The 57,671-nt window shown below is 51.8% G+C and carries 56 protein-coding genes (1 of these 56 only partly in view); 22 read left to right on the forward strand and 34 right to left on the reverse strand.

What is annotated here, in order from left to right; all coding sequences use genetic code 11:
- Positions 1-64: 64 nt before the first annotated feature.
- Positions 65-607, reverse strand: a complete 543-nt coding sequence (infC, locus tag OGY17_RS13080; RefSeq protein WP_048997935.1) for a translation initiation factor IF-3 — start codon at positions 605-607, stop codon at positions 65-67.
- Positions 608-610: 3 nt separating this feature from the next.
- Positions 611-2,539, reverse strand: coding sequence for a threonine--tRNA ligase (gene thrS / locus OGY17_RS13085; protein ID WP_003832572.1), 1,929 nt, complete (start codon positions 2,537-2,539; stop codon positions 611-613).
- Positions 2,540-2,843: 304 nt separating this feature from the next.
- Between thrS and yniD the strand changes: the two genes are divergently transcribed.
- The gene (gene yniD / locus OGY17_RS13090; protein WP_003030590.1) at positions 2,844-2,951 is read left to right on the forward strand and encodes a small membrane protein YniD; all 108 of its coding nucleotides are present in this window, start codon (positions 2,844-2,846) and stop codon (positions 2,949-2,951) included.
- A gap of 164 nt (positions 2,952-3,115) precedes the next feature.
- Here the strand turns inward: yniD and OGY17_RS13095 are convergent, their stop codons facing one another.
- Positions 3,116-3,874: a DUF481 domain-containing protein gene (locus OGY17_RS13095; protein ID WP_003832568.1), complete on the reverse strand. Its 759-nt coding sequence runs from the start codon at positions 3,872-3,874 to the stop codon at positions 3,116-3,118.
- Positions 3,875-4,161: 287 nt separating this feature from the next.
- Here OGY17_RS13095 and pfkB point away from each other — a divergent pair, with 287 nt between their 5' ends.
- Together pfkB and OGY17_RS13105 are read left to right on the forward strand one after the other, a co-directional pair.
- Positions 4,162-5,091, forward strand: coding sequence for a 6-phosphofructokinase II (pfkB, locus tag OGY17_RS13100; RefSeq protein WP_048226753.1), 930 nt, complete (start codon positions 4,162-4,164; stop codon positions 5,089-5,091).
- A 268-nt stretch (positions 5,092-5,359) separates the two neighbouring features.
- Positions 5,360-6,220, forward strand: a complete 861-nt coding sequence (locus OGY17_RS13105; protein WP_003030598.1) for a fructosamine kinase family protein — start codon at positions 5,360-5,362, stop codon at positions 6,218-6,220.
- A 64-nt stretch (positions 6,221-6,284) separates the two neighbouring features.
- On the opposite strand, the gene OGY17_RS13110 is transcribed toward OGY17_RS13105, so the two are convergent.
- Positions 6,285-6,821: a YniB family protein gene (locus tag OGY17_RS13110; RefSeq protein ID WP_008784573.1), complete on the reverse strand. Its 537-nt coding sequence runs from the start codon at positions 6,819-6,821 to the stop codon at positions 6,285-6,287.
- A gap of 166 nt (positions 6,822-6,987) precedes the next feature.
- On the opposite strand from OGY17_RS13110, the gene hxpB reads away from it, so the two are divergent.
- The 4 genes from hxpB (at position 6,988) to tcyP (ending at position 10,774) form a co-directional block, all read left to right on the forward strand.
- Positions 6,988-7,656, forward strand: a complete 669-nt coding sequence (hxpB, locus tag OGY17_RS13115; RefSeq protein ID WP_103014598.1) for a hexitol phosphatase HxpB — start codon at positions 6,988-6,990, stop codon at positions 7,654-7,656.
- 146 nt (positions 7,657-7,802) lie between these two features.
- Positions 7,803-8,564 (forward strand): 2-dehydro-3-deoxy-D-gluconate 5-dehydrogenase KduD, encoded by a 762-nt coding sequence (gene kduD / locus OGY17_RS13120; RefSeq protein ID WP_286607429.1) that lies wholly within the window; start codon positions 7,803-7,805, stop codon positions 8,562-8,564.
- 83 nt (positions 8,565-8,647) lie between these two features.
- Positions 8,648-9,247, forward strand: a complete 600-nt coding sequence (locus OGY17_RS13125) for a metal-dependent hydrolase (RefSeq protein WP_008784570.1) — start codon at positions 8,648-8,650, stop codon at positions 9,245-9,247.
- A 135-nt stretch (positions 9,248-9,382) separates the two neighbouring features.
- Complete coding sequence (gene tcyP, locus OGY17_RS13130; RefSeq protein WP_003832558.1) at positions 9,383-10,774, forward strand: cystine/sulfocysteine:cation symporter; 1,392 nt, start codon at positions 9,383-9,385, stop codon at positions 10,772-10,774.
- A 63-nt stretch (positions 10,775-10,837) separates the two neighbouring features.
- Here tcyP and cedA read toward each other — a convergent pair whose 3' ends face one another.
- Positions 10,838-11,101 (reverse strand): cell division activator CedA, encoded by a 264-nt coding sequence (cedA, locus tag OGY17_RS13135; RefSeq protein WP_071692181.1) that lies wholly within the window; start codon positions 11,099-11,101, stop codon positions 10,838-10,840.
- Between the two features lie 192 nt (positions 11,102-11,293).
- Between cedA and katE the strand changes: the two genes are divergently transcribed.
- The gene (katE, locus tag OGY17_RS13140; RefSeq protein WP_060682306.1) at positions 11,294-13,552 is read left to right on the forward strand and encodes a catalase HPII; all 2,259 of its coding nucleotides are present in this window, start codon (positions 11,294-11,296) and stop codon (positions 13,550-13,552) included.
- 36 nt (positions 13,553-13,588) lie between these two features.
- On the opposite strand, the gene chbG is transcribed toward katE, so the two are convergent.
- From chbG to osmE, 7 genes are all read right to left on the reverse strand, one after another.
- Positions 13,589-14,347 (reverse strand): chitin disaccharide deacetylase, encoded by a 759-nt coding sequence (gene chbG / locus OGY17_RS13145; protein WP_008784567.1) that lies wholly within the window; start codon positions 14,345-14,347, stop codon positions 13,589-13,591.
- Positions 14,348-14,359: 12 nt separating this feature from the next.
- Complete coding sequence (locus OGY17_RS13150) at positions 14,360-15,715, reverse strand: 6-phospho-beta-glucosidase (RefSeq protein WP_008784566.1); 1,356 nt, start codon at positions 15,713-15,715, stop codon at positions 14,360-14,362.
- 124 nt (positions 15,716-15,839) lie between these two features.
- Positions 15,840-16,682 (reverse strand): transcriptional regulator ChbR, encoded by an 843-nt coding sequence (gene chbR, locus OGY17_RS13155; RefSeq protein WP_085951046.1) that lies wholly within the window; start codon positions 16,680-16,682, stop codon positions 15,840-15,842.
- A 10-nt stretch (positions 16,683-16,692) separates the two neighbouring features.
- Positions 16,693-17,040: a PTS N,N'-diacetylchitobiose transporter subunit IIA gene (gene chbA / locus OGY17_RS13160; RefSeq protein WP_003832549.1), complete on the reverse strand. Its 348-nt coding sequence runs from the start codon at positions 17,038-17,040 to the stop codon at positions 16,693-16,695.
- A gap of 54 nt (positions 17,041-17,094) precedes the next feature.
- Positions 17,095-18,453 carry a PTS N,N'-diacetylchitobiose transporter subunit IIC gene (gene chbC / locus OGY17_RS13165; RefSeq protein ID WP_003030619.1) on the reverse strand — a complete coding sequence of 453 codons (1,359 nt, stop codon included), beginning with the start codon at positions 18,451-18,453 and terminating at the stop codon, positions 17,095-17,097.
- A gap of 87 nt (positions 18,454-18,540) precedes the next feature.
- A complete protein-coding gene (gene chbB, locus OGY17_RS13170; protein WP_003832547.1) occupies positions 18,541-18,861 on the reverse strand; it encodes a PTS N,N'-diacetylchitobiose transporter subunit IIB in 321 nt (106 codons plus the stop codon).
- Between the two features lie 298 nt (positions 18,862-19,159).
- Complete coding sequence (gene osmE / locus OGY17_RS13175; RefSeq protein ID WP_003030621.1) at positions 19,160-19,501, reverse strand: osmotically-inducible lipoprotein OsmE; 342 nt, start codon at positions 19,499-19,501, stop codon at positions 19,160-19,162.
- A gap of 210 nt (positions 19,502-19,711) precedes the next feature.
- On the opposite strand from osmE, the gene nadE reads away from it, so the two are divergent.
- Both nadE and cho read left to right on the forward strand, forming a co-directional pair.
- Positions 19,712-20,542: an NAD(+) synthase gene (gene nadE / locus OGY17_RS13180; protein WP_032943150.1), complete on the forward strand. Its 831-nt coding sequence runs from the start codon at positions 19,712-19,714 to the stop codon at positions 20,540-20,542.
- A gap of 131 nt (positions 20,543-20,673) precedes the next feature.
- Positions 20,674-21,561 (forward strand): excinuclease Cho, encoded by an 888-nt coding sequence (gene cho / locus OGY17_RS13185; protein ID WP_191214769.1) that lies wholly within the window; start codon positions 20,674-20,676, stop codon positions 21,559-21,561.
- On the opposite strand, the gene ves is transcribed toward cho, so the two are convergent.
- The 7 genes from ves to astC all read right to left on the reverse strand — a co-directional run bounded on the left by ves (position 21,521) and on the right by astC (position 29,308).
- Entirely contained in the window at positions 21,521-22,096 is a 576-nt protein-coding gene (ves, locus tag OGY17_RS13190; protein WP_103285095.1) for an environmental stress-induced protein Ves, read from the reverse strand. The genes cho and ves overlap by 41 nt on opposite strands.
- A 353-nt stretch (positions 22,097-22,449) precedes the next feature.
- Positions 22,450-22,935, reverse strand: a complete 486-nt coding sequence (gene spy, locus OGY17_RS13195; RefSeq protein ID WP_003832537.1) for an ATP-independent periplasmic protein-refolding chaperone Spy — start codon at positions 22,933-22,935, stop codon at positions 22,450-22,452.
- A 348-nt stretch (positions 22,936-23,283) separates the two neighbouring features.
- Complete coding sequence (gene astE, locus OGY17_RS13200) at positions 23,284-24,249, reverse strand: succinylglutamate desuccinylase (protein ID WP_100272575.1); 966 nt, start codon at positions 24,247-24,249, stop codon at positions 23,284-23,286.
- Positions 24,242-25,585 (reverse strand): N-succinylarginine dihydrolase, encoded by a 1,344-nt coding sequence (gene astB, locus OGY17_RS13205; protein ID WP_191214771.1) that lies wholly within the window; start codon positions 25,583-25,585, stop codon positions 24,242-24,244. The genes astE and astB overlap by 8 nt, the downstream gene beginning before the upstream one ends.
- The gene (astD, locus tag OGY17_RS13210) at positions 25,582-27,060 is read right to left on the reverse strand and encodes a succinylglutamate-semialdehyde dehydrogenase (RefSeq protein WP_191214773.1); all 1,479 of its coding nucleotides are present in this window, start codon (positions 27,058-27,060) and stop codon (positions 25,582-25,584) included. The genes astB and astD overlap by 4 nt, the downstream gene beginning before the upstream one ends.
- On the reverse strand, positions 27,057-28,091 hold the full coding sequence (astA, locus tag OGY17_RS13215) for an arginine N-succinyltransferase (RefSeq protein WP_048235515.1): 1,035 nt from the start codon (positions 28,089-28,091) through the stop codon (positions 27,057-27,059). The genes astD and astA overlap by 4 nt, the downstream gene beginning before the upstream one ends.
- On the reverse strand, positions 28,088-29,308 hold the full coding sequence (gene astC / locus OGY17_RS13220; protein ID WP_100272578.1) for a succinylornithine/acetylornithine transaminase: 1,221 nt from the start codon (positions 29,306-29,308) through the stop codon (positions 28,088-28,090). The genes astA and astC overlap by 4 nt, the downstream gene beginning before the upstream one ends.
- Before the next feature lie 444 nt (positions 29,309-29,752).
- On the opposite strand from astC, the gene xthA reads away from it, so the two are divergent.
- The 7 genes from xthA (at position 29,753) to OGY17_RS13255 (ending at position 36,884) form a co-directional block, all read left to right on the forward strand.
- Complete coding sequence (gene xthA / locus OGY17_RS13225) at positions 29,753-30,559, forward strand: exodeoxyribonuclease III (RefSeq protein WP_003030642.1); 807 nt, start codon at positions 29,753-29,755, stop codon at positions 30,557-30,559.
- Positions 30,560-30,782: 223 nt separating this feature from the next.
- Positions 30,783-31,439, forward strand: a complete 657-nt coding sequence (locus OGY17_RS13230; RefSeq protein WP_170974252.1) for a TVP38/TMEM64 family protein — start codon at positions 30,783-30,785, stop codon at positions 31,437-31,439.
- The gene (locus OGY17_RS13235) at positions 31,436-32,146 is read left to right on the forward strand and encodes a TVP38/TMEM64 family protein (RefSeq protein ID WP_191214775.1); all 711 of its coding nucleotides are present in this window, start codon (positions 31,436-31,438) and stop codon (positions 32,144-32,146) included. Before OGY17_RS13230 ends, OGY17_RS13235 begins: the two co-directional genes overlap by 4 nt.
- 32 nt (positions 32,147-32,178) lie before the next feature.
- Positions 32,179-33,348: an ABC transporter substrate-binding protein gene (locus OGY17_RS13240; RefSeq protein WP_191214777.1), complete on the forward strand. Its 1,170-nt coding sequence runs from the start codon at positions 32,179-32,181 to the stop codon at positions 33,346-33,348.
- Positions 33,321-34,856 (forward strand): ABC transporter permease family protein, encoded by a 1,536-nt coding sequence (locus tag OGY17_RS13245; protein WP_191214779.1) that lies wholly within the window; start codon positions 33,321-33,323, stop codon positions 34,854-34,856. The genes OGY17_RS13240 and OGY17_RS13245 overlap by 28 nt, the downstream gene beginning before the upstream one ends.
- Positions 34,856-35,488, forward strand: coding sequence for an ATP-binding cassette domain-containing protein (locus OGY17_RS13250; protein ID WP_032943130.1), 633 nt, complete (start codon positions 34,856-34,858; stop codon positions 35,486-35,488). Before OGY17_RS13245 ends, OGY17_RS13250 begins: the two co-directional genes overlap by 1 nt.
- An 88-nt stretch (positions 35,489-35,576) precedes the next feature.
- A complete protein-coding gene (locus tag OGY17_RS13255) occupies positions 35,577-36,884 on the forward strand; it encodes a sulfurtransferase (protein WP_167819846.1) in 1,308 nt (435 codons plus the stop codon).
- A gap of 100 nt (positions 36,885-36,984) precedes the next feature.
- Here OGY17_RS13255 and OGY17_RS13260 read toward each other — a convergent pair whose 3' ends face one another.
- A complete protein-coding gene (locus OGY17_RS13260) occupies positions 36,985-37,608 on the reverse strand; it encodes a CDP-alcohol phosphatidyltransferase family protein (protein ID WP_060682316.1) in 624 nt (207 codons plus the stop codon).
- Positions 37,601-38,170 (reverse strand): carboxymuconolactone decarboxylase family protein, encoded by a 570-nt coding sequence (locus OGY17_RS13265; RefSeq protein WP_186413481.1) that lies wholly within the window; start codon positions 38,168-38,170, stop codon positions 37,601-37,603. The genes OGY17_RS13260 and OGY17_RS13265 overlap by 8 nt, the downstream gene beginning before the upstream one ends.
- Before the next feature lie 79 nt (positions 38,171-38,249).
- Between OGY17_RS13265 and OGY17_RS13270 the strand changes: the two genes are divergently transcribed.
- Entirely contained in the window at positions 38,250-38,663 is a 414-nt protein-coding gene (locus OGY17_RS13270; protein ID WP_191215800.1) for a pyrimidine (deoxy)nucleoside triphosphate diphosphatase, read from the forward strand.
- On the opposite strand, the gene OGY17_RS13275 is transcribed toward OGY17_RS13270, so the two are convergent.
- On the reverse strand, positions 38,623-38,883 hold the full coding sequence (locus OGY17_RS13275) for a YnjH family protein (protein ID WP_170974251.1): 261 nt from the start codon (positions 38,881-38,883) through the stop codon (positions 38,623-38,625). The genes OGY17_RS13270 and OGY17_RS13275 overlap by 41 nt on opposite strands.
- Before the next feature lie 252 nt (positions 38,884-39,135).
- Here OGY17_RS13275 and gdhA point away from each other — a divergent pair, with 252 nt between their 5' ends.
- Positions 39,136-40,479, forward strand: coding sequence for an NADP-specific glutamate dehydrogenase (gdhA, locus tag OGY17_RS13280; RefSeq protein WP_286607444.1), 1,344 nt, complete (start codon positions 39,136-39,138; stop codon positions 40,477-40,479).
- A gap of 80 nt (positions 40,480-40,559) precedes the next feature.
- Here gdhA and topB read toward each other — a convergent pair whose 3' ends face one another.
- The 3 genes from topB to OGY17_RS13295 form a co-directional block, all read right to left on the reverse strand.
- Positions 40,560-42,506: a DNA topoisomerase III gene (gene topB, locus OGY17_RS13285; RefSeq protein ID WP_032934436.1), complete on the reverse strand. Its 1,947-nt coding sequence runs from the start codon at positions 42,504-42,506 to the stop codon at positions 40,560-40,562.
- 4 nt (positions 42,507-42,510) lie between these two features.
- Entirely contained in the window at positions 42,511-43,554 is a 1,044-nt protein-coding gene (selD, locus tag OGY17_RS13290) for a selenide, water dikinase SelD (RefSeq protein ID WP_003832497.1), read from the reverse strand.
- 116 nt (positions 43,555-43,670) lie between these two features.
- Positions 43,671-44,222: an NAD(P)H nitroreductase gene (locus OGY17_RS13295; protein ID WP_008784540.1), complete on the reverse strand. Its 552-nt coding sequence runs from the start codon at positions 44,220-44,222 to the stop codon at positions 43,671-43,673.
- A 175-nt stretch (positions 44,223-44,397) separates the two neighbouring features.
- Here OGY17_RS13295 and sppA point away from each other — a divergent pair, with 175 nt between their 5' ends.
- Positions 44,398-46,254 (forward strand): signal peptide peptidase SppA, encoded by a 1,857-nt coding sequence (sppA, locus tag OGY17_RS13300; protein ID WP_286607446.1) that lies wholly within the window; start codon positions 44,398-44,400, stop codon positions 46,252-46,254.
- Positions 46,255-46,289: 35 nt separating this feature from the next.
- Here sppA and OGY17_RS13305 read toward each other — a convergent pair whose 3' ends face one another.
- Positions 46,290-47,357, reverse strand: coding sequence for a GlxA family transcriptional regulator (locus tag OGY17_RS13305; protein WP_191214785.1), 1,068 nt, complete (start codon positions 47,355-47,357; stop codon positions 46,290-46,292).
- A 237-nt stretch (positions 47,358-47,594) separates the two neighbouring features.
- On the opposite strand from OGY17_RS13305, the gene ansA reads away from it, so the two are divergent.
- Together ansA and pncA are read left to right on the forward strand one after the other, a co-directional pair.
- Complete coding sequence (ansA, locus tag OGY17_RS13310) at positions 47,595-48,611, forward strand: asparaginase (protein ID WP_003832492.1); 1,017 nt, start codon at positions 47,595-47,597, stop codon at positions 48,609-48,611.
- 14 nt (positions 48,612-48,625) lie between these two features.
- The gene (gene pncA, locus OGY17_RS13315) at positions 48,626-49,264 is read left to right on the forward strand and encodes a bifunctional nicotinamidase/pyrazinamidase (RefSeq protein ID WP_020996452.1); all 639 of its coding nucleotides are present in this window, start codon (positions 48,626-48,628) and stop codon (positions 49,262-49,264) included.
- A gap of 37 nt (positions 49,265-49,301) precedes the next feature.
- Here the strand turns inward: pncA and OGY17_RS13320 are convergent, their stop codons facing one another.
- From OGY17_RS13320 to OGY17_RS13355, 8 genes are all read right to left on the reverse strand, one after another.
- On the reverse strand, positions 49,302-50,660 hold the full coding sequence (locus OGY17_RS13320; RefSeq protein WP_286607449.1) for an MFS transporter: 1,359 nt from the start codon (positions 50,658-50,660) through the stop codon (positions 49,302-49,304).
- Positions 50,661-50,801: 141 nt separating this feature from the next.
- On the reverse strand, positions 50,802-51,560 hold the full coding sequence (locus OGY17_RS13325) for a DeoR/GlpR family DNA-binding transcription regulator (protein ID WP_032943120.1): 759 nt from the start codon (positions 51,558-51,560) through the stop codon (positions 50,802-50,804).
- Between the two features lie 136 nt (positions 51,561-51,696).
- Complete coding sequence (gene ydjG / locus OGY17_RS13330) at positions 51,697-52,680, reverse strand: NADH-dependent methylglyoxal reductase (protein ID WP_286607451.1); 984 nt, start codon at positions 52,678-52,680, stop codon at positions 51,697-51,699.
- A gap of 9 nt (positions 52,681-52,689) precedes the next feature.
- On the reverse strand, positions 52,690-53,637 hold the full coding sequence (locus OGY17_RS13335) for a carbohydrate kinase family protein (RefSeq protein WP_008784533.1): 948 nt from the start codon (positions 53,635-53,637) through the stop codon (positions 52,690-52,692).
- Positions 53,638-53,641: 4 nt separating this feature from the next.
- The gene (locus tag OGY17_RS13340) at positions 53,642-54,478 is read right to left on the reverse strand and encodes a ketose-bisphosphate aldolase (protein ID WP_003832486.1); all 837 of its coding nucleotides are present in this window, start codon (positions 54,476-54,478) and stop codon (positions 53,642-53,644) included.
- A 24-nt stretch (positions 54,479-54,502) separates the two neighbouring features.
- Positions 54,503-55,546 carry an NAD(P)-dependent alcohol dehydrogenase gene (locus OGY17_RS13345; protein ID WP_003832485.1) on the reverse strand — a complete coding sequence of 348 codons (1,044 nt, stop codon included), beginning with the start codon at positions 55,544-55,546 and terminating at the stop codon, positions 54,503-54,505.
- Between the two features lie 17 nt (positions 55,547-55,563).
- Entirely contained in the window at positions 55,564-56,943 is a 1,380-nt protein-coding gene (locus OGY17_RS13350; RefSeq protein ID WP_032943114.1) for an MFS transporter, read from the reverse strand.
- A 26-nt stretch (positions 56,944-56,969) separates the two neighbouring features.
- Positions 56,970-57,671, reverse strand: partial view of a zinc-binding dehydrogenase gene (locus tag OGY17_RS13355; protein WP_003832481.1) — the 3' portion only. It continues 375 nt past the right edge of the window; the window shows 702 of its 1,077 coding nt (coding positions 376-1,077); its start codon lies off the right edge, out of view — the gene reads right to left on this strand; its stop codon occupies positions 56,970-56,972.

Raw genomic sequence — 57,671 nt, forward strand, 5'->3', positions numbered from 1 at the left:
CGAAACGTAGGCGAACAACGGCTGTGGAACCCGTGGGCTCCACAGACATTGCTACTTGAAGGCCTTACTGTTTCTTCTTAGGAGCGAGCACCATGATCATCTGGCGGCCTTCGATCTTCGTAGGGAAGGATTCGACTACTGCCAGTTCACTCAGATCGTCACGGACGCGGTTGAGCACTTCCATACCAATCTGTTGGTGGGCCATCTCACGACCGCGAAAACGCAGCGTGATCTTAGCCTTATCGCCATCTTCCAGAAAGCGTACCAGGCTGCGGAGTTTTACCTGGTAATCGCCATCGTCGGTGCCAGGACGGAATTTAATTTCCTTAACCTGGATAACTTTTTGCTTTTTCTTCTGTTCCTTAGAAGACTTACTCTTTTCATAAAGGAACTTGCCGTAGTCCATAATACGACAAACTGGCGGTTCGGCGTTAGGGCTGATTTCAACTAAATCTACTCCAGCTTCTTCAGCTTTTTCGATCGCTTCTCTCAGACTCACAATACCCAAAGCTTCGCCTTCCAGACCTGTTAAGCGAACTTCCAGGGCGCGAATCTCGCCATTGATACGATTCGGACGTGCCGTTTGAACTCGTTTTCCGCCTTTAATACCTTATTCCTCCAGTTGTTGAAGACTGCGGCTGCGAATCTCTTGTTGCAGCTTCTCAATCACTTCATTTACGTCCAGGCTGCCCAAGTCTTTGCCACGACGGGTGCGCACGGCAACTTTGCCTGCTTCTACCTCTTTGTCGCCACAGACCAACATGTAAGGGACACGACGTAAAGTGTGCTCGCGGATTTTAAAGCCAATCTTCTCATTTCTCAAGTCTGCTTTTACACGAATACCCGCATTTTGTAGTTTCTGCGTTAATTCGTTAACGTATTCAGACTGAGAATCGGTGATGTTCATGACCACAACCTGAACCGGCGCGAGCCAGGTCGGGAAGAAGCCAGCGAACTCTTCGGTCAGGATACCGATGAAACGTTCCATCGACCCAAGAATTGCACGGTGAATCATAACCGGAACCTGACGCTCGTTGTTTTCGCCAACGTAAGAGGCGCTTAAACGGGACGGCAGGGAGAAGTCCAGCTGTACAGTACCGCACTGCCATGCACGATCGAGGCAGTCATACAGGGTAAATTCAATTTTCGGACCGTAGAACGCGCCCTCACCCAGTTGGAACTCAAACGGGATGTTGTTTTCTTCCAGCGCAACGGCCAGGTCAGCTTCAGCACGGTCCCACATTTCATCGCTACCGATACGTTTTTCGGGGCGAGTGGACAGTTTGACGACGATTTTCTCGAAGCCAAAGGTGCTGTACATATCGTAGACCATACGAATGCACGCGTTAACTTCATCACGAATCTGCTCTTCAGTACAGAAGATATGTGCATCATCTTGAGTGAAGCCACGAACACGCATCAGGCCATGCAGCGCACCTGACGGTTCATTACGGTGGCAGCTACCAAACTCAGCCATACGCAGCGGCAGATCGCGATAGGATTTCAGACCCTGATTAAAGATCTGCACGTGGCCTGGGCAGTTCATTGGCTTAATGCAGTATTCACGGTTCTCAGAAGAGGTGGTGAACATTGCATCTTTGTAGTTATCCCAGTGACCTGTTTTTTCCCACAGCACGCGGTCCATCATGAACGGACCTTTCACTTCCTGATACTGGTATTCTTTCAGTTTTGAACGAACGAATACTTCCAGTTCACGGAAGATAGTCCAGCCATCGTTGTGCCAGAACACCATACCCGGTGCTTCTTCCTGCATATGATACAGGTCAAGCTGTTTACCGATTTTACGGTGATCGCGTTTGGCCGCTTCTTCCAGACGTTGCAGGTAGGCATTCAGGGCTTTTTTATCTGCCCATGCAGTACCATAAATACGCTGCAGCATCTTGTTATTGCTGTCGCCACGCCAGTATGCCCCTGCGGTCTTCATCAGTTTGAAGTGATGGCAGAAACGCATGTTCGGCACGTGCGGGCCACGGCACATATCGACATATTCTTCATGATGGTACAAGCCAGGCTTGTCATCATGGGCAATGTTTTCATCAAGAATGGAGACTTTATAGGTCTCGCCACGCTTCACGAAGGTTTCACGCGCTTCGTACCAGCTGACTTTCTTCTTAATGACATCGTAGTTTTTCTCAGCGAGCTCGTGCATCCGCTTCTCGAGCGCGTCGACGTCTTCCTGGGTTAACGTACGGTCAAGATCGATATCGTAGTAAAAACCGTTATCAACAACCGGTCCGATCGCCATTTTGGTGTGCGGCCAGAGTTGTTTGATCGCGTGCCCTAACAGGTGCGCACAGGAGTGACGAATGATCTCCAGACCTTCTTCATCCTTCGCGGTGATGATGGAGAGCTTCGCATCATGCTCAATCAGATCGGAAGCATCTACCAGCTCACCGTCAACACGGCCAGCAATAGTGGCTTTCGCCAGACCTGGACCGATGTCCAGCGCAACATCCATGGGGCTTACAGCGTGGTCGTAATGGCGTTGGCTGCCATCAGGAAGAGTAATAACAGGCATGTTATATCCTTATTTGCAGTGGTGACCCACACGTAAGATCACATACAAAGATTCAATATTTAAAATTATCAAAAAGGTGTGGGCTGATTCCCGCTTCACTCTGCGAAATATGTCACTGGTTGCCTTAAAGACCACACTGGACCTACACCCGCTTTTTGATAACACCGTTTGACAGTGTACACGGCATTACGGGTCGATCAAAGCAACAATCAACGCGCGCTCTATGATGTAAATCAATTCACTGACACCCAACCGTCTTTGTTACACTTGCACAAAGTCATCTAACCTGAGCAGGAAAAAAACAATGCCCACAAATCGCTTTGCGAAGAAACACTGGAAGATGGTTGTGATTCTGCTCGTTATTTGTGCGGCCATGTTGATGCTGCGCTGGGCTGCGATGATCTGGGGCTAAATGACGCTCACCCACTGTTCCGCTTTCGTTTATTTATCGATTAATCGAATTTGTCTGAAAATAGCGCGTTATGACCAGATAAAAAAATAAAACGCAAATTAAATATTAAATAAACTTAACTTTAATTTAGAAAAGCCAGGTCATTTATTTGACCCGGCTTGTCATTACATCCGATAGCCGAGGGAAACTGTCGTGCGGCGATCGGTATGTTCCGGCGCTGTTGCCGGCGGTTCAGAGTTCCAGGTCACGTTGTAAGCCACCTTTAACCCAAAGTGCTCGTTGATGGCAACGTTCAGGGCGGTTTCAGAGTTGAGCGTGGTATCGTCAGCGCCGAATACCGACACACCCTGAGTAAACTTGGTATTGTCCGTCATCTGCCATGCATAAGCCCCGGACGCATAGCCCAACGGCTGTGTTTCGGTGGTGCCATCCGTGTGCTCGTCATAGCGCACGCCAGGACCGAATTCGAAACGGAAGCTGTGCACAGGTCCGTTGAGGAACTGACGACCATAACCCGCTGTCAGCACGTCACGCTCGCGGTAGCCGTTGTAGCGGTCGGTCAACCAGCTTGCCTGTCCAAAGAGATAGTCATAGTCGGTCATGTTGTAACGACTACGGCCACCTACGGCATATTTCTCCGATGAACGCTCATCATTTGAGGAGGTATTGCTGGCATTTCCCCACAGAGACCATGCGGTCGTTTGGCCGTACCAGGTCATGGTGGTATCTGCGGTTAAAGAAGAACTTTTTGTGTTGCCTGACTGGGCGAGATATCCCGCGTTCAGGTTACCTTCAAAGGGTTTTTTCGCGCTGGAAGGGTCATCCATGACAGTAAAAACGGAATCATCGGCTACAGCATGCATTGACGCAAGCAGGCCTCCCGTCAGCAGTAATGCTGCGGGCACTGTCTTCAAAAGCTTCATTTATTAAGAGTCCGTACAACAAAAAAAGAGACCATTACGGTCTCGGAAACTTTCATATGGATCAATGACAAAAGACCCTTGAAAGGTAACAAATTATAAAAAGACTCGAATAACATAGCAATAAATTCTTATTTCATTTTTTGAATAAGAGCGTTCCTAAACCTTTATTTTATTTATATATCTTTATGGCGATAATTTTAAATAAAGATATGAAAAATCATGTTGTTAATTACTTCACTTTCGGGAGGTTAAGTGCCAGACTGAGTTCAGCCTAACAGGAGGTAAAGATGGTACGTATCTATACGTTAACACTTGCGCCCTCTCTCGATAGCGCAACAATCACCCCGCAAATTTACCCGGAAGGTAAGCTTCGTTGTACCTCGCCGGTTTTTGAACCCGGCGGCGGCGGTATCAACGTCGCTCGCGCAATTGCCCATCTTGGCGGAACCGCAACAGCGATTTTCCCCGCGGGGGGAGCAACCGGAGAGCATCTTGTTGCATTGCTCGCCGACGAAAATGTTCCCGTATCTACCGTCGAAGCCAAAGACTGGACCCGACAAAATCTTCATGTCCACGTGGAGTCCAGCGGCGAACAGTATCGTTTTGTCATGCCAGGCGCTGCGCTGACCGATGAAGAGTTCTACCAACTTCAGGATCAGGTGCTGGAAATTGAATCTGGCGCGCTGCTGGTCATCAGCGGCAGTTTGCCGCCCGGCGTACAGCTTGAGAAATTGACCCGACTCATTACCACCGCACAAAAACAGGGGATCCGCTGTATTGTCGACAGTTCAGGCGAAGCACTGACGGCGGCGTTAGCCATCGGCAATATCGAACTGGTCAAACCCAACCTCAAAGAACTGAGTGCGCTGGTTAACCGCGAACTGACACAGCCCGATGATGTGCGCAAAGCCGCACAGGAAATCGTGCAAAGCGGAAAAGCGCACCGCGTTGTGGTCTCGCTTGGGCCGCAAGGGGCGCTGGGTGTAGATCGCGATACCTGCGTTCAGGTGGTTCCGCCACCGGTGAAAAGTCAAAGTACCGTAGGCGCGGGCGACAGTATGGTCGGGGCCATGACGCTTAAACTGGCAGAGAACGCGCCTTTTGAGGATATTGTCCGTTACGGTGTCGCCGCCGGTAGCGCAGCAACCCTGAATCAGGGTACGCGTCTGTGCGCTTTGGACGATACGCAAAAAATATATGCATACCTTGCGCAGTAATGGCACCGTCCCCCTTTTAACAGAAGGGGGATGTTCCGGTAAAACTGTCGGCATGGGGGTTATACGTCTATGCTAAAAAATCACGTGATTACAAAGAAGTGAATCATGTGCAGTCAGGTGTCTCCACAACGGTACGGGGTGAAGAAGAACGACAAACATTAAGTGCCTTTCCAGCGATGACGCGTCCGTGGTGTGCGTCAGTTCGTGTTTTTTAACCGCATTCTTGCGCTAACCTTATGATCTGGCAGACAACATGGGGAGAGACATCATGTGGCAGGCTATCAGTCGTCTTTTAAGCGAGCAATTAGGTGAAGGCGAAATCGAACTGCGTAATGAACTGCCCGGCGGAGAGATCCACGCCGCATGGCATTTACGTTATGCGGGGCGAGATTTTTTCGTCAAATGCGATGAAAGAGAGCTGTTAACCGGCTTTACGGCAGAAGCCGATCAGCTGGAGCTACTTTCCCGCAGTCAAACTGTATCTGTACCGAAAGTCTGGGCAGTAGGCGCAGACAGAGATTACAGCTTTCTGGTGATGGATTTCCTCCCTCCCCGTCCGCTTGATGCGCATAACGCGTTTATCCTCGGTCAACAGCTTGCGCATTTGCACGAATGGAGCGACCAGCCTCAGTTTGGTCTCGACTTCGATAACGCGCTCTCTACCACGCCGCAGCCAAATACCTGGCAACGTCGCTGGTCAACCTTTTTCGCCGAGCAGCGTATAGGCTGGCAACTGGAACTCGCCGCTGAAAAAGGCATTGCGTTTGGCAATATTGATGCCATCGTCGAACATGTCCAGCAACGTCTCTCTTCTCATCAGCCGCAGCCGTCTCTCCTGCACGGTGATTTGTGGTCCGGGAACTGCGCCCTCGGCCCGAACGGTCCGTACATCTTTGACCCTGCCTGCTACTGGGGGGACAGAGAGTGTGACCTGGCAATGCTGCCGTTACATACCGATCAGCCGCCGCAAATTTATGACGGTTACCAGTCTGTCTCGCCACTACCGCTGGATTTTCTCGACAGGCAGCCAATCTACCAACTCTATACGCTGCTGAATCGGGCAATTCTGTTCGGGGGACAGCATTTGGTTGTGGCGCAGAAAGCGCTGGATAGATTACTGGCGGCTTAACGACGTACCGTGTTGCTTATCAGGCCTGCCGTTTCGCAACGTGGCAGGCCCGATAGAGTGGCACTTACAAAAAGCCCAGCAGTGAGAAGAAGAAGTAGCCGATCACGATAACGATCACCGGCAGAATATAAAGCGGGAAAATTTGTAAGAAGATCGTATGGTGCGGTACCACAATTCGCGACTCAAGTTGCTCGCGGGATAATCCTTCACTGCCCTTTGCTTGTTCCAGAATTAGCTGATCCTCAACGCCTTCGCGTAAGAAACGCGCCTGGCGGCTCATTCTGGCGCCTGAGTCCTGCAACGCCAGGCCGATAAAAATCAGAATGAATATCAGCCAAAAAACGAGATTCAGTCCACTTTGAAAATCGGGCGTTGGCGAGTTATACCAGAACACGTTAAGAAAAGGTGTGTTCACCCGCATCATGTCGATCATCACATGGGCAAAATCGAGCATGACCGCGTTAATCCCTTCCTGCTTTTCGCTGTGCGCGTACATAAACTTCAGTACTGAAACCAGCGTTGAAATCAGCGCAGGAATGAAAACCACCCATCCCACCAGCCTTTTCAAGATGGCAATGCGTCCAGCTTGTTGATACGTCATGAGTTCCCCTTGATTAAGACGTGTCATTTTGGCCTAAGTTTACCCGTTGATTACCGTTTTCGCCTGATCTTTAAAGGCGGTATACTTCTGAATTAGCCATAATGAACGCTCAGAGTCCGTCCAGGCTGGCTCTAATCCCTTTTATCACCGTAAAGGAGAGGTTGTAATGTCAACCCCGCGTCAAATTCTTGCTGCAATTTTCGATATGGATGGGTTACTGGTCGATTCTGAACCGCTTTGGGATCAGGCTGAACTGGATGTGATAGCAAGTTTAGGCGTTGATATCTCCCGCCGCCATGAACTTCCCGATACCCTTGGCTTACGCATCGACATGGTGGTTGATTTGTGGTTTGCGCAGCAACCCTGGAACGGCCCCTCACGTCAGGAAGTCACCGAGCGCATCATTACCCGGGCCATTGCGTTGGTTGAAGAAACAAAACCGCTGCTGCCAGGCGTTCGTGAAGCTGTGACACTGTGCAAATCTCAGGGAATCAAAGTAGGACTGGCATCCGCCTCGCCGCTACATATGCTGGAAAAAGTGCTGACCATGTTTGATCTGCGCGATGACTTCGACGCGCTGGCTTCTGCAGAAAAACTGCCTTACAGCAAACCGCACCCACAAGTTTACCTCGATTGTGCGGCGAAACTGGGCATTGACCCGTTAAACTGCGTAGCACTGGAAGACTCAGTGAACGGCATGATTGCCTCGAAAGCTGCCCGTATGCGTTCCATCGTCGTACCAGCGCATGAGAATCAGGACGATCCTCGCTTCGTTCTTGCCGACGTCAAACTAACCTCGCTCACCGAACTCACAGCCGCTCATCTGCGCGGCTAATCCTGTAACGGGCAATGATCGTATTGCCCGTCTTTTCAGACTTCCTATTTTAAAACGCCGTTTCATTTTTAATTGTATTTCTGTTTAACCTCTCCTATCCTTGCCCTATAGCGCAAGCGTTAATGACATAAATAGTTGAGGTAAACATGATTCAGGAAGCTTTTCGTCTCGAGGGTAAAGTCGCCATCGTCACTGGATGTGACACCGGCCTCGGGCAGGGTATGGCAGTGGCGCTGGCTGAAGCGGGCTGCGATGTAGTCGGCGTGAATCGTAAAATACCGCATGAAACCGCAGAGAAAATTAACGCCTTCGGTCGACGCTTTATGTCCATTCAGGCCGACCTCAGTCAACAAGATGCTCTCACCAGCATCGTGACACAAACGGTATCGGCGTTTGGCCGGGTCGATATTCTGGTCAACAATGCAGGAACTATACGCCGTCAGGATGCACTGGACTTCAGTGAAAAAGATTGGGATGACGTGATGAATCTGAATCTCAAATCCGTTTTCTTTCTGTCGCAGGCTGTGGCGCGTCAGTTTCTGGCTCAGGGCAATGGCGGAAAAATCATTAACATTGCCTCGATGCTCTCTTTTCAGGGGGGTATCCGTGTACCTTCCTATACCGCATCAAAAAGCGGCGTTCTGGGCATCACTCGCCTGCTCGCCAATGAATGGGCGGCCAAAGGAATTAATGTCAACGCCATCGCGCCCGGCTATATGGCGACCAACAACACCCAGCAACTGCGCGCAGACAGCGAGCGCAATCAGGAGATTATCGATCGTATTCCCGCCGGACGCTGGGGCACGCCAAATGACCTGAAAGGCCCGGTTGTTTTCCTTGCAAGTCCCGCCTCTGACTATATTCATGGTTATACGCTGGCGGTGGATGGCGGTTGGCTGGCGCGGTAAAGGCGCACTTGTGACAAAGGGTTACAACGTCACCTCTTCCGCCTACTGTATAAAACCCCTATACTGTATGAATCGACAGTTTATTGGGTTTTATCATGACGGCGGAAGGCCACCTTCTTTTTTCTATTGCCTGTGCGGTATTTGCCAAGAATGCCGAGCTAACGCCCGTTCTTGCGCAGGGTGACTGGTGGCATATTGTTCCTTCAGCCATTTTAACGTGCCTGCTGCCGGATATCGATCATCCCAAATCTCTGCTGGGGCAGCGTCTGAAGTGGATATCAAAACCCATTGCCCGGGCATTTGGTCATCGCGGGTTTACACATAGCCTGCTGGCGGTTTTTGCCCTGCTGGCCACGTTCTACCTGAAAGTCCCGGATACCTGGATAATACCTGCCGATGCCTTACAAGGTATGGTACTCGGCTATCTTAGTCACATTCTGGCCGACATGCTGACCCCAGCAGGTGTTCCCCTGCTTTGGCCCTGCCGCTGGCGTTTTCGTCTGCCTATCCTCGTGCCGCAAAAAGGCAATCAACTGGAGCGGTTTCTGTGTATGGCACTGTTCGCATGGGCAATCTGGATGCCGCAAACCGTACAAGAGAACAGCGCGGTACGCTGGTCTTCGCAGATGATTAATACGCTACAAATGCAGTTCAATCGTTTCATAACGCATCAGATTGACTAATAAATCAGCCAAAAAGTCATTTTAGGTATAAACAATTCCATTTGAATATAAGAGGCAAGTCACAGTTCTGCTAATCTTGCGCCAACAGAATCACCTTTAAACGGTGATACGCATAATAAGATCAGGAGAACGGGGATGAACTTTCCATTAATCGCGAACATTATCGTGTTCGTAGTGCTGCTGTTCGTGCTGGCGCAAGCCCGTCACAAACAGTGGAGTCTGGCCAAAAAAGTACTGGTCGGTCTGGTCATGGGTGTCGTGTTCGGCCTCGCGCTGCACACCATTTATGGCTCCGACAGCCAGGTTCTTAAAGATTCAGTACAATGGTTCAACATTGTCGGCAACGGTTATGTCCAGTTGCTGCAAATGATTGTTATGCCGCTGGTCTTTGCCTCTATACTCAGTGCCGTTGCGCGTCTGCACAACGCCTCTCAGTTAGGTAAAATTAGCTTCCTGACCATCGGCACGCTGCTGTTTACCACGCTGATTGCCGCGCTGGTAGGTGTTCTGGTGACCAACCTGTTCGGCCTGACCGCCGAAGGTCTGGTGCAAGGTGGTGCCGAAACCGCCCGTCTGAACGCGATTGAAACCAACTATGTTGGCAAAGTGGCTGACCTTAGCGTTCCGCAACTGGTGCTGTCGTTTATTCCGAAAAACCCGTTTGCCGATCTGACTGGCGCGAACCCGACGTCGATTATCAGCGTGGTTATCTTCGCTGCATTCCTCGGTGTAGCCGCACTAAAACTGCTGAAAGATGATGCACCAAAAGGCGAGCGCGTTCTGGTCGCTATCGATACCCTGCAAAGCTGGGTGATGAAACTGGTTCGTCTGGTGATGCAGTTGACGCCGTACGGTGTTCTGGCACTGATGACCAAAGTGGTTGCAGGTTCCAACCTGCAGGACATCATCAAGCTGGGTAGCTTCGTCGTGGCCTCTTATCTCGGTCTGGGCATTATGTTCGTGGTTCACGGGATTCTGCTGGGTATTAACGGCGTTAGCCCGTTAAAATACTTCCGCAAGGTATGGCCAGTGCTGACGTTCGCCTTCACCAGCCGCTCCAGCGCAGCCTCAATTCCGCTGAACGTTGAAGCGCAGACCCGTCGTCTGGGCGTGCCTGAATCCATCGCCTCATTTGCCGCCTCGTTTGGTGCCACGATTGGTCAGAACGGTTGTGCGGGCCTGTACCCGGCAATGCTGGCAGTAATGGTTGCACCGACCGTCGGTATCAACCCACTGGACCCAATGTGGATTGCCACGCTGGTTGGTATCGTGACCGTGAGCTCCGCAGGGGTTGCGGGTGTCGGTGGCGGTGCAACATTTGCCGCGCTGATCGTCCTGCCCGCTATGGGTCTGCCAGTCACGCTGGTTGCGCTGCTGATCTCCGTTGAGCCGCTGATCGATATGGGTCGTACCGCGCTGAACGTAAGCGGTTCCATGACTGCCGGTACGCTGACCAGCCAATGGCTCAAGCAGACTGATAAAACGATTCTGGACAGCGACGATAACGCCGAACTGGCGCATCGCTAAGTCTGTCAGCTAAAAAACAAAAAACCGCCGGAGTATCATGCTCCGGCGGTTTTTTTATATCCATTAATCCCTTAGTTCATTTTCCTGGCGAACCTGATTAGCCCAGCGCTGTGCTGATTCCGGGACCGTAAATGCAGGCGAACGTTGAAACGCCTCCCCCATTAAGACAAAAGCGACATATTTTCCGCGTAGTATCCATACGTCACGAAACGCATCCATTTTAACCGCATGCTCTGGTGGCGCGGGCTCCACGCGAGGAACATAGCTGATAACCGGACGATTTTGTTGGCGAAGAGGTTTCATAATCAGTTGCTTCACTAAAGACAAATTCTAAAAATCAGAAAACCGCTATCTTAGCCGATTTTGCCGCCTTGCGTCCTGCCTTGCGTGCGCTGTTTGCCTGATTCATCGCGCTTTACGTCATCGGCCTGTACCTGCGCCGCTGAGTGAGTGGTCTATAGTTAAAGCTTTTGACAGCAACAACGACCCTTTCAGCAATGAAACCAGGAGACGAGTTTAATGTCACAGAATGATAAGCATCCACTCCATCACTCAGCGCCGGTTCATGATGCCAGCGAATCCCAGCCAGGACTTGACTCACTGGCACCCACAGACGGTTCACATCGGTCAACACCTGAACCCACGCCGCCAGGTATGCAGCCCACTACGTCCGGCAGTTTAAAAGCGCCGGATATCAAAAGTGACAAACTCATTGCACTGGACAGTTTTCGTAAAGGAAGCGAAGATTTTGCTCTGACAACTAATCAGGGTGTGCGAATCGCAGACGATCAAAACTCTCTGCGCGCAGGTAATCGCGGGCCAACCCTACTGGAAGACTTTATCCTGCGGGAAAAGATTACCCATTTTGATCATGAACGCATCCCGGAGCGGATTGTACATGCCCGAGGTTCTGCCGCTCATGGTTACTTTCAGTCCTATGCCAACCTGAGTGCGACGACGAAAGCGGACTTTCTAAGTGATGAAAATAAAATCACCCCGGTTTTTGTCCGATTCTCTACCGTTCAGGGCGGCGCAGGCTCTGCGGATACGGTCAGAGATATACGGGGATTTGCGACCAAGTTTTACACTGAAGAGGGCATTTTCGACCTGGTGGGAAACAATACTCCCATCTTCTTTATTCAGGATGCCCATAAATTCCCGGATTTCGTCCATGCGGTTAAACCGGAGCCGCATTGGGCTATCCCGCAGGGCCAAAGCGCCCATGACACCTTCTGGGATTATGTCTCATTACAGCCTGAAACGTTGCACAACGTCATATGGGCAATGTCCGATCGGGGTATTCCGCGCAGCTATCGCACGATGGAAGGCTTCGGTATTCACACATTTCGGTTGATTAATGCGCAAGGGAAAGCCACCTTTGTCCGTTTCCACTGGAAACCGCTGGCAGGCAAAGCCTCGCTGGTATGGGATGAAGCGCAAAAACTTACCGGTCGGGATCCCGACTTTCATCGCCGCGATCTGTGGGAAGCTATCGAAGCGGGCGATTATCCGGAATATGAACTGGGGCTACAGCTGATTCCCGAAGAAGATGAATTTAAGTTCGATTTTGACCTGCTCGACCCGACCAAGCTGATCCCGGAAGAGCTGGTTCCGGTGCAACGCGTCGGTAAAATGGTGCTGAACCGCAATCCTGATAATTTCTTCGCCGAAAATGAACAAGTCGCTTTTCATCCCGGACATATCGTCCCTGGCATCGATTTTACTAACGATCCCCTGCTGCAGGGTCGCTTGTTCTCCTATACCGATACCCAAATTAGTCGCCTGGGCGGGCCCAATTTCCATGAAATCCCGATTAATCGCCCGACCTGTCCGTACCATAATTTCCAGCGTGACGGCATGCATCGTATGGACATCGATACCAATCCAGCCAACTATGAACCGAATTCCATCAATGATAACTGGCCGCGTGAAACGCCGCCGGGGCCAAAACGCGGTGGATTTGAGTCGTATCAGGAACGGATTGAAGGAAACAAAATCCGCGAACGTAGCCCCTCTTTTGGCGAATACTATGCGCACCCTCGCCTGTTCTGGCTAAGTCAGACGCCAATTGAACAGCAGCATATTATCGACGGATTCAGTTTCGAACTCAGTAAGGTTACGCGCCCCTATATTCGGGAAAGAGTGGTCGAACAGTTAGCTCATATTGATACTGCCCTCGCCGAGGCGGTTGCCGATAATCTCGGTTTTAAGCTAACCAAGGAACAGGCCAGCATTGCGCCACCGCCCAACGTCAACGGTTTGAAAAATGCACCGTCACTCAGTTTATATGCAGGTGCGCAAGGTGAGATTAAGAGCCGCGTGGTCGCCATCCTACTTAATGACCAGGTGAAATCGAGCGACCTGCTCGCCATCATGCAAGCCCTACAGGCCAAAGGCGTTCATGCCAAATTGCTCTATTCCCGAATGGGTAAGGTAGTTGCCGATGATGGATCTGCTCTGACGATCGCCGGTACTTTTGCGGGTTCGCCATCCCTGACGGTCGATGCGGTTATCGTTCCATGCGGTAATCTCGCGGACATCATTAAGAACGGTGATGCCCGATATTATTTACTCGAAGCGTATAAGCACTTAAAACCTATCGCCTTGTCCGGCGATGCTCGTCAGTTTAAAGCAACGTTGAATATCAAAAATGAAGGAGAAGAAGGCGTTGTGGAAGCGGACTATGCAGACGCACAGTTTATGGATACCCTGCTGACGCTGATGACCGCACACCGCGTCTGGTCACGTGCCAGAAAAATAGAAACGATTCCCGCCTAAAAAAATGCGGCGCATTAAGCGCCGCAAACTCAGGAATTACACGTTCAGAAAACTGCCAAGACGATAACCGCGCTCCGCAATTGCATATTTCAGTGACGAAGACGTCAGCACGTCGAGCTCAGTTAAGCGGGGGTAACAGTAGGCACTTTGACGAATAATGTCATCGATAAAGGCCGGATGACACATCACTTCCAGCGAAGACTCTCCCCGGTCGGCTGACGCATCCAGCGTCTGTAAAAACAGAGCCTCGGAAATCGCTTCGCCGTAAAACTCGCTGCTGAATCCCTGGGAGGTACGTAACGTTTCCGGAAAATCAGACGCCTGAAACACGGTCTGACGATCGATACGCAATGCAATCCCCTTCTCGGCAGCAAACCCGGCTACGATAGGGAAAATTTGCGGGAACATATGCACATGGTGATGGCTATCCAGATGCGTCGGCTCCCGCCCGAACAGGTCAATAAAACGCTGATACTGCGCGGCCAGTTCCTGAGATATTTCATCCAGCGGCAAAGTGTCCTCCTCTGCCATCTGCCAGATCCATTTCCCCAGTAATCCGTCATGGGTAAGGCCCGGCATTGCCGTCAACGGCCTACCAAGCGTCAGAACAAAATGCATCCCGACGGCAAGTGCAGGTATGTCGCGATTCAGCTGTACCGCATGGTCAATCGCCGCACCGTTAACCAGTGCCGTTGTCGAGGTGACAACGCCATTACGACAGGCTTCAACAATGCCGTAGTTTTGTCCTTTACTCAGGCCAAAATCATCCGCATTCACAATCAGTATGCGTTCCATAGCCGACCTCAGTTAGTGTTGTTCGCTTTTGAGTTTCTCAATGCACCCGGCGAAGTTTGGCAACCATTTTTCATGCGCCAGGATTAGCTCACGCGCCAGAATCTCGGCATCGCTGTCAGAATGCACCAGCGGACTCAGGTTTAACGCCAGCAGCACATCATTCAGCTCGCCGCTCAATGCCGCATTGCTCGCCGCTACCTCAAAGCCTTTAATGGTGTAGATAAGGCCAAGCACTTTCTCATCAAAATGGGTAATACGTGGGTGCGGCGTAGCACCGTTACGTCCGAGCGTGCAGGTCATCTCAACCGCCCAGTCCGCAGGAATGTTATCAACATGTCCATGATGTGGAATGTTGACGTAGTGCTCGGTCTGTTTGTCGTTGTAGATGGCGTTGATCACTTCACAGGCCGCATCGGAGTAATACGCGCCACCGCGCTGCTCCAGCTCTTTCGGCTTAACGTTTAGCTCAGGATTTTTGTAGAGATCAAACAGTTGTTTTTCTACTTTTTGTACTACCTGAGCACGTGCGCCGCCCTTATAGTACTCACCCATTTCGATCGCCAACATCTCTTTTGGCTTGAAGTAGTACAGCAAATACGAGCACGGCAGCAGCTTCAGCGAACGAATCAACCCTTCGCTGAACGGCAGGTCGAAAATGTTCTTCACGGTGGAAGCTTTCAGTTGTCCAGAAGCCACGCCGTCCAGCAGTTCATCAAAGCGCGATGTACCGTTCACCAGCACGTCTTTAATAAAGACCATGTGGTTCAGACCGAACAGATCGATGGATAAGTCGTCGCTCTCGTTAAGCGCCAGTACATCGCTAATGAACATTTTCATGCCGACAGGAATATTACACACGCCGATGAATTTCTTGAAATTCGTATGACGATAGACCGCTTCAGTCACCATCCCGGCCGGGTTAGTAAAGTTAATCACCCAGGCATTCGGGCACAGTTCTTCCACATCTTTAATAATATCAAAGATAACCGGAATGGTACGCAGACCTTTGAACAGCCCACCAGCACCGTTGGTTTCCTGTCCCAGATAACCGTGGCTCAGCGGAATGCGTTCATCCTTTTCACGGGCTTTCAGTTGCCCTACGCGCAGTTGGGTGGTAACGAAATCAGCATCTTTCAGTGCTTCACGGCGGTCCAGCGTTTTAAACAACTTCATCGGTACGCCGGCTTTGTCGATCATGCGCTGGCAAAGGTCAAAAATAATGTCCAGCTTCTCTTTTCCACCGTCGACATCAACCAGCCACAACTCAGAAACCGGTAATTCATGATAGCGCTTAATAAAGCCTTCAAGTAATTCAGGGGTGTAGCTGCTCCCGCCACCGATAGTGACGACTTTTAATTTCTGGCTCATACTTTCTCCCTTCAGTGTCAAAACACTGACGTGTATTATGCTCAACCCGTTTGTCAGGTATAGCGTGGCTGTCCCGACGCTATTTTGGGCAAGCTATAAAAAATGGGTTATTGGCAAATAATATCTACTGATTAAATTCAGTTAATTTCTTACGGTAGCTATTCGGTGTAAACGACGTCAGCTTTTTAAACGTTTTAATAAACAGGCTTGGACTACTGTAGCCAGACTCGTAAGCAATATCCGTTACAGAATAGTTCGTCATTTCCAGCTGTTTTTTAGCAAAGTTAATGCGGATTTCATTAATAATCTGCATCGGCGTTTTGCTGTAATAACGCTGGGTAGCGCGGGTCAGATATTCCTGGGATTTCGCGGACAGGTGTACCATATTTTCCAGCGCATTCTCGCTAAACTGCCGTTTGTCGTGCATGGTCTCGACGGTGGTTTTAAGCCACTGCGGAATATCATCCAGCACCTGCTCTTCGCGATGATGGCGTAACCGATTAATAATATAGAAGGTGACCACTTCTACAAATTCATCCAGCCCGCTCTCACGAAAGTTCAGTGATGCAATAACCGTTTCAATGTAGGTAAGAAACGAGTTATTCGCCCGATAGACCTGCGATGCAACGAAACAAAATGGCAGCAGCGGGTGATAGTGCTGTTCAAAAAAACGTTTACTGATGCCAACGTTAAGGATCCTTGTCGCACCAAAATCATAAAAACTCTGGTGGTGCGATCCCAACGGGATAAAGACAAAGTCTCCACGTTCTAGCAGTACGCGTTTACCGTTGATTTCCTGATAATAGCGCCCGGTTAAAACCAGGGTAAACTCATAGTAGTCATGCTGATGCAGCCCGCTGATGCTCTCAGTTTTGTTATAGATGAACACATGGAAATTTTTGCCATTAAACAGCTGCTGTTCATAAACGGTTTTGATTTCCGGTGCGTTAATCTGTAGCTGCATTATGCACTCCTCGCTATTTCAGCTTTTCGTGAAGCTCAATCAGTTCAGTCACCAGCTCACGCGCCAGCATTGATGTCATCAGGTGGTCCTGCGCGTGGACCAGCACCAGGCTAACTTTCATTTTACCTTCGCCCTGATCGCCTTCAATCAGTTTCGTTTGCACGAGGTGCGCTTCGTTCAGCGCCAGACGAGACTGGTCCATCATGGTCTTAGCTGACTCGAAATCACCCTGCTTGGCCATTTTGAGTGCGCCGTACGCCAGGCTACGCGCCTGACCGGAGTTGATGATGAGGCCCATCACCACTTCTTCAAGTTCTTCTGCTTCTGACTGCGTGTCGACGATGTTCTCGATATCCAACATACTTTTTTCCTCTGGTTCAGTCCGGCATGACCGTAAAGCCATGCCGGATTAAATTTAGAATTTTAATGCGTTAGCGATATCTTCTTCGCTTTCTTCTTGGTCAATAACGTTCTGCGCTTTGTTGGCTACCACCACGAACGGCAGGTAAACCAGCGTTGCGATACCGAGGTTGAACAGCGCGACCAGCAGAGCAGCGACGCTACCGTTGGTGTTAAAGAACGCGCCCAAACCGGTTGGCATAGTCCACGGTGCAATGTTGGTAATCGGTGGAATAATGCCTGAGTAGTAAGCTGCCAGCGTAATCGCCGCCAGAATCGGTTGCACCAGAATGAACGGGATAAACATCACCGGGTTCATGATGATCGGCAGACCGAACAGGATAGGTTCGTTAATCTGGAACAGACCTGACGGCAGTGCCAGCTTAGCAACCTGACGATAGTCAGGACGACGCGATGCCAGGAAGATAGCGATAATCAGACCCAGCGTTGCTCCGCTACCCCCAAGGAAAATATAGGAGTCGAGCATCGGTTTCGCCCAGACGTGGAACGTCTTACCGGCTTCCAGCGCGGCATCTACGGAACCAAACTGTTGGTAGATAGAGATGTTTTCCAGCGCCCATGGCGTCATGATACCGCTGTCCAGCGCAGTCAGCGCCAGTGAACCGTGAATACCGAAGAACCACAGCAGCGGAACAAAAATCACGTAAGCCCATCCCACCACGCTGCCCAACGACGCCAGCGGAGTTGAAATGGAATCCATAATGATTTGGTGGAAGTTCGTACCCCAGGTGTTCAGTGCCCAGGCGATGATCCCCATAATCGAGAGGATAAGGAAGCCAGGAATCAGCGCAGAGAAAGAGCGCGATACGGATGTCGGTACGCTATCAGGTAATTTAATGACCCAATTGCGACGAACCACAAAGGTGAACATTTCCGCGACCGCAAGGCCGATAATAATACCGGAAATAATATTGGCACCGCCGAGCCAGTTCGCGCCAACGGCATAGGCTTCACCCACGCTATAAGGCGTTACGGTCATAAACGCGGCGACGGATAACAGCCCGGCAGCCAGTGAGTCGACTTTACGTTCTTCTGCCAGCGCCATGCCGATAAAGAACGGTGCCATCAATGACATGATACCCAGCGTACCGTTATAGACGTTTCCACCAATGCCTTTCAAGCTATTCAAAGTTTCAATAGTTGAAGCATCAAGTCGAATGCCCATTGAATAAAAAAACGACCCCTCCCCAAAGCTCAGGAAAACGTTATTGATTAATACAAACATAGCCCCTGCGAGGGTTAACGGCATTAAACGAATAAAACCGTTCTTGATTGCATTAACGTGTGGCTGCTTTCCAATTTTTACAGCAAAAGGAAGGAGTACCTTTTCAAGTGAAGCAATAGCGTTACTCATAGAAAAATACCCTTAAATACCGCAATTAATAATTGCGGTGAATGTTAATGAAATAACTCTTTGACGGGAAAAATTAAAATAAAATAATTAATTTGCTGCGGCTTTTTTAATTGCTGCAACAGCAGCCTTAAGCACGCCTAAACCATCGACTTTGCCATACAGCAGCGAGTCAATCACTTCCACAGGCTTGTTGGGTAACAAACGCTGAATTTCGGGCAACATATAAGCAATTTGTGGACCTAATAACACGACATCGGCGACAGGACCTTTTTCTCCGGCCAGCGTTTCAGGAAACGCTTCAATAATAACCGGCACTTCGTATTTTTCGGCCTGAGCACGCATCTTCGAAACCAACAATGAAGTCGACATGCCCGCAGAACAAAACAGATAAATGTGTTTCTTTTCCATTAAAACGATCCTCATGTGCGATTATCTGTCAACCAGACACTCCGCAAGCCATAACCTGCATCCATGCTCTGGGTAACTTGCGTCAGCTAAATTACTTTTTTAGGTGGCTGAAATGAGTATACGGGATTGCACCGGTGGATGGTATTTCCTTGACCAACTAAATTGTCTCTCCTTGACCTGTCGTTATGACCCCCCTCACATTTCGGGCAAATAATTCGCGGCAATAAATAAGATCGTTCGGCACAAAAAAACCGGCGCGATGGCCGGTTCTTCTGAATGCTCAGGCAATAAGCAGTTGTTACTTCTTCGCCGCCTGCGGGTCAGTGTCGTACTCTGCGCAGGTCTGGTAACCGGAGTTAATCACATGTCCGGTGTCGTCTAAAGCAACAAAATAGGTTTCAGCTTTACCATCTCGTTGACCCAGGATGTAGGTCTGGCATGTCCCTCGCGCATGAATCATGCTGACTTCAGAAGAAGGTTTACCGGCAATCTGCGCCACCTGCGCCCTGCTCATCCCTTTCTTCACATCTTTCACCACGGGCTGAACAAATTGGTCTTTGGTGCGATCGTAGGCCGTACACCCTGCCAGCATAGTCAAAACAGCCGCTGCGCTTAGAATTCCTGTTAGGTTCTTGTTCATATTCCGTCCTCTTGTATTTCAGCGTGTTATATAAGCCTGGAGCACAACAACACATTTTTCAAGCAATCAGATGATACTTAGGTCGTTTCGGAAAATTCTATTAAAACAAAATGATGTTAGATCAGGCCTGCATCCCTTGTCGTTTGGGTCCCAACGCGTTAGCTTTAACACATCATTTTTTTGATCATTTCATTTTTCGGAGGGGGTTAAATGACTCTGCAGCAAGAGATAATCCAGGCGCTTGGCGCAAAACCGCAAATTAATGCAGAAGAGGAAATTCGCCGCAGCGTGGATTTCTTGAAATCCTACCTGCAAACCTACCCTTTTCTGAAATCACTGGTATTAGGGATAAGCGGCGGACAGGACTCAACGCTCGCGGGAAAACTTTGCCAGATGGCTATTTCCGAGCTTCGCGAAGAAACGGGGAATGACGCGCTGCAGTTTATTGCCGTACGTCTGCCGTATGGCGTTCAGGCTGATGAACAGGACTGTCAGGATGCCATCGCCTTTATCCAACCTGACCGCGTGCTCACAGTAAATATTAAGGGTGCGGTACTGGCCAGTGAACAGGCCCTGCGTGAAGCGGGTATTGAACTGAGCGATTTTGTCCGTGGCAATGAAAAAGCCCGTGAACGTATGAAGGCCCAGTACAGTATCGCCGGAATGACCAGCGGTGTTGTCGTGGGTACCGATCATGCAGCAGAAGCCATCACCGGATTTTTCACCAAATACGGCGATGGCGGTACTGACATTAACCCTATTTTCCGCCTGAACAAGCGTCAGGGTAAGCAGCTGCTTGCCGCACTGGGTTGCCCGGAACATTTATATAAGAAAGCGCCAACGGCCGACCTCGAAGACGATCGCCCTTCTCTGCCGGATGAAGCCGCATTAGGCGTCACCTATGACAACATCGACGATTATCTGGAAGGAAAAACGCTGGCTGCCGACATCGCGAAAAAAATTGAAGGCTGGTATCTGAAGACCGAACACAAACGTCGCACACCGATCACGGTGTTTGATGACTTCTGGAAAAAAGCGTAATTTTTTTAGTCACATATTGCCGGATAGCACTGGGATCACCGCTGTCCGGCCCCTCTCCCTGGTCTGATGCCGCTTTTTTAATCGGTTTCAAACTGCTACACTGGATGAATAACCAGCATCCGGAGTGAGAAGTGGTACGGCGTCAATCAGCCCCACGCCTGACATTTGAGGCAGCGGCAATCTATGAATATCCAGAGCACCTGCGTCCATTTTTGAGTGCGCTTCCCACCGCGCCAGGCGTCTATCTGTTTCACAGTGAAAGCGACACTATGCCGCTCTACATTGGTAAAAGCGTCAATATTCGCAGCCGCGTGCTGGCACACCTGCGTACCGCAGACGAAGCGGCAATGCTGCGTCAGGCCAAACGCATTAGCTGGATTTGTACGGCGGGAGAAATTGGTGCCCTGCTGCTGGAAGCGCGGTTGATCAAAGAACAACAGCCGTTGTTTAATAAACGACTGCGGCGCAATCGTCAGCTTTGCGCCTTGCAGCTTACCGACCGAACTGTTCAGATTGTCTACGCACGAGATATTGATTTCTCCCATGCACCCAATCTGTTTGGCCTGTTTGCCAATCGCCGCGCAGCGCTACAAGCGTTGCAAAGCCTCGCGGATGAACAACAGCTGTGCTACGGCCTGTTGGGGCTGGAACCCCTGAGTCGCGGGCGCGCCTGTTTTCGCTCCGCGCTTAAACGCTGCGCCGGAGCGTGCTGCGGAAAAGAGAGTCATGAAGCGCATCATTTGCGTCTGTTAGCGGCGCTGGAAAGAGTGAGAGTGATTTGCTGGCCATGGAGCAATGCTATTGCACTGCAGGAAACCGGCGCTGAAATGACACAGTACCATATCATCAACAACTGGCTGTGGCTGGGAGCCGTTTCAACGCTGGATGAAGCGACTACCCTTGCGCGTATGCCAGCAGGCTTTGACCATGATGGCTACAAAATTCTCTGCCGGCCTGTTCTGTCTGGTCAATATGACATTATTGAACTGTGTCCGGAGAATGCCCCGGCATCCAGTTAATCTCGCTGAACAGCAATTTTCCCTCGCGCTCCAGCAGTCGTAATGTGTGTTTGCCGTCATGCCAGCTCGCACCCTGGTCGGCCGTCAGCAGTTTATCGCCCAGTTGCCATGCACCACTGATAACAAACACCACGCCGCCGCGTGAACCAAAGGTCGTAAAGGTGCGATCGGCAACTCTGACTTTTGCCTGGCAAACATCTCGTCGGGTCATGATATTAAAATCCATAGACATCTGCCCTTCCGTCAGCTTTGCTTTTACCACCTTGTCACCGGCAAAGGTAAAAGGTTGGTGCTGTTTGAGGGTATGCGTAAAGATGTTCGCTTCTTCCAGAGTGACCTCCCCTCCCTCCAGCAGCGTAATCACGCGTTCTACACCCGGGAAAAGTGAAAATTCACCGTTTGCTGCAATGGAGGCGATACTCGCCCGCCAGTGAAAATCTCGTGTTGCTGGCGGAAAACAGCAAATCTCACGCGTTTCCCCCGCACCATTCCGCCAGAGGTTAACCGGCATTTTGCGGATATCAAAGTATTCCATCATCCCTCCAGAAAGGAGAAGCATGGCAGCCTGCCGTAAACAGACAGCCATAAATCATCATTATTATGTTCACCCTGCAGATTATTGTTATCGGCAGCAGAGTTGATTTGCCTTAGCGATGAACCCGGCATTTTGCAAAAAAGAATAACGCGCTGATCCAGGTAGAATTTTCGCGGGCTTCAGGAGAATAGCGTGTCGTGCGTCCGGTGCAATAGGCAGAAATGAAAAAACCGCCGATCCTGCCCACATCGTTATACGTGTTGTGGACAAGAGCGGCGGTCTTGAGTTTTGTTTCGCACTGTGCGGCAATCAGCGCGACACAGTGTGAATGATTTAGTGTAGACGCTGATCGATTACTCGGCAGCTTCCGGCATTTTACCTTTCTGCGCTGCACGTTCTGTCAGACGCTTCTCAAAATTGGCATTAAACTGCTTTTTCTGTTCCGGGGTCAGAATGTTGTAAATTTTGTTCTGGGTTTCCATATGCGCCAGCATGTTGGCTTTGCGCTGTTCTTCCATCTTCGCAATCTGCGCTTCGGCTTTCGCTTTATCGAAGCTATCGCTGGCGATGATATCGTGCATTGCACGGCGTTCTTCCAGCGGCGGACGTTTCATCTGATCGCGCTGGCCTTTCATGATCTCGCGAATCTGCTGTTTCTGAGCGTCAGTCAGATTCAGGTCTTTAAACATCATGTCGTGATGCGGGGCAAATTTGCCGTTGTGGTGCATCATCGGTTTAGCATCCGCTGGTGCAGCTGTTGTAGTGTCAGCAGCATGAGCCAAGTTCGCAGCACCCAGCGCCAGAGTAGAGGCAACAAACAGAGCAGTCAGTTTACGCATAATTTCTATCCTTTCTTTCAGTTATTTTTACGACACTCATGCGACTCTTATGCAATGTGATGTCGTGTTGACGAGAGTAACTTTACCGGCTTAATCGTCAATTAATCAGAGCAACGGTAAAACCGTGAAAGTGTAAAAAACAAACTTTCATCAATTATGGAGAAAAAAAGAATAAATTGCGTAGAGTTGAAATTAAAAATTACAAGCGGATGATTTTGAAAGGATTATGAAGAACTATACCTGAACCATGATTATTAAGAAAGCAACTCACCAGGAATAATCCGTAATAAATAAAAACAGCACGTAAAAATAAGCCCTTAGGGATAAACCTGAGGGCGAATATATTTATCACAACTTTTCGAGCATCAATCCGGCACGTAAACCACAGGCCACGTTAGGGTTGGGAAAGAGAACGTATTCAACATCATGGGTGACGATAAAACGTTCATCTCCGTCCTGCGCCAGCAAGGTGCCTTCTTTAAAGGGGGTAAAGTTTAGCGTCTGGTTATCCATGTGGAGAATGAAATCGTCGCTACGACGCGTGATTTGCGACACCACGCGATAACGCAGCGGGGATATTTCTCTCGTCGCCCCTCGTTCACCCCGCAGCAGTTTCTCCAGTGCGTCTGCCGTTTGTGCAAACTGGGTGAGGTCGTTTTGTCCAAACGGCAGCGCTTTACCCAGTTCCAACGTACAGGCCAACGCACCAAAATGTTCCCCGCTAAAATGGGTGAACGTGCCGCCAGGCGTCTGATGGAAAACTAGCGCTTCCAGTCCCGCATCCCCCAGCCATTCAAGAAAATCCTCGTCCCAGGCAACGTTGCGTTGTGGCAATACGCCAAAGCGCAGATGCTGTGAACCGCGGATCGCGGTGTGCAGATCCAAATGCCAGCGCACAGGCTCCTTTGCGCGCGAATAAAAATCTTCAAGACACAGCTCAAGCTCGTGGGCTCGGTGCGTTTCTTCACTCGCGGTAAAAATCTGCCACCGGCCGCCAAACATACGATTCAGGTCGCTATGACAATATCGTTTTCCCGCAGCCAGCGCCTGCGGGTTTCCCAGAATCACCAGCAGCCGCCATGTCAGTGTCAGCTCGCCGCTAAACAGACTGGAAAGCAATGAATCGAGTATCTCTACCGGCGCGGTTTCATTGCCATGGATCCCCGCAGACAGCACCAGTGAATGTTCAACGGGTGCAAGCGGCGTCAGTTCCAGAATTCCGTGACCGATCCACTGCCAGTCAAAACCATGAGTGGTTCCTTGCGTTTTCTCTGGAGTGGCGCCTGCGAGCGTGATCGCCAGAAAGTTATCCATGGCGCATCCCCTCCTGCTGGAAAGGATACACTGAGCCGAGGTTGAGCAATTGCGTCAGCGTATCCAGCGCTTCACGCCCCTCGCGCAACAGCTGTGGGTCGGCAAGGTCGGCAGCGGTAAGACGATCGCGATAGTAACGGTCAACCCAGTTATTCAACGTGTTAAACAGCGTGTCGTTCATGATAACCGCCGGATTCACCGCCTGCTGTTCCTGCGGGGTGAGCACCACTCTCAGGCGCAAGCATGCCGGACCACCGCCGTTGGACATACTTTCACGCAGATCGAATACCCGCAGGTCATCGATCGGATTGTCTTCCTCGAGAAGCCGGTTCAAATACCGCCACACGCCAGCATGCTCCCGACACTCCTGCGGCAGGACCAGCATCATCGAACCATCACTACGACTCAGCAACTGACTGTTAAACAGATAAGTGGTCACGGCATCCTGCACCGACACTTCCGCTGTCGGGACTTCCAGCGGGGTAAAACCTGCCACCTGACTGCGCAACTGCTCTAACAATGCCTGCTGTCTGACAAACGCCTGCTGATGACAAAACAGCACCTGGCGATTCGATACCGCAATCACATCGTTATGGAACACGCCAAGATCGATAACGTCCGGGTTTTGCTGGGCAAAAATGCGCTTATGTGGGTTGACCTGATTCAGTCGCGCGACCGCTTCGCTGGCCTCACGGGATTGCCTTGCCGGATAGCGTTTCGGTTGGGATGCATTGCCTTCTTCACGACCGTAAACAAACAGCTGTACGCCGGGGTCACCGTAATCTCCACCCAGGCGGTTATGGTTTGCCGCCCCTTCATCACCGAAAAGCGCAACCTGGGGCAACGCGCCGTGGACCGCAAAGCTATTCTCATCACGGAAAATCGCCCGTAACAATGCTTCGGTAGTAGGCGCTTCCAGTGAACGGTGGAACTTATTATTCAGATTCGCCACCGTCAGATGCACTTTCCCGTCCAGCGAGTCTGCCGAAGGGCAAACCGTTGCCGCATTCGCTACCCACATAGGCGATGCGGAGCTGGCACTGGAGAGCCAGTGAGGCGCCTGACGCGACACTTTATCCAGCACCTGTTCGTCACTGCCGCTAAAACCCAACTGACGCAGAACCGGAATATAAGGCCGCTCGTGGGGCGGGATCACCGCCTGAGGAAATCCTGCATCCGCCAGTGCTTTCATCTTTAGCAGACCTTGCTTTGCCGCCAGACGCGGGTTCGACACCTGAAATCGATGTTTGGTTGAGGCCTCATTACCAAATGACAATCCAGCATAGTGGTGAGTCAGTCCCACCAGACCATCAAAATTTACCTCACGGGCTTTCATAGCTTATCCTCGCGAGAAAAATCCAGTCCGGGGCTAAGCGCCGTTGGCAGCGTTAAGGCCGGGGATTCCAGACTTGCCATCGGCCAGGCGCAATAATCTGCGGCATACCACGCGCTGGCGCGATGGTTCCCGGAAGCGCCTACACCGCCAAACGGTGCGGTACTCGCAGCGCCGGTTAACGGCTTATTCCAGTTGACGATCCCTGCCCGCGCCTCCAACAGTAGCTGTTCAAACTGGCCGCGATCGGGCGAAACTAACCCACATGACAATCCAAAGCGGGTGTTGTTCGCCATACGAATCGCATCATCAAAGCTGTCATAACGCCAGACGCCGAGCAGCGGACCGAAAACCTCTTCATCAGGTACGTTCCCCGCCCCGGTCAGTTCGATGATTCCAGGGGTCAGCAGTGACGTTCCGGCATTTACCAGACGTGGCGCTAACAGCGTACGGCCGCCCAACGACGCCAGACGCTGCCAGGCATCATAGACGTGTTGCGCTGCCTGTTCGGAAATTAGTCCACCCATAAATGGCTGCGGTTGTGCATCCCAGTTGCCGGGCATTAAACGCTGACTAACCTCCACCAGACGCGCCAAAAACGCATCACCCTGCGCGCCTTTTTTTACGAGCAGGCGGCGGGCACAGGTACAGCGCTGTCCGGCGGTGACAAATGCGGACTGAATGGTCAGATGCACTGCGGCATCAATATCTTCCGGATTCTCAATAATCAGCGGGTTGTTGCCCCCCATCTCCAGGGCAAGGATTTTTTCCGGCTGGCCGGATAACTGCTTATGCAGCTGATAACCGGTATTCGCACTGCCGGTAAACAGCAGGCCATCGAGGTCTTCCAGCGCACTCAACGCCTGCCCCGTTTCACGTCCGCCCTGCACCAGATTCAGCACGCCCGGCGGCAACCCCGCCTGCTCCCACAGTTTTGTTACTGCTTCACCGGTCCACGGCGTCAACTCGCTGGGTTTGAAAATCAACGTATTGCCTGCCAGCAATGCCGGAACAATATGACCATTGGGTAAATGACCGGGGAAGTTATACGGACCAAAAACCGCCAGCACGCCGTGTGGGCGATGGCGCAACGTTGCCGCACCATCCGGTAGTTCGCTGTGCTGCTCACCGGTACGGGCATGATAAGCTTTGACGGAGATGGCGATTTTATTGATCATCGCCGTCAGTTCAGTCGCGGCTTCCCAATGAGGTTTTCCGGTTTCCTTGGCGATAATCTGAGTTAGCTCGGCTTTATTGCTTTCCAGTAATAAAGCAAACTTTTCAACAATAGTCTGGCGTGCGCTGAAAGGCTGTTTAGCCCAACCGGCAAAGGCTGCGCGTGCGGCCTGGCACGCTTGCGTCACCTGCATTGCATCTGCATCATTACCGTGCCACAGCACATCACCGCTTACCGGGTTGGTTTTCACCCGACGCTCGCCCAGCCCCGTCACCCAGTCACCGTTTATCCATAGTGTCATGCTGTTTTCTCCTCTGCACAAAGACGTACAAAACGTACATGGTCGCCCGCGTGGCATTTCAGGGCATCCAGTTGCGCCGCCGTCAGTACCAGACGTTGGGTATCCGGGTCTGAGCGAACCAGCATGACGCGGAAGTTTTGATAGTTTTCATTGGCAACCAGACAGGCCGGATAATCACCGGTTGCTGGCTGACCTTCCGCCACTTCCACCAGCCTGCTTTTACGAATAGCCCGAACCCGGTCGATATCGCATTCCAGCGTTGGCCCACCGTCGAAAATATCGACATAGTTGCGGTAGCGAAATCCCTCTTTCTCCAGCACCGCCCGCGCTGGGGCCGTTTGCGGATGTACCTGACCAATCACGCCTTGCGCTTCATCAGACAGAAAATGGGTATAAATAGGATGCTTGGGCATCAGTTCAGCAATAAAGGCTTTCTGTCCTGTTCCGCAGAGAAAATCCGCCCGGCTGAACTCCATTGAGAAAAAGCGTTTACCGAGGCTTTGCCAGAACGGCGAGTAACCGTGCTCATCAATCACGCCGCGCATCTCGGCCACGACTTTCTCATTAAATCGGTCGCGAAAGGCCGCCATAAACATAAAGCGCGATTTTGACAGCAAATAGCCGTTGCCTTCTTTTCGCCAGTCCGGATCGAGAAACAGCGTGCAAAGCTCGCTGCTACCCGTGTGATCGTTACTCAGAAACAGCGTCGGCAGCGCGTTATAGACATTCAGCTCTTTCGAGGCGTGGACCAGGGTACCAACCCGATAGTTGTACCAGGGATCGTTAAGCCCTACCGCCACCTCAATGGCGCAAATCCCGGCCACGGTCCCGCTGGTACTGTCTTCAAGCACAAACACATATCCCTGCTCACTTTTTGGCAACTCACCGCGCCAGGTTTGGAGTGAACGTTCGATACGCGCCATCAGCGTAGCTTCATTCGCCGGTAGCGAGGTCAACCCGCCGCCGGTCTTACTGGCAAGCTGCATCAACGCGGTGATATCCGCGCGTTCAATGGGACGAATCACCATCATGATGAACCTCCTGCTTTAATGCGTTCGCAGGCCAGCGCAAAGCGATCCAGTCCGGTGGCGACTTCTTCTTCGCTGACGTTGAGCGCTGGCGCAAAACGCACCACGTTAGCGCCAGCGATCAGTACCATCACCCCGGCAACAGCCGCTTCTTGCGAGATGAGTTTCGCTTTCCCGGCAAATTCCGCGTTCAGCACGCAGCCGATCAGCAGTCCGAGTCCACGAATTTCACTAAACAGTCCAAAACGTTCGTTAATGGCGTTTATACGCTCCACAAACCAGTCGTGGCGCTGTTTTACTCCATTGAGCACTTCCGGTGTATTCACAATTTCCAGCAATTTACCTGCCACCGCCGTCGCCAGCGGGTTTCCGCCGTACGTTGTACCGTGTGTACCAACCGTCATCACACTGGCGCAACGCTCTGTCGCCAGCAGTGCGCCGATGGGGAAACCACCGCCCAGCGCTTTTGCTGTCGTCAGCAGATCCGGCGTCACGCCGTAGTGCATATAGGCATACAGCTCCCCGGTACGGCCAACACCGGTCTGAACTTCATCAAAAATCAGCAGCGCATTATGGCGATCGCATAACTCACGTAGCCCCTGCAAAAAGGCTTTTGTTGCCGGTACCACACCGCCTTCACCCTGCACAGGCTCCACGATAACCGCACAGGTGGTGTCATCAATCAGTTGGCTGGCAGAATCGAAATCGTTGTATACGGCATGACGGATATCCGGCGGCAGCGGCGCGAAATCCTGTGAGTAGGCAGGCTGTCCTCCGGCGCTGACGGTAAACAGCGTGCGGCCATGGAAAGCATTTTTAAACGCTACAATCCCGCTCTTCTGGCTGCCAAAACGATCGTGGGCATATTTACGCGCCAGTTTTAGTGCCGCTTCGTTGGCTTCTGCACCGGAGTTACAGAAGAAAATGCGCTCGGCGAAGGTGGCGTCAATCAGCTTTTTCGCCAGACGCAGTACCGGCTCGTTGGTGTAGCCATTTCCCGTATGCCAGAATTTGCTCGCCTGGTCGTTTAATGCCTCGCGCAATGCTGGGTGGGCGTGACCCAGCGCGTTAACCGCAATGCCTCCCGCGAAATCGATATACTCTTTACCCTGCTGATCCCACAGGCGTGAACCTTCACCCCGCACCGGAATAAAAGGGGCCGGAGCGTATACGGGCATCATCCATTCATCAAAATTTTCACGCGTAATTGACAGAGACATAGCGACCTCAACGGTAAATAAAAGGTTATTTATATGTTAATAAATATAGTGTTTGCGGTGTAAATGTAGATTGCAGGGTTCGTGCCAGCCAGCGAAAAAAGTGCATAAACGGAGGTCGATGACGGAATATCAACAAGTTACAACGTAGCGATATTCACTACATGTGCATATAAAGTGAATATGTTTGCGCATCAGGCGACTAAACAGAGGAAAAAACGCAGTTTTATTCAGTCGCCAAATATAATTCTGGAATTGTGATCGTATACGAAATTTTTCGGAAATTATTGACCCATTCCGACGCGCTTCGCGCCAAAACGGTGCAGTTTTTGCTCCATCGTTAACACCATTAGCAATCATTGTTGGAATCAGGTGACAAGAAGCAGTCAGGCTGCAGAAATTCTGCTACCATCCTTGCACTATTCATCTTGCAAAGTGGCAGCGACTATGAAATTTGTCTCTTTTAATATCAACGGCCTGCGTGCCCGTCCCCATCAACTGGCAGCCATTGTCGAAAAACATCAACCGGATGTTATTGGCTTACAGGAGACAAAAGTCCACGACGATATGTTCCCTCTCGAAGAGGTAGCAAAGCTCGGTTACAACGTCTTTTATCACGGTCAGAAAGGTCATTACGGCGTGGCGCTGTTAACGAAAGAAACGCCAATTGCGGTACGTCGTGGCTTCCCGGGCGATGACGAAGAAGCGCAGCGTCGGATCATCATGGCAGAAATTCCGTCCCCTCTGGGCAGCATCACGGTGATCAACGGCTATTTCCCGCAGGGCGAAAGCCGTGACCATGAAACCAAATTCCCCGCCAAAGCCGCGTTTTATCAGAACCTGCAAAACTATCTGGAGACTGAACTGAAGCGCGACAATCCGGTATTGATTATGGGCGATATGAATATCAGCCCAACCGATCTCGATATCGGCATCGGTGAAGAAAACCGTAAACGCTGGCTGCGCACCGGTAAATGTTCCTTCCTGCCGGAGGAGCGTGAGTGGATGGAACGCCTGCTGGGCTGGGGTCTGGTGGATACTTACCGTCACGCAAATCCTGAAAAGAATGACCAGTTCTCGTGGTTCGACTATCGCTCAAAAGGCTTTGACGATAACCGTGGCCTGCGTATCGACCTGCTGCTGGCGAGCAACCCATTGGCGGAACGCTGCGAAGAAACCGGCATCGACTATGAAATTCGCAGCATGGAAAAACCGTCCGACCATGCGCCTGTATGGGCTAAATTCCGCGTCTGACCTTCTGCGTCTTTTTACTCTCCAGGCCCGGCCTGGAGAGTCTGTTTATTCTGTGCAAAATCAATAAAGTGACGGTAATACATTGTTACGGCCGGGAATTTATTATATCTTCGCGCGCGCTTTTCGCTGACGAAAATGCTCCATTGCACTCGGTTTTACAGGAGAACCCCCATGAAAAAGAAGTTCGCATAAAGCAGAATACCGGCTGCTGATTGTCGCGGTCCTGTTCTGCGTTCTGGCGGGAGTTTTCCATCATTATGGTCTGACCGACCTGATAACCAATTTCCATCATTTACAAGACGTCATCCGCCAAAGCGGTATGTTCGGCTATACGCTTTATATCCTGCTGTTTATTGTTGCTGCGCTGTGTCTGATCCCAGGCAGCATCCTGGTGATCGTCGGCGGTGTGCTGTTTGGCCCCGTGGCTGGGACGCTTATCTCGTTAGTGGCAGCAACCGTGGCCTCGGCGCTGTCGTTTTTGCTGGCTCGCTGGCTTGGACGGGATCTACTACTGAAATACGTTGGGCACACGGCGACGTTTCAGGCTATCGAAAAAGGCATTGCCCATAGCGGAGTAGACTTTCTAATCCTGACCCGGCTCGTGCCGCTGTTCCCCTATAATATTCAAAATTACGCCTATGGGCTGACGGCCATTCCGTTCTGGTCATTTACCGTAATATCGGCACTTACCACCTTACCCGGCATCTTTATCTATACGCTGATGTCGCATGAACTCGCCAGCGAAGGCATTACCCTGGTATTCATCGGTAAGCTCAGCGTGGCAGGGCTGGCGTTATTCGCCCTCGTTCAGGCAGCCAAAGCCTGGGCCCGATATAAGCATATCGATCCGTCAGCCAACCATGAGTGTACGGGTAAATGATAAAACGGAATAAAGCGCGGCTGGCTCGCTATTACCGAGCGGGTTTGATTGCTCTGCTACTGCTCGCGCTAATGGCATGGGCATGGATACCTGGCGTGAGTGATTTTCTCCACGGCAGCCTGGCAGCATTTACCACACTCGATCAGCATGCTCTTGAGAACTTTATTCGTTCTTATGGAACCCAGGCGGCAGTGGTGTCGTTTTTCCTGATGATCTTACAGGCCATCGTTGCACCGCTTCCTGCGTTTGTGATCACGTTTGCCAATGCCTCGCTGTTTGGCGCATTTTGGGGCGGCGTACTATCCTGGAGCAGCGCAATGGCAGGTGCGGCGCTGTGCTTTTTTATTGCCCGCATTTTAGGTCGCGGTGCAGTAGAAAAGCTGACCGGAAAAACGGTGCTGAACAATATGGACGCTTTTTTCGAGCGCTATGGTAAGCACACTATTCTGGTCTGCCGCCTGTTACCTTTTGTGCCGTTCGACCCGGTAAGCTACGCGGCAGGCCTGACCTCAATTCGTTTTCGCCATTTTTTCATCGCCACAGGCATCGGACAGTTACCCGCCACTATCATCTACTCATGGGCGGGAAGCCTGTTAACCGGCGGCACATTTTGGTTTGTGACGGGTCTGTTTGTCCTGTTTGCCCTAAGCGTGGTGATATCGGTGGCGAGAAGCCTTTATCTTGATCGCCAACGGAAAAAAAGCTGAGACCTTCCCCCATTTTTAGCCATGGAGATATTATGCGTTACTGCTTATTGTGTCTGAGTTTGTTGCTCTGCCCGCTGGCGACGTTTGCCCAGGACGCCAGATGGCAACAAATCAAAAATGACGCCCGTGGTCAAACGGTGTGGTTCAACGCCTGGGGTGGCGACAATGCAGTTAACCAGTATCTCGACTGGGTTAGCGGCGAGATGAAAACGCACTACAACATTAACCTGAAAATCGTGCGCCTGGCAGACGCCGCCGATGCCGTAAAACGCATCCAGACGGAAGCGGCATCCGGGCGAAAAACCGGCGGCTCTGTCGATTTACTGTGGGTTAACGGCGAAAACTTCCGTACGCTAAAAGAAGCCGGGCTGCTGCAAACCCAGTGGGCACAATCGCTGCCTAACTGGCGCTATGTTGATACACAAAAACCGGTGACCGAAGATTTCTCCGTTCCAACAGAGGGGGCTGAATCACCGTGGGGCGGTGCCCAACTCACCTTTATTGCCCGGCGCGATCTCACCGCGCAGCCGCCGTTATCTCCGCAGGCACTTCTTGAATTTGCGCAGGCGCACCCTGGCACGGTGACCTATCCACGCCCGCCAGACTTTACCGGAACGGCTTTTCTTGAGCAGTTGCTAATTTCGCTCACCACCAAACCACAGGCATTGAAAGTTGCGCCAGATGCGGCGACATTCGCTGAAGTTACCGCGCCATTGTGGCAGTATCTTGATACCTTGCATCCTGTACTTTGGCGTGAAGGCAAAGATTTTCCGCCCACGCCAGCACGAATGGATTCACTGCTCAATAGCGGCACCCTGCGTTTATCATTGACCTTTAACCCTGCCCACGCGCAGCAAAAAGTAGCCAGCGGCGAGTTGCCTAAAAGCAGCTACAGTTTTGGTTTCTCACAGGGCATGCTCGGCAACGTGCACTTTGTTGCCATTCCGGCGAATGCCCACGCCAGTGCCGGAGCAAAAGTCGTGGCAAACTTCCTGCTTTCTCCTGAAGCGCAACTGCGCAAAGCTGACCCGGCTGTCTGGGGAGATCCTTCGGTGCTTGATCCACAAAAATTGCCTGACGAACAGCGTGATGCGTTGCTGGCGCGGATCCCTCAGGGGCTCCCTGCCGTGTTGCCAGAACCGCATGCAGCCTGGGTAAACGCTCTGGAACAAGAATGGCTACGCCGCTACGGTACGCATTAATTCTGCTACTCTGGGCCATCATGGCGGCAGTTTATCTGCCGTTGGCGCCAGCGGCATGGTCTCTGATAACACCGGCGCTTAGTATCACACACTGGCTGGCGCTCTTTGCCGATCCTCAACTTCCGCAGGCGTTACTGGCAACGCTGGTTTCCGTCGGCCTCGCGGCTGGGGGCGCGCTGACCATCGCGCTGCTGGCGATCCTCGCCTTGTGGCCCGGCACAGGCTGGGTACGTCTGTATACGCGTCTTCCGTGGCTGCTGGCAATTCCGCACGTTGCCTTCGCCACCAGCGTGCTGTTGATTTTTGCTGAAGGCGGCATACTTTGGCAATGGTTCCCGTTCCTCAGCCCACAGCCGGACCGCTACGGCATTGGACTTGGCGTAACGCTGGCGGTGAAAGAGAGCGCTTTTTTGTTATGGATTCTCTCGGCCCTGCTGAGTGAAAAACAACTTTCTCAGCAGGTTATCGTATTGGATTCGCTGGGTTACAGCCGACTGCAATGCCTGAACTGGCTGGTTCTGCCCGCTATCGGCCCGGCATTAGGTAAAGCTATGCTGGCGATTGTTGCCTGGTCACTCTCCGTTGTTGATGTGGCAATCGTTCTTGGCCCCGGCAATCCGCCAACGCTTGCCGTATTGAGCTGGCAGTGGCTCAGTCAGGGCGACGTCGAACAGCAGGCGAAAGGCGCACTTGCCAGTCTGTTGCTGGTGCTGTTGCTCCTTGTTATCGCGCTGGTGGGTTATCTGCTCTGGCGTGCCTGGCGACATACTATTCCGGCAGTAAACGGTGAACGCCAGCATTTTTCATCTATGACAATCGCACGCCCGCTGGTACAGATTTTGCCCGTCAGCGGTGTGGTATGCGCGCTGGTGCTGGCGCTTATCGCCAGCTATTCCTCGCTAAACAGCGAGGCGCTCAGCAACAGCCTGCAACTGGGGCTCCTTTCCAGCGTGCTGGCGCTTCTGATACTTTTTGCCTGGCTGGAATGGGGTCCACAAACCGGACACCGCTGGGTCTGGCTACCGCTCATTTTGCCTGCGCTACCGCTGGTAACCGGACAATATCTGCTGGCGTTATATGCCGAACAAGATGGACTGATGACGACCATTATCTGGGGCCACCTGCTGTGGGTGATGCCCTGGATGCTATTTGTGCTTAAACCGGCGTGGCAGCGCATTGACCCACGATTAATTTTGATTGCGCAAACCCTGGGCTGGACGCGGTGGCGGATATTCTGGCTGGTGAAATGCCCACAGCTGGCACGCCCGGCATTGATTGCCTTCGCGGTTGGCTTCTCGGTTAGTATCGCCCAGTATATGCCAACGCTGTGGCTAGGTGCCGGACGCTATCCCACGTTAACCACCGAAGCGGTGGCATTAAGCAGCGGCGGTAGCAGTGCGATTCTGGCAACACAGGCGTTGTGGCAGTTGCTTTTACCACTGCTCGTTTTCGCACTTGCAGCCTTTCTCACCGCGTGGATTGGCCGCTTTCGACAAGGACTTCGCTAATGCTTACTGTACGAGGCGCTTCGTTGTACCAGGGCGTGAAAGCGCTGGTGAAAGACGTTAATTTTCAGGTTAACAAAAGTGACATCGTCACAATTATGGGACCTTCCGGCAGCGGGAAATCTTCGCTGTTTTCATGGATGATCGGGGCGTTGTCTCCCCAGTTCCAGGCCTCAGGCGAACTGTGGCTTAATGAACGACGCATCGATACGTTACCTACCGCGCAGCGCCAGATTGGCATTTTGTTCCAGGATGCGCTGCTGTTTGACCATTTCAGCGTTGGGCAGAATTTACTGCTGGCCTTACCCGCCAGCCTGCAAGGTCCCGCCAGACGCCATGAGATTGAATGCGCTCTCGCGCGCGCTGACCTGGCAGGTTTTTATTCGCGCGATCCGGCATCACTCTCCGGCGGACAACGCTCACGTGTCGCCCTGCTCCGCGCACTACTGGCGCAGCCCCAGGCGCTGTTACTTGATGAACCCTTTAGCAGGCTGGATGCGTCGCTACGCGATAACTTTCGCCAATGGGTCTTCACCGAGGTGCGTAAGCTGGGGATCCCGGTGGTACAAGTCACGCATGATGCGCAGGACGTGCCGCCTGCAGGCCGCGTATTTCAGATGGAAAACTGGGCGTGAATGTGGCGATATGCTGCGTTAACGCAAGGTTTTTACGTAACTGGTGGCACAGAATGTCGTCTTCTTTTTTTCAACGTCAGGCTATTCGATGAAACGTGTTTCTCAAATGACCGCGCTGGCACTGGCTTTAGGGCTCGCTTGCGCTTCTTCCTGGGCTGCTGAAACAGCACAGACGCTCACCCTCAACCAGTTACAGCAAAAGCAAGGCGCGGCGATCGATACCCGTCAGAGCGCTTTTTACAACGGCTGGCCACAATCGCTCAATGGTCCTTCAGGACACGAACCTTCCGCACTGAACCTGTCTGCCGCCTGGCTCGACAAGATGAATGATGAACAACTCAGCGCCTGGGTTAAGTCACATCAACTTAAGACCGACGCTCCGGTGGCGCTATATGGCAGTGATAACGACATGCAGGCCGTTAAATCCCGTCTGCAAAAAGTTGGCTTTAACCAGATTTCAACCCTCAGCGATGCGCTGACAGATCCTGCGCGTCTGCAACGTCTGCCGCACTTCGAACAGTTGGTTTACCCACAGTGGCTGCACAATCTTCAGCAGGGTAAAGACGTGACTGCCAAACCGGCGGGTGACTGGAAAGTGATTGAAGCCGCCTGGGGCGCGCCGAAGCTGTATCTGCTCAGCCACATCCCCGGCGCGGGTTACATTGATACCAATGAAGTTGAAAGCGAACCGCTGTGGAATAAAGTTTCCGACGAGCAGCTTAAAGCGATGCTGGCGAAACACGGTATCCGCCACGACACCACGGTAATTTTATACGGCCGCGATGTCTATGCCGCCGCTCGCGTGGCGCAAATTATGCTGTACGCAGGCGTGAAAGACGTTCGTCTGCTCGACGGCGGTTGGCAAACCTGGTCCGACTCAGGTTTACCGGTCGAACGCGGCACTCCGCCAACGGTGAAACCAGAGCCTGATTTCGGCGTGAAAATCCCTGCCCAGCCGCAGCTTATGCTGGATATGGAACAGGCGCGCGGTCTGCTGCATCGCCAGGATGCATCTTTGGTGAGCATTCGTTCATGGCCGGAATTTGTCGGTACCACCAGCGGTTACAGCTACATTAAGCCAAAAGGTGAGATCGCAGGCGCGCGTTGGGGCCACGCGGGCAGCGACTCCACCCACATGGAAGATTTCCATAACCCGGATGGCACCATGCGCAGCGCGGATGACATCGCCGCCATGTGGAAGCAATGGAATATCCTGCCGAATCAACAGGTCTCTTTCTATTGCGGTACCGGCTGGCGTGCTTCAGAAACGTTTATGTATGCCCGCGCGATGGGCTGGAAAAACGTCTCTGTTTACGATGGTGGCTGGTACGAGTGGAGCAGCAATCCGAAAAACCCGGTCGCCAGCGGTGAACGGGGTCCGGACGCCAGCAAGTAAGACTGGCATTATTGCCGGATGCGGCGAGAACGCTTTACCCAGCCTGGATATATCATCGTTGTAGGCCGGATAAGCGAAGCGCATCCGGCAACGCATTACCTTACGCCTGACGCTGAACGGTTTTCAGCGTCAGATATCCGCTCCAGATCCGGGTGAACGTTGTCATCCAGCACAGCGCGCCAAAGACCCACGCCAGCACGGCAAAATAGTCCGGGAACAGACACCCCAACACAAACAGCAAAATTGTCTCAGTTCCTTCGGTCAGCCCGCCAAGATAATAAAACGATTTATGCGCGTAACCGGGGTTATCAATCTGATGTTTCGCTGCCAGTGCGGCGAAGGCCAGAAAGCTGCTACCGGTGCCAATAAACGCGAACAACAGCCAACTGCCTGCCAGCGCATTTTGCGCCGGAGCGGCAAGAATAAAACCAAACGGCACAAGGGCGTAAAACAAAAAATCGAGCGAAATATCGAGAAATCCGCCCGCGTCGGTTAGTCCTCTGCGCCGCGCCAGCGCCCCATCCAGCCCGTCAAACAACCGATTGAGCACAATGGCCACCAGCGCCGCCAGATACCAGCCTAACGCCAGAAATGGCAACGCCAGCACGCCAATGGCAAATCCGACCAGCGTAAGTCCGTCCGGGGTAATCGCCGGTTTATCAATAATACCTACGCACCGATGCAACAGCGGTTTTAATCGTGGATGAAGATGGCGGTCAAGCATGCGGGCGTCCTTTAAAACTGTCGCACAGTCCCTGCGAGGGAATATCGAGAGCGGCATTAAAACGCGCCGAGAGATTTTGAAACGCAATCAGCGCGGTCATTTCCGTAATGGCATCATCGGTAAAATGCTGCTTCATCTGCACTTTCAGCGCATCGTCAACCTGTGGAGGCGTTGCGGTAACCGCATCGGCATAGGCCAGCGCTACGCGTTCTTCAGCGCTAAACAGCGTCGAATCTTGCCAGTTGGCAACCTGCATGACTTTATCCAGCGCGCCACAGCGTTCTGCCAGCCGTAAACTATTCGCATCAACACAGAAAGCGCAGTGGCAGACCTGAGAAATGCGGGTCATCAACAGCGCGCGCATCACCGGCGTTAAGCGCGCCTTTTTACGCTCCAGAAACCCGACAAACAGCGCCACCAGCCAGAACAGAAACGGCATCCGCCCCCACCAACGCGTGGGATGCAGCACATCGCCATAATGTTTTTTCTGCGTGGCAACGAGCGGTTTTAAACTGGAAGGGATACGCGTTAACGGCTTTACCCACGACTGAGGTTCGTTCAACGGTGGCTCCTGAATACTTTAGATAAAACAAAGATAACGATAGTATGTCATTTTCTGCTGTTAGATCTTGATGAATATGATGAAAACCCTCGACGTGGTCGCCGCTATCATTGAACGTGATGGCAAAATTTTACTGGCTCAGCGTCCGCTGCATGCGGATCAGTCAGGCATGTGGGAGTTTGCCGGCGGTAAGGTTGAATCTGGCGAAAGTCAGCCCGAGGCGCTGATCCGTGAACTGCGTGAAGAGTTGGGCATTGAGGCGGTCGTGGGGCGCTACATTGCCAGTCATCAACGCGAGGTTTCAGGCCGATTGATTCACCTACACGCCTGGCATGTACCGTCTTTTCAGGGGGAATTGAGAGCGTTTGAACATCAGGATATCGTCTGGTGCTCACCCGAAGAGGCGCTGCGTTATCCGCTGGCACCCGCCGATATCCCGTTGTTAGAGGCGTTTATCCTTTTACGCGCCGCCAGACCAGCGGATTCGTGCTGATCGTTTTATCATCGCGCTGGCACTGCAACAGAACGCCATCGGCTTTAATCACCGCCCCTTCAGAGTAGTTTTGATCCTGATAAATACAGCACTGGCTACAGGGCTGAGCCCGCTGACCGCTGGAACTGAACACTTCCGGCGGTACATTCACCTGCACATCCGGGCGATAAAGCTGATTTGCCAGCGTCGCGCTGGACACCAGTACCAACGCTCCTGCCATGATTAAACGGCGCATTGTCTTTCCTTTTTAACTGACATTTATGTTCAGTATAACGGTATAAATCGGCAGAAACTTTAGTCCCTTCCATCATCGCTTTTGGTTATGACCCACGGCGCAATATTAATTTACTTAGCGGGGTTAATTTTTTCTTGCGTCACGTCACACTGCTGATGGTATAGTCAAAAACTGCACAACACATAACATAAATATCAAAAATATAACCATATCAATACATAAGAGGTTCTTATATCTATGGATCAGACATGTTCTCTGGAGTCATTTCTCAACCATGTGCAAAAGCGCGACCCGAATCAAACCGAGTTCGCGCAAGCCGTTCGTGAGGTAATGACGACGCTGTGGCCCTTTCTTGAGCAGAACCCGCGTTATCGTCAGATGTCGTTGCTGGAACGTCTGGTAGAACCGGAGCGCGTGATCCAGTTCCGCGTAGTTTGGCTGGACGATCGCAATCAGGTGCAGGTCAACCGCGCGTGGCGCGTACAGTTTAGCTCTGCCATTGGCCCGTACAAAGGCGGTATGCGTTTCCACCCTTCCGTGAACCTGTCGATCCTGAAATTCCTGGGTTTCGAGCAGACCTTTAAGAACGCCCTCACCACGCTGCCAATGGGCGGTGGTAAAGGCGGGAGCGATTTCGATCCGAAAGGTAAAAGCGAAGGCGAAATCATGCGTTTCTGCCAGGCACTGATGACCGAACTGTTCCGCCATTTAGGTCCTGATACCGACGTCCCGGCGGGCGATATCGGCGTGGGTGGTCGTGAAGTCGGCTTTATGGCCGGGATGATGAAAAAACTGTCCAACAACAGCGCCTGCGTCTTTACCGGTAAAGGTCTCTCTTTTGGCGGCAGCCTGATCCGCCCGGAAGCCACCGGCTACGGTCTGGTGTACTTCACCGAAGCAATGCTCAAACGCCATGGTCTGGGCTTTGAAGGCATGCGCGTGGCGGTTTCTGGCTCCGGCAACGTGGCGCAATTCGCCATTGAGAAAGCCATGGAGTTTGGCGCGCGAGTAGTTACCGCCTCCGATTCCAGCGGTACCGTGGTCGACGAAAGCGGATTTACTAAAGAAAAACTGGCGCGTCTGTGCGCGATCAAAGACAGCCGTGACGGTCGCGTGGCGGATTACTCCCGTGAGTTTGGCCTGACCTATCTGGAAGGCAAACAGCCGTGGTCGGTTCCGGTCGATATCGCCCTGCCGTGCGCCACTCAGAATGAACTGGATGTCGATGCAGCGCGCGTACTGATCGCCAACGGCGTGAAAGCAGTCGCCGAAGGGGCAAACATGCCGACCACTATCGAGGCCACCGATCTGTTCCTCGAGGCGGGCGTACTGTTCGCACCGGGTAAAGCCGCCAACGCCGGTGGCGTAGCGACATCCGGTCTGGAAATGGCGCAAAACGCCGCTCGTCTGGGCTGGAAAGCGGAGAAAGTGGATGCGCGCCTGCACCACATCATGCTGGATATTCACCATGCCTGCGTTGAATACGGCGGCGAAAGCAAGCAGACCAACTACGTACGTGGCGCCAACATCGCGGGCTTCGTGAAGGTTGCCGACGCGATGCTGGGTCAGGGCGTGATTTAATATTGTCTCTGCAGGCCGGATTAGGCACGGGTGCCGCATCCGGCTAAGCCTGATGCGCTATGCTTATCAGGCTTACAAACTTACAGGCCCGCCTCTTCAGATGGCGGGCTTTTTTTCGCCGGACGTTTACGCGGCGCGCTTTTTTTCTTATCGCTACCACTACCGCCCGGCGCGGCAATTCCACGAAAGCGTCGTACCGGTGTGCTGCGCGCCTGATCGATAAGCTGATACAGCGTTCCCACCAGCGGCTGCATGAAATCCTGATAGCGACACTGCTTTTCGCTGATTTGGGTCAGGATAGATTCCCAGTGCGCTGTCATGTCCGGGCGCGTCGCCATTTCTGGCAGCGAGTGGAACAGCGCTTTTCCCGCGTCAGTCGAATGGATATAACGTCCTTTTTTCACCAGGAACCCGCGCTTAAACAGCAGCTCGATAATTCCGGCGCGCGTCGCTTCCGTACCTAAACCATCCGTTGCGCGCAGGATCTTTTTCAGATCTTTATCCTGCACGAATCGCGCAATCCCGGTCATCGCTGACAGCAGAGTTGCATCAGTAAAGTGCCGCGGGGGCTGGGTCTGACGTTCAACTACTTCGCCTTTTTCGCACAGCAGTTCGTCATCTTTTGCCACCACCGGCAGCGGCGTCCCGTCATTATCTTCGTCGCGCTCTTTGTTGCCGAGCAGCGTGCGCCATCCGGCTTCCGCCAGAAAACGGGCTTTAGCGACAAACTTGCCTTTGGCGATGTCCAGCTCAATGACGCACTTCCTGAATACCGCATCTGCGCAAAATTGCATCAGATACTGACGGGCAATCAGGTTGTAAATTTTCGCTTCGTTGTCATTCAGATTGATGGACGAACTGCGCGCGGTAGGAATGATGGCGTGGTGCGCATCCACTTTTTTGTCGTCCCAACAGCGATTTCGCGTATCGGGATTGACCGCCGGCTGCGGGAGCAGATCCGGCGCATGGACGCTAATCGCGTTCAGTACCGCGTGACGTCCGGCAAAGTGTTCTTCCGGCAGATAACGGCTATCCGAACGCGGATAGGTAATCAACTTATGGGTTTCATACAGCTTCTGGCAGATATCCAGAACGTTTTGCGCACTTAAACCGAAGCGCTTCGCCGCTTCAATCTGCAACGCAGACAGCGAGAACGGCAACGGCGCGGATTCTGATTCCCGTTTATCGTTATAGCTGGTGACTATCGCCGGTTGACCGTTAATGCGGTTCACCACGTGTTCAGCCAGCGTGCGGTTCAGCAAGCGCCCTTCTTCATCCTGATACGGCTCACACGCTTCGCTCGGCTGCCAGATAGCGGTAAACCGCTCATCGGCGGGCGTTACGATATGCGCTTTCACTTCGAAGAAGTCTTTGGCGACGAAGTTCTCTATCTCTTCATCGCGACGCACAACCAGCCCAAGCACCGGCGTTTGTACGCGACCGACCGAAAGTACGCCCTGATAGCCCGCGTTACGTCCAAGAATGGTGTAAGCGCGCGTCATATTGATACCGTACAACCAGTCCGCACGCGCTCGCGCCAGTGCCGACACGCACAGCGGGATAAACTCACTGTTGGCGCGCAACCGCTCAATAGCCCGCTCAACGGCCTGCGGGTTGAGGTCGTTAATCAGGCAACGCTGCACCTTCTGGCGCTTTTCAGGTGCCAGTTGCAGGTAATCCAGCACTTCATCCACCAGCAGTTGCCCTTCACGATCGGGGTCACCGGCGTGAATAACTTCGCTGGCTTCATGCAAAAAGCGCTTAATGACGTTGAGCTGTTTGGTCACCGAGGGACGCGGTTGCAGTTGCCACTTTTCAGGGACAATCGGCAGATCGACGAGACTCCAGCGAGCATAACGACTGTCGTAGGCATCCGGCTGCGCCTGTTCAAGCAGGTGACCAATACACCAGGTCACCACTTGTCCATTTCCGCATTCAATAAAACCATCGCCTTTGCGATGCGGCTTCGGCAGCACATCGGCGATAGCACGCGCCAGACTTGGTTTTTCGGCAATAAACAACCGCATCGAGTTAACGAATCTCAACCATGGCACGACCGCCACGAGCTTCCACTAACTCACCAATGGCGGTGAGATCGATACCGAACTGCGCCGCTGCCGCTTTCACTTCGGCTTCAGCTTCCGGCGTTACCGCCAGCAGTAGACCACCTGAAGTTTGCGGATCGCACAGCAGATCGCGTACCGATTGCGGCATTTCACCCATCAGGTGTCCGTAGCTGGCAAAGTTACGTTGGGTACCACCCGGCACCGCGCCCTGCGCGATGTATTCTTCAACGCCAGGCAGCTTAGGAATATCCTGGTAGACGATCTGTGCCTGAACGCCTGCGCCCTGGCACATCTCACTCAGATGCCCCAGCAGACCAAAACCGGTAACATCGGTCATGGCTTTCACGCCGTCAATATCGGCGAATGCCGCACCGGCAATGTTCATCCGGCACATCACTTCTGTCGCCAGTCCTTTATGTTCTTCCTTAAGCAGTGATTTTTTCTCTGCGGTTGTCAGAACACCTATGCCCAGAGGCTTGGTCAGGAACAACTTACACCCTGCCTCAGCGGTGCTGTTTTTCTTCACGCGTTCGGTCGGCACAACGCCGGTTACCGCAAGGCCAAAGATAGGCTCTGGGGCATCGATAGAGTGGCCGCCCGCCAGCGCAATACCCGCTTGACGGCAGGCAAAGCGTCCGCCTTCGGTGACTTCGCGGGCGATTTCCGGTGCCAGTTTATCCAGCGGCCAGCCCAGAATAGCAATTGCCATAATCGGTTTGCCGCCCATGGCGAAAATATCGCTGATGGCGTTAGTCGCGGCGATGCGTCCAAAATCAAACGGATTATCGACAATCGGCATAAAGAAATCGGTGGTGCTGATAACGCTGGTGCCGTTTCCCAGATCGTATACGGCCGCGTCGTCGCGGGTTTCATTACCCACCAGTAAGTTCGGATCAACAAACTTCGCCTGCTCGCTGTGCAGGATGGTTTCCAGCACTTTTGGGGAAATTTTACAACCGCAACCGGCTCCGTGGCTGTATTGCGTTAAACGAATAGCTTGCTCGCTCATGGACATCTCCTGTCATTGCAATCCGGATATGGTAGCGCTCATTCCTTGATGTGGTAAGAGTGACTGTCTGAATTCGGGTGTCTTTGCTCAGAATCCAGACAGTTTTGCCGTTGATATCAGAAATAACGGACGAATGCGCTCGGATCGGCAAGGTTAATCGTCGTGGATGCTTTTAGCTGCGGTGTGCCCAGATAGAGGAAACCGACGATTTTATCTTGCGGGCGACAGTCGAATGCTTCGCGAACGACCGCACTTTCGGTTAATGCACCACTGCGCCAGATACCGCCAAAGCCCTGGGCAATTGCGGCCATCTGCATAGCCATCACCGCACAACCGGCAGACATTTCTTGTTCCCACAGAGGAACCTTGTCGTTTTCTTCACATTTCGCCACCACGGTAATAATCAACGGCGCGCGAAACGGTGCGCTGCGCGCTTTTTCCTGGGCTTTCTCGTCACTGCCTGCGGCAATCGCCCCTTTTTCAAGCACCGCGCTAAAACGCTCACGCCCTTCGCCCTCAATGACAAAGAATTGCCACGGTTGCAGCGTTTTGTGGTCTGGCGCGCGCATTCCCGCACGCAGAATGTTTTGCAGCTGCTCTCCTGTCGGGGCCGGCTCGACGAGACGAGAGGCGCTACGACGGGTAATCAGTAATTCGAGTGCATCCATTTGCTTAACTCCAACAATGAGATTTGTTCACAAAATTAACACGTGAGCGGATTTTGTTACAGCACAGGCGGTGATTCCTGCTGACAAGTGCCTGTCGGGTCTTTACGATAGCCTCATCTTATCGCCTTTCTCCGGAATTTCGGGATGGCGTATTGTTAATCGGTAGGGAGAATACATGCGAACCCTGTGGCGATTTATTGCCGGATTTTTTAAATGGACATGGCGATTACTGAATTTCGTCCGTGAATTTGTGCTTAACCTGTTCTTCATCTTCTTGGTGCTGGTGGGCGTGGGCATCTGGATGCAGGTCAGCAGCAGCAATACCAGTGAACACGCTGAGCGAGGCGCACTGCTGCTGGATATCTCGGGGGTGATTGTCGATAAGCCTTCGAGCACCAGTCGCTTAAGCGTTATTGGTCGTCAGCTGTTTGGCGCCAGTTCCGATCGTCTGCAGGAAAACTCCCTGTTCGATATCGTGAATACTATTCGCCAGGCAAAAGATGATCGCAACATCACTGGCATAGTGATGGATCTGAAAAATTTTGCCGGGGCCGACCAGCCTTCCATGCAGTATATCGGTAAAGCGCTGCGGGAATTCCGCGACAGCGGCAAACCGGTCTTTGCCGTGGGCGATAACTTCAGCCAGGGGCAGTACTACCTCGCCAGTTTCGCCAATAAAATTTATCTCTCTCCGCAGGGTTCCGTTGATCTGCACGGCTTTGCCACCAACGGTTTGTACTACAAGTCCCTGCTCGACAAGCTGAAAGTTTCCACGCACGTGTTCCGTGTCGGGACTTATAAGTCTGCCGTAGAACCGTTCATTCGTGATGATATGTCTCCTGCCGCGCGCGAGGCCGACAGCCGCTGGATCGGCGAGCTGTGGCAGAACTATCTCGACACGGTCGCTGCCAACCGCCAGATCCCTGCTCAGCAGGTGTTCCCGGGCGCACAGGCCATGCTGGACGGTTTGACAAAAGTCGATGGTGATACCGCGAAATATGCGCTCGACAACAAACTGGTGGATGCACTCGCTTCCAGCGCTGAAGTCGAAAAAATGCTGACCAAACAGTTTGGCTGGAGCAAAGCGGATAAAAATTATCGCGCCGTCAGCTATTACGATTACTCGCTGAAAACGCCAGCGGATACTGGGGACAGCATTGGCGTCGTCTTCGCGAATGGCGCAATTATGGACGGTGAAGAAACCCCTGGGAATGTGGGCGGTGACACGACTGCCGCGCAGATCCGCGAAGCGCGTCTTGATCCGAAAGTGAAAGCAATTGTGCTGCGCGTGAACAGCCCTGGCGGCAGCGTCAGCGCTTCCGAAGTCATTCGCGCTGAGCTGGCTGCGGCAAAAGCGGCAGGCAAGCCGGTTGTCGTGTCCATGGGCGGCATGGCGGCATCCGGCGGGTACTGGATCTCCACCCCAGCAAGCTACATGGTGGCGAACCCCAGCACGCTGACCGGTTCAATCGGGATCTTTGGCGTGATCAACACTGTGGAAAACAGTCTGGATTCCATTGGTGTACACACCGACGGCGTGGCGACATCCCCACTGGCGGATATCTCCATCACCAAAGCGTTACCACCTGAAGTGCAGCAAATGATGCAACTGAGCATCGAGAACGGCTATAAGCGCTTTATCACGCTGGTCGCAGATGCGCGTAAGACAACGCCTGAGCAGATTGACAAAATCGCGCAGGGCCACGTCTGGACCGGCCAGGATGCGAAAGCCAACGGTCTAGTAGACAGTCTGGGTGATTTTGATGACGCCGTGGCGAAAGCGGCTGAGCTGGCCAAACTGAAGCAATGGCACATTGAGTATTATCAGGACGAACCGACATTCGTTGATATGGTGATGGACAGCATGTCCGGTTCCGTTCGTGCCATGCTGCCTGAAGCGATCCAGGCGATGCTCCCGGCGCCGCTCGCTTCTGCGGCGAGTACGGTTAAAGCGGAGAGCGATAAGCTGGCCGCGTTTAACGATCCGCAAAACCGCTATGCGTTTTGCCTGACCTGCGCCAACGTTCGCTAATCTGCCAATGCTGCCCCAAGTCGGGGCAGCATTTTTTATGCATTCTGATGTCGCGTACTGCGACAATCTCCAGGCGTACAGCCAAACTCCCGACTAAACAAACGAATAAAGTGCGCACAGTCGCTAAATCCCAGACGCAGCGCAATCTCCGTGACGCTCTCTCCAGAATTCATTAGCAGCCAGTGGGCATAACGCAAACGCGCACGTCGGATAAACTCTCCTGGCGACTGGGCGAACTCGGCGTTAAACAACCGGGTAAGTTGTCGAGGGCTCAGGTTGACTTCTGCGGCCAGCCAGCGGGTCGATATGGGCTTTACCAGCCCTTGCTCAATTAAAAAGACCGCTTTGCGTAACCGACTGTCGCTCACGTGGGTAAAACCTATCGCTCTGGAGACCGCCACTGACGTGCTGTCTATGCGGTTGGGGACGGACATCTGGAAGATGGCTTTTGTCGCCCTGTCGGGACCACAGTGGCGGCGAATAAGCTCTGTTGCCAGCCCTATCGTCGAAATGCCCCCCGGACATGTCAGAATCCCTTTTTCCTCAACAAAATCGACCCCGCTACGGGCAGCCAGCTGAGGAAATTGCGTTTTAAAATCATTCAGATGCCAGGGATGAATCGCCGCCATCAGCCCATTGAGGAAACCTTCTTGCGCCAGAACAAAGCTGCCCGTGCAGATACCTACCAGCGGAATGTTGAGCTGATGCGCAAGATGCAGGTAACGTCGCGCGGCCCGATCGGCTTTCGCCATACTGCGCAGCAAGCCGCCAATCACCACCACATAATCAAATTGTTCCGGTGCAACGAATGCGCTATCCGGCATCATCGCCATTCCTGAACTGCTTAGAACAGGTCGGTCTGGTGTAGCGCTCATCAGACGCCAGGAGCAGCGAATTTTCTGGCTATCATCCCCCATATCCGCCGCATGACGTAACGCATCGGTTAACCCCGCCAGCGCCAGCAGAGGAAATTCCGGCCACAGAAGAATGCCGACATTCAACTGTGGTCTGCGCGGTGTCTCTGTCTGACTCGCATCGATAGCCGTAATGATGTCTCCATCCGCCCACTCGCCTGGCTGAAAAATTCTCAGGTCTTTCTTCACTTCAGGCTCCATGCGTATTGTCATTAGGACGAAACATGATAACGGCAATCGCTATATCCAAAAAGCAAGGCTGCTACTGTAGGGCCGAGGGAGCAAAACCACACTGAACAAACGGGACAAGGCACTGAACATAAATGACATATTGATCGGATGGCAGGTATGCGTCATTTGCACTGTATTTTTTCAGGGGGGACTTTATACTGCGCCTGTTTATGCACAACTTAACCTGTGACGCCCATGCAAAAGAAATCGATTTACGTTGCCTATACCGGCGGTACCATTGGTATGCAGCGCTCAGAACAGGGTTATATTCCTGTTTCCGGTCATCTCCAGCGTCAGCTGGCACTGATGCCTGAATTCCACCGCCCAGAGATGCCAGACTTCACCATCCACGAATACGTCCCGCTGATGGATTCCTCAGACATGACGCCAGAAGACTGGCAGCATATTGCTGAAGACATTAAAGCGCACTACGACGATTACGATGGTTTTGTCATACTGCACGGCACTGACACCATGGCGTTTACGGCTTCGGCGCTCTCATTTATGCTGGAGAATCTGGGCAAGCCAGTCATTGTGACAGGGTCACAAATCCCATTAGCAGAGCTACGTTCTGACGGACAAATCAATTTGCTGAATGCGTTGTACGTTGCAGCAAATTATCCGATCAATGAAGTGACCCTGTTTTTCAACAACCGACTGTTTCGCGGTAACCGGACCACTAAAGCGCATGCTGATGGTTTTGACGCGTTTGCCTCACCCAACCTTGCACCACTGCTGGAAGCCGGGATCCACATTCGTCGGCTGGGAACACCGCCCGCACCTCACGGCACCGGTGAGTTGATTGTCCATCCTATAACTCCGCAACCGATTGGCGTGGTCACTATTTATCCTGGGATCTCCGCTGACGTGGTACGCAACTTCCTGCGCCAGCCGGTAAAAGCATTAATTTTGCGCTCCTACGGCGTGGGCAATGCGCCGCAGAATAAAGAATTCCTGAAAGAACTTGAAGATGCGAGCTCGCGTGGCATTGTGGTGGTGAACCTTACGCAGTGTATGTCCGGCAAGGTGAACATGGGGGGCTACGCGACAGGGAATGCGCTGGCGCATGCTGGCGTGATTGGCGGCGCGGATATGACCGTCGAAGCCACACTCACCAAACTGCACTATTTGCTGAGTCAGGGACTGGATACGCAGACAATTCGTGAAGCAATGACGCAAAATCTGCGTGGTGAGCTCACGCCTGACGATTAAAGGAGTCTATGCCCATGGCCCGAGCCTTACTGTTGGTCGATTTACAAAATGACTTTTGTGCCGGTGGTGCCCTCGCGGTCCCACAAGGTGATAGCACAATCGATATCGCCAACCGCCTGATTGACTGGTGTGCCATACGCGGCGACACGGTCGTTGCCAGTCTGGACTGGCACCCGGCTAATCACGGTAGTTTTGCCAGCCAGCATCAGGTCGAGCCCTACAGCCAGGGACAACTTGATGGTCTGGCGCAGACGTTCTGGCCCGATCATTGCGTACAAAACAGCGAAGGCGCCGCCCTGCATCCGCTGCTGAACCAGCGTGCGATAACTCAAACGTTCACTAAAGGTGAGAACCCGCTGGTCGATAGCTACAGTGCTTTTTTTGATAACGGTCGTCGTCAGGCAACCGCGCTGAATGCATGGCTACTCGAACACCGCATTGCCGAGCTCATCATCATGGGTCTGGCTACCGACTATTGCGTCAAATTCACCGTACTGGACGCGCTCGATCTTGGCTACACCGTCAGCGTTATAACCGACGGCTGCCGTGGCGTTAATATTCACCCCCAGGACAGTGCAAACGCCTTTATGGAAATGGCGGCTGCGGGCGCAACGCTGTATACGTTGGACGACTGGCTGGAAACCCAGCCGTAAGCGATGCCGACAGGGTCACTCCTGTCGGCGCGTTATCTCAGGCCAGCGCTGAAATCTCTTCCAGCGATACTTTGCGTGTTTCGATGCCAAAACAAAAAAGAATCAGCGCGCATAGCACCAACATTACTCCTAGCACGATAAAGACCGTAACCGAGCCATAGCGGGTCAACAAAATAGCGACGCCATAAGGCGTAAACACAGCGACAATCCTCCCCACCGCATTCACAAAACCCGATCCTCTCAATCTAAGATGCGTGGGCCATAGTTCCGGGACATAAACTGCAGAGGCAAAGCAGACATACATATACAGAAAAAAAATCATCACCAGCCCGTAGCTCAGAATTGCCCACTCTTCAGTTTGAAGCGAATAGAAATACCCAAGCAAGGCGATAATAATCAACAAGAATGAGCCAAACAATCGCCGAGGAAAGCGATCGATAATTAACGCGGCAATAAATATCCCAACCGGCGCGCCAATCATAATTATCGCGGTCATAAATATGGATTTCGTTACATCGATTCCCGAATTAACAAATATCGTCGGGATCCATACCGTAATGGTATAGAGCGAAATATTCATTGCAATAAGCACCGTGATCGCCACCAGTGTACAGCGCAACATTGGCCCCTTAAACAAGAGCCAAAATGAACCACTTATCGTGCTTAAATCCGCCGACGAGCATTCGTTCCGGCAGGATGGTAAAGTGATGTTTTTTTCTTTCTCAATTTGCGATTCCACCTGCATAAGATGTTTTTCAGCTTCGCTTCTCTGCCCTTTGCCAGCCAGCCAACGCGGGGATTCAATATAGTATTTTCCCGACAGATACCAGGCCAACAGCATTGCCATGCCGCCGAGCAGAAACATCACCCGCCAGCTTAAAAGTGCAATAATCACGACGCCAATTGCCGCAGATAGCATTGGTGCCCAGTTGCCGACAAATGACAGACGGGCAGACCATTTCCCACGAACCGCGGGTGGAATGAATTCTGTAAATGAGGCATAGCCCACCATAATTAGCGCCCCCATTCCAATCCCCATCAGACAGCGGAAGAAAATAAGCCAGTACATGTTGGGTACAAACGTTGCAGCGCAGGCTGAGACCCCGACGATTAACAAATTGACGCGGAACGCTTTGCGTCGACCGAGATAATCACCAATAAAGCCACCGGCTAGCGAACCGATAAAGTAACCGAACATCAGCGCTGAGGTAAACGCGGCATTGAGATAATTGTTTGACCAGCCTGTGCTGACTAGTTTTGCTAATACCACATTCCCGGAATAGCTGAGAAAACCAGTTATTAACAAACTAAAACTAATAATTCCAAAAATACGAAAATGAAATCGAGATAAAGGTAAGCGATCTAATCTTGCGCCGATAGGGTCACATTGTTCCATCTGGATGCCTCAAATTCAGCTAAATAGAAAGTATGGCGATCGCGGCAGAAAAATTTTTGCCGCGCCATCCATCATCATTAGATTCTTATGGCATTTGCCAGGTGCAAACTTAAAATAATATCGACACAACCCTCGTTATAGCTAATAAACGAGTTGAATATTATTCTCTTTGCAAAATGCAATCCACTCTGCACCCGGTGCCTTATTGGTTATTAGGTAATTAATATGGCTAAAGTCCACGAGCTGAACGAAAGCTTTACGGTCAAACTTTGAGTGATCAACTAACAGGGCCACCTCAGTCGCCTGGCGGATCATGGTTTTTTTGATTTCCGCTTCCGCTTCATTAGAATCAAGCGCCCCACTCTGCATATCCAAACCTTTGCAGCTCATCACCATGATATCAACATGATAACGGCTGATAATCTCCTTGGTGATTCTTCCCTGCAGCGACAGCGTATTCTTATTCAACTCACCGCCGGTAGAAACCACGTTAATTTCTGACTGCGCCAACTCATGAAATGCTTCAGCCGAATTGGTAAGCAACGTCAGATCGTTTCTTTCCTTCAACAGCTTTAATAATTCCATCGCGGTACTGCTGGAGTCGGCAGCCATTGTGGTCTTATTTTTAATAAACGGTAATGCATTACGGGCAATAATCTGCTTTTCTTCGAAGAAAGATTTTGCACGCTTATAAAAATGAATATTGTCGGACAACGCGGTGGTATTGAGCACTGCACCGCCATATGTTCGGGTCAAAAAACCTTCATCTTCCAGTTTTTCAAGATCGCGGCGAATCGTTTCCTCAGTCACCTGAAAGATTGAACTTAAATTAGATACCGCCACTTTCTTATCGTTAGCCACCATTTGCTTAATGGCTTGAATCCTGTCTTTTGCCGCCACGATGACACCTCTGTTTCCTGCAAAGTAATAATAAGACCCTAGTATCTCACAGGCTATGTTTATTTTCAAAAGAACATGTCTGAATCACAGATTTCAATACTTTTTTACGCAGAAACAGAGGTCAATTCTATCCGACTTAATTTATATCCAACGCTTCCGCCATTCGCCTCATCAATAATGAATCATCATCTGTCAGGGGAATGGTTAACGCCTCGACGTTCTCGCGAACCTGTTCAGGTGCGGTTGCACCACTCAGTAAGGTGATCAAATCGCTTTGCTTTAAAATCCACGCCAGAGCTAATGCGGGGATTGTGCAGCGGTATTTTTCACACAGTGGCTGCCACTGCTCTAGCATATCAATCACCCGCAGCATATTTTCCCGCTGAAACCAAACCTTGTTAGCCCGTGCGCCGCCAGGAACATAATCTCGGGTGATAGTACCAGTCAACAACCCCTGCTCAAGCGGTGAATATACCTGCACGATGATGCCATTCTGCTGGCATAGCGGCAGCAGATCAGCTTCCAGCGCCCGGTCAAGAATGCTGTACTTGGCCTGGATGATATCCAGCTCACCGTGTTTGAGATACTCCCTTATATGCCCGGCATCGACGTTCGCCGCACCAATCGAACGGATTTTTCCCTCTTTTTTCAGTGTATTCAGCGTGTCTACGGTTTCCGCAATCGGCGTAAAACAGGGTTCAACCGACTGCCAGTGGGTCATATAAATATCAATACTGTCGATACCCAATCTTTGCAGGCTGGCATCAACCTCCTCACGAATCGACTCAGGCGTGAGGTTTTTATACAGCTGGCGATCGCCCACTTTGTTAAACAGGCTGCCTGTTCGCTCCCAGACGATGCCGCATTTGGTTTCAACCACTACCTCGCTGCTCGGCAGCTTTTTCAGCGCCTGACCGACTATCACTTCACTGTTGCCAAAGTTGTATCCTGGCGCGGTATCAATCAGATTAATACCGCAGCGATGCGCCTCAACAATGGTATCAATACAAATCTGCAAATCGAGATCGCCATTCCATGCCGGACCGCCGCCAATGGCCCATGTACCTAATCCCATGCGGGAAAGCGTAATATCCGTACTGCCTAAAGGAATCATTTTCATCTGCCGCTATTACCCTTCGTATTCGTCAAGAAGTTGTTCAACCAGCTTTCTGTTCTTCACACCCGTCGTCGCACCCACGCTCAGTACCGATATTGCCGCCGTTGCATTAGCAAACAGCGCGCAGTCGCGAAGCGGCTTACCTTCAAGCAGCGCGGAGATAAATCCTGAAGCAAAGTTATCCCCCGCGCCGATGGTGTCGATGGCGGTAATCCCCGACACGGCCGGGACTACCATTTTCATATCGACACGTTTGATAAAGCAGCCTCTTTTGCCGGTCTTAATCACGACGGTTTTCACACCACAATTCAGGAAACTGTCGGCAATCTCATCCAGCGTATCTTTCCCGGTGAGCAGTTTTGCCTCTTCAAAATTGGGAAACAGATAATCCACGTAGCTCAGCGCTTCACGGATGTCGTCCAGCGTTTCGTTAAGCCGTGGTTTAATCATGTCGGCGCAGATAATTAATCCATGCACTTTGGCCTGAGTGAAAATATCCGTTAACGCCTGGCCATCAAGCAGCGGACTATTAAAAATACTCGCCAGCGACAGCAGCTTTGCCTGCGAGAATCGGTCAAAATCAACATCGTTTATATTCAGTTTCCATAAACTGCCGTTACGGTTAGTCACAAAGGTGCGTTCACCATCAGCGGTGACTAAACCTACGTTAATGGAAGTATCAATATCAGCATCCTGCTTCAGGCTTTTAATATCAATATTCTCCCGATGGCAGTGGTCGACAATAAAATAACCGGCTGCATCATTACCTATCCGACTCATTAACGCCGTGCGATGGCCAAGGCGAGAAATAATCGTCGCCTCATTAATAGCGTCACCTCCCGTGGTCATTGCTATTCGTTCTAATGGATAAGAGTCAACATCAAAGATATTTTTACTCACTGGTTGCAAGGGAATATCAACAATTGCCGCCCCTATACAAATAACCTCGATATTATCCATATTGTCATTCCGCTTTACCGTCAGAGCCAAACAGTTTGATTTTCTCCAGCGCGCGCTCTTTTACCGCTTTGCGAACTTCACGCTCAACGTGCAGGAACGGCTGATTCTGGTTCTCCTGCACCGCCGCCATTGCCGCCTGGCACAGTTCGGTATGAATATTGATTTTCGAAATACCTAATGAAATGGCTTTTTTGATATCCGCATCGCTAATGCCGGACGCGCCGTGCAGCACCAGCGGAACGGATACCGCCTCGCGCACGCGTTTGACCACATCGAAATTCAGTTTCGGCTCAGAGGTATAAACGCCGTGCTGGTTACCAATCGCCACCGCCAGAGAATCGCAGCCGGTACGCTCGACAAATTCCGCCGCCTGGCTCGGGTCGGTATAGTGATAGCCCGCCAGCGCTTCTTCATAAACCGTTTCATTCCCCACGTGGCCCAGCTCCGCCTCAACCGGAATACCCAACGGATGGAAGAAGTCCACCGCCTCTTTAGTCAGGCGAATATTCTCTTCGAAATCAAAAGCGGAGGCGTCGCGCATCAGTGAATTCATGCCGTGAGTCCAGGCGTTATGGATAATTTCCATACTGCGCCCGTGGTCCCAATGGGTAATAACCGGCACTGAGGCTTTTTTCGCCATCGAAACCATCATATGCGAAAAATCTTCAAAAGATGTATTACCCACAAAGCCGGTGCCGAATGAAATAATTACCGGCGATTTAGACTCTTCCGCCGCATCCATCACCCCCATTAACATTTCCGCATTCCACACGTTAAAGTGGGCAATCGCATAATGTTTATTCTGGGCATCATTTTCCCAATATTTAATATCTGCCAGCATAGTTGTTTCTCCCTTTTCAATAAATTAATGGTTAACTTTAATAACGCCTTTGATAATTTCGCGTTTGTTGTTGACTGACTCATCAAACGCGCGCTGAACATCTTCATAATCATAAATATGCGTCACCATCGACTTGACATCGAAACGCCCGGAGGAAATGGCTTCAATAGTGACCGGATAGCGGTTGGCGTAGCGGAAAACAGTCTGAATGGAGACTTCGCGGTTAATTTTGAGGAAATTAATCGCCGAATCACCGGGAACTGTCCCAACGATCATGATTTTCCCGCCGCGCATCACCAGGTACGGAGCCTGCTTAACGGTGATCGCCGAGCCGGCAGTTTCAAAAACAATGTCAGCCCCCATATCGCCGGAGAACTGCTGACAGCGGGCAACGGTGTCCTCTTTCGCCCCGTTGATCACAGTCGTCGCACCAAGCTGCTCGGCCATGGCCAGACGCTTTTCCAGGACATCAACAACGGCGATGTCGGTAGCACCCAAACATTTACAGGCTTGCAGGGTCATTAAACCAATACAGCCCGCCCCCAAAATGACGATTTTCTTGCCCGGTTTAACGTCCGCCAGCATTGCGGCATGCATCCCTACCGCCGCAGGCTCTACCAGCGCGCCTTCCATGGTGTCCATATTATCGGGCAACTTGTAAGTGAAGCTCTCCGGATGGCACAGATAGTGGGTTAGCGCGCCGCGATAATTAGGCTGCGTGGCCATAAAGTCGACATCAGGACAGATGTTGTATTTGCCCTCCAGACAGTAGCGGCAGTGACCGCACGGCACGCCGGGTTCAATGTTCACCCGGTCGCCCGGTTTAAATTTACTGACGCGATTTCCTACCGCCACCACCGTACCGGCACATTCATGTCCGAGGCCAATTTCCTGGTTCGGGTCTTTTGGCGGAATAAAGGGACCTGATTCGAAACCGTGAACATCTGAACCGCAAATACCTACGTATTCAATTTTGATCAGTACTTCATGCTCTTTGGGTACCGGGATATCGGCGGCAATAATTTTCATCGTGCCCGGCGTTTTTAATATCGCTTTTGAATTTTTCATTTTATTTCCCATCAATATTATTTGCTGGTAACTGCATCAATACCGAGGCTTTCGACAGAGACGCCTTTGGTTTCAATTCCGATGGTAGCAATGGCGACAGCGACAATAATGGAGACCGCACCCAGCAGTACAAATACACCCGTCACTCCATAACCGTTAAGCAATACCGCGACTGCATAAGGCGCGGCGATACCGCTGATACGCCCTACCGCATTCGCCAGACCAGAACCGCGAAGTTTCGCTTCGGTCGGCCATATTTCCGGAACATAGACTGCCGAGGCGTAGCAAACGTACATATAGACAAAAGTAATCAGGAAGAAACCAATTAGCGTAATCAGTAGCATGCTGGTTTGCAGTGAATAGATATATCCCAGCACGGCAATTAACACTAATAATCCCACACCCATTGTCTTTCTGGGAATTTTATCCATTACCAGCATGGCTATAAAAATTCCAAACGGCGCGCCGAACATACTCATGGTATTTAAGACAATGGAGTCTTTCAGATTAATGCCCTGAGTCATAAATATTGTCGGTAGCCAATTAATTAAGGTGTACTGGACGACGTTCATGGCAATCAGGACAAAGGAACCTAAAATAACGCGCTTCAGTAACACACCCGTTAATAAGGCCGAGTAAGGAACCGTGCGCGGGGCTTTGCCGTCATCTTCAAATACCACAGGCGGCAGTGGCTTGCCGGTCTGCTGAACAACTCCTTCTTCAATGGCCCGCATCACCTTTTCAGCTTCGGCGTAGCGTCCGCGGGATTCCAGCCAACGAGGCGACTCCGGGAAACTACGCCAGGCAATAACGGTCGCCACCAGCGACAGTACGGCCGGGATCATCAACTGCACGCGCCAGTTCCATTCGGCGCTGATCAACGGCGTCAATCCCATCGCGATCAGCGAACAGAGCGGATAAGACCAGTTACCGATAAACGAGACCCGGCTTGACCAGGTGCCGCGATTCCTGCCTGGCATATATTCGGTGAACCCGGCAAACAGAGTCACCAACAGCGCGCCTAATCCAACTCCCATTACAAAACGGCAGGCGATCAGGAAAGTCATATTTGGTGAAAACGCGCCAACGATCATAGAAATAATATGAATCGCTTCATATAAAATAAATGCGTTTTTACGTCCGGTTTTATCGCCGATAATTCCCCCACCGAGCGCGCCGAGAAACATTCCCGCTGTCGTAATGGCTGAAAACGTGGCGGTGGTGGAATTATCGGTCCAACCAAGCTCTTTTAACTGCGCGAGAATTAATCCGCCAACGGCATTACTCCAACAAACCAGTAATCCAAAAGCAACCATCGCAAACATCGATGTGTGCCAACGGCAGTCAGGTAGCCTGTCCAGCCTGGCGCCGCAGTGCGGTTTTGCTATTTGTTCCATGCGATAACGTCCTTTTAATAGACATGTTATTCATCAAAGTCGTAAGTCATGATGACTTTAATCGCGGTTTTATCGACCATGGCGTCAAACCCTTCGCGCCATTGCGACAGGCCGATACGGTGAGTAATCATCGGTTTAACGTTGATTGCGCCGCTGGCCAGCAGGCGTATGGCGTTGCGCCAGGATGTGGAATCGTAGGCCATATGGCCAATGATGCTTTTATTCCACGCGGTGATGTCGTTGATGGAGAAATCGAGAGGTTTAAAGCCCATACCGACGCGAACGACTTCACCATTCGGGCGCAGCATTTCGATTGATTGTTTAAGGGCGATATTCGCACCAGAGCATTCGATGACCAGCCCCAAATTGTCTTTACCGCAGATTTCCTGGCAGCGTGCAACCACATCTTCGGTCGAACCGTTAACGACAGCTGTCGCGCCCAGCTCTTTGGCGATCGGGAAGCGTACGGCAACATCCTCTTCCAGCCCGACCATCACAATATTAACGGCCCCCATAATGCGCGCCATTTGAACAGAAAAGAGTCCTAACGGACCGGTACCAAAGACCACCACATCCTGGCCTGGAAGAAATTTGGATTGCTGAGCGATAGATTTGTAGGCATTGCAGATAGGATCCAGTACAGCCGCCTCTTCATAATCTACCCCTGCCGGGATTTCCCACAGAGCATGGCGGTGAATTTTGAGGATTTCCCCAGGGACCAGACAATA

Source organism: Citrobacter sp. Cpo126 (assembly GCF_030332445.1).
GTDB lineage: Bacteria > Pseudomonadota > Gammaproteobacteria > Enterobacterales > Enterobacteriaceae > Citrobacter > Citrobacter portucalensis.

What these genes read in the sequence shown, in the direction of transcription:
- osmE (WP_003030621.1), bottom strand. Translation starts at nt 19,501, where the DNA reads ATGAACAAGAACCTAACAGGAATTCTAAGCGCAGCGGCTGTTTTGACT.
- OGY17_RS13235 (WP_191214775.1), top strand. Translation starts at nt 31,436, where the DNA reads ATGATAAAACGGAATAAAGCGCGGCTGGCTCGCTATTACCGAGCGGGT.
- katE (WP_060682306.1), top strand. Translation starts at nt 11,294, where the DNA reads ATGTCACAGAATGATAAGCATCCACTCCATCACTCAGCGCCGGTTCAT.
- yniD (WP_003030590.1), top strand. Translation starts at nt 2,844, where the DNA reads ATGCCCACAAATCGCTTTGCGAAGAAACACTGGAAGATGGTTGTGATT.
- OGY17_RS13255 (WP_167819846.1), top strand. Translation starts at nt 35,577, where the DNA reads ATGAAACGTGTTTCTCAAATGACCGCGCTGGCACTGGCTTTAGGGCTC.
- OGY17_RS13095 (WP_003832568.1), bottom strand. Translation starts at nt 3,874, where the DNA reads ATGAAGCTTTTGAAGACAGTGCCCGCAGCATTACTGCTGACGGGAGGC.
- tcyP (WP_003832558.1), top strand. Translation starts at nt 9,383, where the DNA reads ATGAACTTTCCATTAATCGCGAACATTATCGTGTTCGTAGTGCTGCTG.
- gdhA (WP_286607444.1), top strand. Translation starts at nt 39,136, where the DNA reads ATGGATCAGACATGTTCTCTGGAGTCATTTCTCAACCATGTGCAAAAG.
- OGY17_RS13345 (WP_003832485.1), bottom strand. Translation starts at nt 55,546, where the DNA reads ATGAAAAATTCAAAAGCGATATTAAAAACGCCGGGCACGATGAAAATT.
- chbA (WP_003832549.1), bottom strand. Translation starts at nt 17,040, where the DNA reads ATGTTGGATATCGAGAACATCGTCGACACGCAGTCAGAAGCAGAAGAA.
- OGY17_RS13335 (WP_008784533.1), bottom strand. Translation starts at nt 53,637, where the DNA reads ATGGATAATATCGAGGTTATTTGTATAGGGGCGGCAATTGTTGATATT.
- astB (WP_191214771.1), bottom strand. Translation starts at nt 25,585, where the DNA reads ATGAAAGCCCGTGAGGTAAATTTTGATGGTCTGGTGGGACTGACTCAC.
- kduD (WP_286607429.1), top strand. Translation starts at nt 7,803, where the DNA reads ATGATTCAGGAAGCTTTTCGTCTCGAGGGTAAAGTCGCCATCGTCACT.
- OGY17_RS13260 (WP_060682316.1), bottom strand. Translation starts at nt 37,608, where the DNA reads ATGCTTGACCGCCATCTTCATCCACGATTAAAACCGCTGTTGCATCGG.
- OGY17_RS13350 (WP_032943114.1), bottom strand. Translation starts at nt 56,943, where the DNA reads ATGGAACAAATAGCAAAACCGCACTGCGGCGCCAGGCTGGACAGGCTA.
- pfkB (WP_048226753.1), top strand. Translation starts at nt 4,162, where the DNA reads ATGGTACGTATCTATACGTTAACACTTGCGCCCTCTCTCGATAGCGCA.
- chbG (WP_008784567.1), bottom strand. Translation starts at nt 14,347, where the DNA reads ATGGAACGCATACTGATTGTGAATGCGGATGATTTTGGCCTGAGTAAA.
- ydjG (WP_286607451.1), bottom strand. Translation starts at nt 52,680, where the DNA reads ATGAAAATGATTCCTTTAGGCAGTACGGATATTACGCTTTCCCGCATG.
- chbC (WP_003030619.1), bottom strand. Translation starts at nt 18,453, where the DNA reads ATGAGTAACGCTATTGCTTCACTTGAAAAGGTACTCCTTCCTTTTGCT.
- ansA (WP_003832492.1), top strand. Translation starts at nt 47,595, where the DNA reads ATGCAAAAGAAATCGATTTACGTTGCCTATACCGGCGGTACCATTGGT.
- astE (WP_100272575.1), bottom strand. Translation starts at nt 24,249, where the DNA reads ATGGATAACTTTCTGGCGATCACGCTCGCAGGCGCCACTCCAGAGAAA.
- OGY17_RS13250 (WP_032943130.1), top strand. Translation starts at nt 34,856, where the DNA reads ATGCTTACTGTACGAGGCGCTTCGTTGTACCAGGGCGTGAAAGCGCTG.
- sppA (WP_286607446.1), top strand. Translation starts at nt 44,398, where the DNA reads ATGCGAACCCTGTGGCGATTTATTGCCGGATTTTTTAAATGGACATGG.
- topB (WP_032934436.1), bottom strand. Translation starts at nt 42,506, where the DNA reads ATGCGGTTGTTTATTGCCGAAAAACCAAGTCTGGCGCGTGCTATCGCC.
- OGY17_RS13295 (WP_008784540.1), bottom strand. Translation starts at nt 44,222, where the DNA reads ATGGATGCACTCGAATTACTGATTACCCGTCGTAGCGCCTCTCGTCTC.
- OGY17_RS13270 (WP_191215800.1), top strand. Translation starts at nt 38,250, where the DNA reads ATGAAAACCCTCGACGTGGTCGCCGCTATCATTGAACGTGATGGCAAA.
- ves (WP_103285095.1), bottom strand. Translation starts at nt 22,096, where the DNA reads ATGGAATACTTTGATATCCGCAAAATGCCGGTTAACCTCTGGCGGAAT.
- OGY17_RS13105 (WP_003030598.1), top strand. Translation starts at nt 5,360, where the DNA reads ATGTGGCAGGCTATCAGTCGTCTTTTAAGCGAGCAATTAGGTGAAGGC.
- thrS (WP_003832572.1), bottom strand. Translation starts at nt 2,539, where the DNA reads ATGCCTGTTATTACTCTTCCTGATGGCAGCCAACGCCATTACGACCAC.
- OGY17_RS13340 (WP_003832486.1), bottom strand. Translation starts at nt 54,478, where the DNA reads ATGCTGGCAGATATTAAATATTGGGAAAATGATGCCCAGAATAAACAT.
- OGY17_RS13150 (WP_008784566.1), bottom strand. Translation starts at nt 15,715, where the DNA reads ATGAGCCAGAAATTAAAAGTCGTCACTATCGGTGGCGGGAGCAGCTAC.
- OGY17_RS13110 (WP_008784573.1), bottom strand. Translation starts at nt 6,821, where the DNA reads ATGACGTATCAACAAGCTGGACGCATTGCCATCTTGAAAAGGCTGGTG.
- OGY17_RS13275 (WP_170974251.1), bottom strand. Translation starts at nt 38,883, where the DNA reads ATGGCAGGAGCGTTGGTACTGGTGTCCAGCGCGACGCTGGCAAATCAG.
- selD (WP_003832497.1), bottom strand. Translation starts at nt 43,554, where the DNA reads ATGAGCGAGCAAGCTATTCGTTTAACGCAATACAGCCACGGAGCCGGT.
- nadE (WP_032943150.1), top strand. Translation starts at nt 19,712, where the DNA reads ATGACTCTGCAGCAAGAGATAATCCAGGCGCTTGGCGCAAAACCGCAA.
- xthA (WP_003030642.1), top strand. Translation starts at nt 29,753, where the DNA reads ATGAAATTTGTCTCTTTTAATATCAACGGCCTGCGTGCCCGTCCCCAT.
- chbB (WP_003832547.1), bottom strand. Translation starts at nt 18,861, where the DNA reads ATGGAAAAGAAACACATTTATCTGTTTTGTTCTGCGGGCATGTCGACT.
- astC (WP_100272578.1), bottom strand. Translation starts at nt 29,308, where the DNA reads ATGTCTCTGTCAATTACGCGTGAAAATTTTGATGAATGGATGATGCCC.
- astA (WP_048235515.1), bottom strand. Translation starts at nt 28,091, where the DNA reads ATGATGGTGATTCGTCCCATTGAACGCGCGGATATCACCGCGTTGATG.
- pncA (WP_020996452.1), top strand. Translation starts at nt 48,626, where the DNA reads ATGGCCCGAGCCTTACTGTTGGTCGATTTACAAAATGACTTTTGTGCC.
- OGY17_RS13240 (WP_191214777.1), top strand. Translation starts at nt 32,179, where the DNA reads ATGCGTTACTGCTTATTGTGTCTGAGTTTGTTGCTCTGCCCGCTGGCG.
- OGY17_RS13245 (WP_191214779.1), top strand. Translation starts at nt 33,321, where the DNA reads ATGGCTACGCCGCTACGGTACGCATTAATTCTGCTACTCTGGGCCATC.
- spy (WP_003832537.1), bottom strand. Translation starts at nt 22,935, where the DNA reads ATGCGTAAACTGACTGCTCTGTTTGTTGCCTCTACTCTGGCGCTGGGT.
- OGY17_RS13320 (WP_286607449.1), bottom strand. Translation starts at nt 50,660, where the DNA reads ATGGAACAATGTGACCCTATCGGCGCAAGATTAGATCGCTTACCTTTA.
- hxpB (WP_103014598.1), top strand. Translation starts at nt 6,988, where the DNA reads ATGTCAACCCCGCGTCAAATTCTTGCTGCAATTTTCGATATGGATGGG.
- astD (WP_191214773.1), bottom strand. Translation starts at nt 27,060, where the DNA reads ATGACACTATGGATAAACGGTGACTGGGTGACGGGGCTGGGCGAGCGT.